The 53776-nt window shown below is 64.1% G+C and carries 61 protein-coding genes (1 of these 61 cut by a window edge); 34 read left to right on the top strand and 27 right to left on the bottom strand.

Annotated elements, in window-relative coordinates; genetic code table 11:
- Positions 1 to 3660, top strand: the 3' portion of a protein-coding gene (locus VGR99_RS22470) for a tetratricopeptide repeat protein (RefSeq protein WP_326901386.1). The gene continues 93 nt to the left of window position 1, outside the view; 3660 of the gene's 3753 nt are visible here — the last part of the coding sequence; the start codon falls outside the window, past its left edge; the stop codon is at positions 3658 to 3660.
- Positions 3661 to 3739: 79 nt separating this feature from the next.
- On the top strand, positions 3740 to 3976 hold the full coding sequence (locus tag VGR99_RS22465) for a hypothetical protein (RefSeq protein WP_326901385.1): 237 nt from the start codon (positions 3740 to 3742) through the stop codon (positions 3974 to 3976).
- A 163-nt stretch (positions 3977 to 4139) separates the two neighbouring features.
- Here the strand turns inward: VGR99_RS22465 and fliP are convergent, their stop codons facing one another.
- Positions 4140 to 4901, bottom strand: coding sequence for a flagellar type III secretion system pore protein FliP (gene fliP / locus VGR99_RS22460; protein WP_326901384.1), 762 nt, complete (start codon positions 4899 to 4901; stop codon positions 4140 to 4142).
- Complete coding sequence (locus VGR99_RS22455; RefSeq protein ID WP_326901383.1) at positions 4898 to 5896, bottom strand: flagellar biosynthetic protein FliO; 999 nt, start codon at positions 5894 to 5896, stop codon at positions 4898 to 4900. Before VGR99_RS22455 ends, fliP begins: the two co-directional genes overlap by 4 nt.
- Before the next feature lie 353 nt (positions 5897 to 6249).
- On the opposite strand from VGR99_RS22455, the gene flgB reads away from it, so the two are divergent.
- The 10 genes from flgB to VGR99_RS22405 all read left to right on the top strand — a co-directional run bounded on the left by flgB (position 6250) and on the right by VGR99_RS22405 (position 15569).
- Positions 6250 to 6654, top strand: coding sequence for a flagellar basal body rod protein FlgB (flgB, locus tag VGR99_RS22450; RefSeq protein ID WP_326901382.1), 405 nt, complete (start codon positions 6250 to 6252; stop codon positions 6652 to 6654).
- Positions 6655 to 6726: 72 nt separating this feature from the next.
- Positions 6727 to 7152 carry a flagellar basal body rod protein FlgC gene (flgC, locus tag VGR99_RS22445; protein ID WP_326901381.1) on the top strand — a complete coding sequence of 142 codons (426 nt, stop codon included), beginning with the start codon at positions 6727 to 6729 and terminating at the stop codon, positions 7150 to 7152.
- A 16-nt stretch (positions 7153 to 7168) separates the two neighbouring features.
- Positions 7169 to 7483, top strand: coding sequence for a flagellar hook-basal body complex protein FliE (gene fliE / locus VGR99_RS22440; RefSeq protein ID WP_220012760.1), 315 nt, complete (start codon positions 7169 to 7171; stop codon positions 7481 to 7483).
- Positions 7484 to 7610: 127 nt separating this feature from the next.
- Complete coding sequence (fliQ, locus tag VGR99_RS22435; RefSeq protein WP_018321865.1) at positions 7611 to 7874, top strand: flagellar biosynthesis protein FliQ; 264 nt, start codon at positions 7611 to 7613, stop codon at positions 7872 to 7874.
- Between the two features lie 17 nt (positions 7875 to 7891).
- A complete protein-coding gene (fliR, locus tag VGR99_RS22430) occupies positions 7892 to 8662 on the top strand; it encodes a flagellar biosynthetic protein FliR (RefSeq protein ID WP_326901375.1) in 771 nt (256 codons plus the stop codon).
- A gap of 9 nt (positions 8663 to 8671) precedes the next feature.
- Positions 8672 to 9751: a flagellar biosynthesis protein FlhB gene (flhB, locus tag VGR99_RS22425; protein WP_326901373.1), complete on the top strand. Its 1080-nt coding sequence runs from the start codon at positions 8672 to 8674 to the stop codon at positions 9749 to 9751.
- A gap of 154 nt (positions 9752 to 9905) precedes the next feature.
- Positions 9906 to 12491: a cell cycle histidine kinase CckA gene (gene cckA, locus VGR99_RS22420; RefSeq protein ID WP_326901372.1), complete on the top strand. Its 2586-nt coding sequence runs from the start codon at positions 9906 to 9908 to the stop codon at positions 12489 to 12491.
- Between the two features lie 335 nt (positions 12492 to 12826).
- A complete protein-coding gene (locus tag VGR99_RS22415; RefSeq protein ID WP_326901371.1) occupies positions 12827 to 13843 on the top strand; it encodes a Tim44 domain-containing protein in 1017 nt (338 codons plus the stop codon).
- A gap of 148 nt (positions 13844 to 13991) precedes the next feature.
- Complete coding sequence (locus VGR99_RS22410) at positions 13992 to 14666, top strand: lectin (RefSeq protein ID WP_326901370.1); 675 nt, start codon at positions 13992 to 13994, stop codon at positions 14664 to 14666.
- A gap of 198 nt (positions 14667 to 14864) precedes the next feature.
- Positions 14865 to 15569: a glutathione S-transferase gene (locus tag VGR99_RS22405; protein WP_326901369.1), complete on the top strand. Its 705-nt coding sequence runs from the start codon at positions 14865 to 14867 to the stop codon at positions 15567 to 15569.
- A 364-nt stretch (positions 15570 to 15933) separates the two neighbouring features.
- On the opposite strand, the gene VGR99_RS22400 is transcribed toward VGR99_RS22405, so the two are convergent.
- The 3 genes from VGR99_RS22400 to VGR99_RS22390 form a co-directional block, all read right to left on the bottom strand.
- Complete coding sequence (locus VGR99_RS22400; protein ID WP_326901368.1) at positions 15934 to 16608, bottom strand: isoprenylcysteine carboxylmethyltransferase family protein; 675 nt, start codon at positions 16606 to 16608, stop codon at positions 15934 to 15936.
- A gap of 116 nt (positions 16609 to 16724) precedes the next feature.
- Positions 16725 to 16898 carry a hypothetical protein gene (locus VGR99_RS22395; protein WP_326901367.1) on the bottom strand — a complete coding sequence of 58 codons (174 nt, stop codon included), beginning with the start codon at positions 16896 to 16898 and terminating at the stop codon, positions 16725 to 16727.
- Positions 16899 to 17204: 306 nt separating this feature from the next.
- Complete coding sequence (locus tag VGR99_RS22390; protein ID WP_326901366.1) at positions 17205 to 17678, bottom strand: hypothetical protein; 474 nt, start codon at positions 17676 to 17678, stop codon at positions 17205 to 17207.
- 1108 nt (positions 17679 to 18786) lie between these two features.
- Between VGR99_RS22390 and VGR99_RS22385 the strand changes: the two genes are divergently transcribed.
- Positions 18787 to 20442, top strand: coding sequence for a fumarate hydratase (locus tag VGR99_RS22385; RefSeq protein WP_326901365.1), 1656 nt, complete (start codon positions 18787 to 18789; stop codon positions 20440 to 20442).
- Between the two features lie 265 nt (positions 20443 to 20707).
- Here VGR99_RS22385 and VGR99_RS22380 read toward each other — a convergent pair whose 3' ends face one another.
- The 6 genes from VGR99_RS22380 to VGR99_RS22355 form a co-directional block, all read right to left on the bottom strand.
- Positions 20708 to 21628, bottom strand: coding sequence for an SH3 domain-containing protein (locus VGR99_RS22380; RefSeq protein WP_326901363.1), 921 nt, complete (start codon positions 21626 to 21628; stop codon positions 20708 to 20710).
- 16 nt (positions 21629 to 21644) lie between these two features.
- Positions 21645 to 21941: a hypothetical protein gene (locus VGR99_RS22375; protein WP_326901362.1), complete on the bottom strand. Its 297-nt coding sequence runs from the start codon at positions 21939 to 21941 to the stop codon at positions 21645 to 21647.
- 109 nt (positions 21942 to 22050) lie between these two features.
- The gene (locus VGR99_RS22370) at positions 22051 to 22605 is read right to left on the bottom strand and encodes an inner membrane-spanning protein YciB (protein WP_326901361.1); all 555 of its coding nucleotides are present in this window, start codon (positions 22603 to 22605) and stop codon (positions 22051 to 22053) included.
- Positions 22606 to 22619: 14 nt separating this feature from the next.
- Positions 22620 to 23195, bottom strand: coding sequence for a hypothetical protein (locus tag VGR99_RS22365; RefSeq protein ID WP_326901360.1), 576 nt, complete (start codon positions 23193 to 23195; stop codon positions 22620 to 22622).
- A 76-nt stretch (positions 23196 to 23271) separates the two neighbouring features.
- Entirely contained in the window at positions 23272 to 23535 is a 264-nt protein-coding gene (locus tag VGR99_RS22360) for a hypothetical protein (protein ID WP_326901359.1), read from the bottom strand.
- A 29-nt stretch (positions 23536 to 23564) separates the two neighbouring features.
- Entirely contained in the window at positions 23565 to 24962 is a 1398-nt protein-coding gene (locus VGR99_RS22355; RefSeq protein WP_326901358.1) for a carotenoid oxygenase family protein, read from the bottom strand.
- Between the two features lie 108 nt (positions 24963 to 25070).
- Between VGR99_RS22355 and VGR99_RS22350 the strand changes: the two genes are divergently transcribed.
- Positions 25071 to 25802, top strand: a complete 732-nt coding sequence (locus tag VGR99_RS22350) for a TetR/AcrR family transcriptional regulator (protein ID WP_326901357.1) — start codon at positions 25071 to 25073, stop codon at positions 25800 to 25802.
- A gap of 15 nt (positions 25803 to 25817) precedes the next feature.
- Here VGR99_RS22350 and VGR99_RS22345 read toward each other — a convergent pair whose 3' ends face one another.
- Entirely contained in the window at positions 25818 to 26420 is a 603-nt protein-coding gene (locus tag VGR99_RS22345) for a hypothetical protein (RefSeq protein ID WP_326901539.1), read from the bottom strand.
- Between the two features lie 161 nt (positions 26421 to 26581).
- Here VGR99_RS22345 and VGR99_RS22340 point away from each other — a divergent pair, with 161 nt between their 5' ends.
- Together VGR99_RS22340 and VGR99_RS22335 are read left to right on the top strand one after the other, a co-directional pair.
- The gene (locus VGR99_RS22340) at positions 26582 to 27145 is read left to right on the top strand and encodes an SET domain-containing protein (protein WP_326901355.1); all 564 of its coding nucleotides are present in this window, start codon (positions 26582 to 26584) and stop codon (positions 27143 to 27145) included.
- 228 nt (positions 27146 to 27373) lie between these two features.
- Positions 27374 to 27574, top strand: a complete 201-nt coding sequence (locus VGR99_RS22335) for a hypothetical protein (RefSeq protein ID WP_326901354.1) — start codon at positions 27374 to 27376, stop codon at positions 27572 to 27574.
- Between the two features lie 51 nt (positions 27575 to 27625).
- Here the strand turns inward: VGR99_RS22335 and VGR99_RS22330 are convergent, their stop codons facing one another.
- Positions 27626 to 27985, bottom strand: coding sequence for a response regulator (locus VGR99_RS22330; protein ID WP_326901353.1), 360 nt, complete (start codon positions 27983 to 27985; stop codon positions 27626 to 27628).
- Positions 27986 to 28267: 282 nt separating this feature from the next.
- Here VGR99_RS22330 and VGR99_RS22325 point away from each other — a divergent pair, with 282 nt between their 5' ends.
- The 3 genes from VGR99_RS22325 (at position 28268) to VGR99_RS22315 (ending at position 33799) form a co-directional block, all read left to right on the top strand.
- A complete protein-coding gene (locus tag VGR99_RS22325) occupies positions 28268 to 29437 on the top strand; it encodes a GAF domain-containing sensor histidine kinase (protein WP_326901351.1) in 1170 nt (389 codons plus the stop codon).
- 589 nt (positions 29438 to 30026) lie between these two features.
- The gene (locus VGR99_RS22320) at positions 30027 to 32201 is read left to right on the top strand and encodes an arylsulfatase (protein ID WP_326901350.1); all 2175 of its coding nucleotides are present in this window, start codon (positions 30027 to 30029) and stop codon (positions 32199 to 32201) included.
- Positions 32202 to 32305: 104 nt separating this feature from the next.
- On the top strand, positions 32306 to 33799 hold the full coding sequence (locus VGR99_RS22315; RefSeq protein ID WP_326901348.1) for a DUF1254 domain-containing protein: 1494 nt from the start codon (positions 32306 to 32308) through the stop codon (positions 33797 to 33799).
- A gap of 1097 nt (positions 33800 to 34896) precedes the next feature.
- On the opposite strand, the gene VGR99_RS22310 is transcribed toward VGR99_RS22315, so the two are convergent.
- Positions 34897 to 35295, bottom strand: a complete 399-nt coding sequence (locus tag VGR99_RS22310; RefSeq protein WP_326901346.1) for a hypothetical protein — start codon at positions 35293 to 35295, stop codon at positions 34897 to 34899.
- 28 nt (positions 35296 to 35323) lie between these two features.
- Positions 35324 to 35554, bottom strand: coding sequence for a hypothetical protein (locus tag VGR99_RS22305; RefSeq protein ID WP_326901538.1), 231 nt, complete (start codon positions 35552 to 35554; stop codon positions 35324 to 35326).
- 101 nt (positions 35555 to 35655) lie between these two features.
- Between VGR99_RS22305 and VGR99_RS22300 the strand changes: the two genes are divergently transcribed.
- The 4 genes from VGR99_RS22300 to VGR99_RS22285 all read left to right on the top strand — a co-directional run bounded on the left by VGR99_RS22300 (position 35656) and on the right by VGR99_RS22285 (position 37673).
- Complete coding sequence (locus tag VGR99_RS22300) at positions 35656 to 36477, top strand: helix-turn-helix transcriptional regulator (RefSeq protein ID WP_326901345.1); 822 nt, start codon at positions 35656 to 35658, stop codon at positions 36475 to 36477.
- Positions 36478 to 36543: 66 nt separating this feature from the next.
- On the top strand, positions 36544 to 37209 hold the full coding sequence (locus VGR99_RS22295; protein WP_326901343.1) for a DsbA family oxidoreductase: 666 nt from the start codon (positions 36544 to 36546) through the stop codon (positions 37207 to 37209).
- A 57-nt stretch (positions 37210 to 37266) separates the two neighbouring features.
- Complete coding sequence (locus VGR99_RS22290; RefSeq protein WP_326901341.1) at positions 37267 to 37470, top strand: type II toxin-antitoxin system HicB family antitoxin; 204 nt, start codon at positions 37267 to 37269, stop codon at positions 37468 to 37470.
- Positions 37467 to 37673 carry a type II toxin-antitoxin system HicA family toxin gene (locus VGR99_RS22285; RefSeq protein WP_326901340.1) on the top strand — a complete coding sequence of 69 codons (207 nt, stop codon included), beginning with the start codon at positions 37467 to 37469 and terminating at the stop codon, positions 37671 to 37673. The genes VGR99_RS22290 and VGR99_RS22285 overlap by 4 nt, the downstream gene beginning before the upstream one ends.
- On the opposite strand, the gene VGR99_RS22280 is transcribed toward VGR99_RS22285, so the two are convergent.
- Complete coding sequence (locus VGR99_RS22280) at positions 37639 to 38844, bottom strand: GNAT family N-acetyltransferase (protein ID WP_326901339.1); 1206 nt, start codon at positions 38842 to 38844, stop codon at positions 37639 to 37641. The genes VGR99_RS22285 and VGR99_RS22280 overlap by 35 nt on opposite strands.
- 132 nt (positions 38845 to 38976) lie before the next feature.
- Here VGR99_RS22280 and VGR99_RS22275 point away from each other — a divergent pair, with 132 nt between their 5' ends.
- Together VGR99_RS22275 and VGR99_RS22270 are read left to right on the top strand one after the other, a co-directional pair.
- The gene (locus VGR99_RS22275; protein ID WP_414645152.1) at positions 38977 to 39444 is read left to right on the top strand and encodes a YeeE/YedE family protein; all 468 of its coding nucleotides are present in this window, start codon (positions 38977 to 38979) and stop codon (positions 39442 to 39444) included.
- Positions 39445 to 39448: 4 nt separating this feature from the next.
- Positions 39449 to 39916, top strand: a complete 468-nt coding sequence (locus VGR99_RS22270; protein ID WP_326901337.1) for a DUF6691 family protein — start codon at positions 39449 to 39451, stop codon at positions 39914 to 39916.
- Positions 39917 to 39974: 58 nt separating this feature from the next.
- On the opposite strand, the gene VGR99_RS22265 is transcribed toward VGR99_RS22270, so the two are convergent.
- Together VGR99_RS22265 and VGR99_RS22260 are read right to left on the bottom strand one after the other, a co-directional pair.
- Entirely contained in the window at positions 39975 to 40304 is a 330-nt protein-coding gene (locus VGR99_RS22265) for a hypothetical protein (RefSeq protein WP_326901336.1), read from the bottom strand.
- A 207-nt stretch (positions 40305 to 40511) separates the two neighbouring features.
- Entirely contained in the window at positions 40512 to 40916 is a 405-nt protein-coding gene (locus VGR99_RS22260) for a hypothetical protein (RefSeq protein ID WP_326901335.1), read from the bottom strand.
- A 152-nt stretch (positions 40917 to 41068) separates the two neighbouring features.
- On the opposite strand from VGR99_RS22260, the gene VGR99_RS22255 reads away from it, so the two are divergent.
- Both VGR99_RS22255 and VGR99_RS22250 read left to right on the top strand, forming a co-directional pair.
- Positions 41069 to 41299 (top strand): hypothetical protein, encoded by a 231-nt coding sequence (locus VGR99_RS22255; protein WP_326901333.1) that lies wholly within the window; start codon positions 41069 to 41071, stop codon positions 41297 to 41299.
- Positions 41300 to 41350: 51 nt separating this feature from the next.
- Positions 41351 to 43363, top strand: a complete 2013-nt coding sequence (locus tag VGR99_RS22250) for a pyrroloquinoline quinone-dependent dehydrogenase (RefSeq protein WP_414645154.1) — start codon at positions 41351 to 41353, stop codon at positions 43361 to 43363.
- Between the two features lie 46 nt (positions 43364 to 43409).
- On the opposite strand, the gene VGR99_RS22245 is transcribed toward VGR99_RS22250, so the two are convergent.
- On the bottom strand, positions 43410 to 43652 hold the full coding sequence (locus VGR99_RS22245) for a PilZ domain-containing protein (RefSeq protein ID WP_326901332.1): 243 nt from the start codon (positions 43650 to 43652) through the stop codon (positions 43410 to 43412).
- Between the two features lie 185 nt (positions 43653 to 43837).
- Here VGR99_RS22245 and VGR99_RS22240 point away from each other — a divergent pair, with 185 nt between their 5' ends.
- Positions 43838 to 44131 (top strand): HdeA family protein, encoded by a 294-nt coding sequence (locus VGR99_RS22240; protein WP_165425184.1) that lies wholly within the window; start codon positions 43838 to 43840, stop codon positions 44129 to 44131.
- A gap of 120 nt (positions 44132 to 44251) precedes the next feature.
- Here VGR99_RS22240 and VGR99_RS22235 read toward each other — a convergent pair whose 3' ends face one another.
- A complete protein-coding gene (locus VGR99_RS22235) occupies positions 44252 to 44716 on the bottom strand; it encodes a PaaI family thioesterase (protein ID WP_326901331.1) in 465 nt (154 codons plus the stop codon).
- 366 nt (positions 44717 to 45082) lie between these two features.
- On the opposite strand from VGR99_RS22235, the gene VGR99_RS22230 reads away from it, so the two are divergent.
- Both VGR99_RS22230 and VGR99_RS22225 read left to right on the top strand, forming a co-directional pair.
- On the top strand, positions 45083 to 45379 hold the full coding sequence (locus tag VGR99_RS22230; protein ID WP_326901534.1) for a hypothetical protein: 297 nt from the start codon (positions 45083 to 45085) through the stop codon (positions 45377 to 45379).
- Between the two features lie 107 nt (positions 45380 to 45486).
- Positions 45487 to 45741, top strand: a complete 255-nt coding sequence (locus VGR99_RS22225) for a hypothetical protein (protein ID WP_326901329.1) — start codon at positions 45487 to 45489, stop codon at positions 45739 to 45741.
- 109 nt (positions 45742 to 45850) lie between these two features.
- Here VGR99_RS22225 and VGR99_RS22220 read toward each other — a convergent pair whose 3' ends face one another.
- Both VGR99_RS22220 and VGR99_RS22215 read right to left on the bottom strand, forming a co-directional pair.
- A complete protein-coding gene (locus tag VGR99_RS22220) occupies positions 45851 to 46084 on the bottom strand; it encodes a DUF6894 family protein (protein WP_326901327.1) in 234 nt (77 codons plus the stop codon).
- 152 nt (positions 46085 to 46236) lie between these two features.
- Complete coding sequence (locus VGR99_RS22215) at positions 46237 to 46425, bottom strand: hypothetical protein (protein WP_326901326.1); 189 nt, start codon at positions 46423 to 46425, stop codon at positions 46237 to 46239.
- Positions 46426 to 46794: 369 nt separating this feature from the next.
- On the opposite strand from VGR99_RS22215, the gene VGR99_RS22210 reads away from it, so the two are divergent.
- Entirely contained in the window at positions 46795 to 47031 is a 237-nt protein-coding gene (locus VGR99_RS22210) for a DUF2798 domain-containing protein (protein WP_326901325.1), read from the top strand.
- Positions 47032 to 47791: 760 nt separating this feature from the next.
- Here VGR99_RS22210 and VGR99_RS22205 read toward each other — a convergent pair.
- From VGR99_RS22205 to VGR99_RS22195, 3 genes are all read right to left on the bottom strand, one after another.
- A complete protein-coding gene (locus VGR99_RS22205) occupies positions 47792 to 47959 on the bottom strand; it encodes a hypothetical protein (protein ID WP_326901324.1) in 168 nt (55 codons plus the stop codon).
- 157 nt (positions 47960 to 48116) lie between these two features.
- Positions 48117 to 48317, bottom strand: a complete 201-nt coding sequence (locus VGR99_RS22200; protein ID WP_326901323.1) for a hypothetical protein — start codon at positions 48315 to 48317, stop codon at positions 48117 to 48119.
- 470 nt (positions 48318 to 48787) lie between these two features.
- The gene (locus VGR99_RS22195) at positions 48788 to 48964 is read right to left on the bottom strand and encodes a hypothetical protein (RefSeq protein ID WP_326901322.1); all 177 of its coding nucleotides are present in this window, start codon (positions 48962 to 48964) and stop codon (positions 48788 to 48790) included.
- Between the two features lie 156 nt (positions 48965 to 49120).
- Between VGR99_RS22195 and VGR99_RS22190 the strand changes: the two genes are divergently transcribed.
- Positions 49121 to 49276, top strand: a complete 156-nt coding sequence (locus tag VGR99_RS22190) for a zinc finger domain-containing protein (RefSeq protein ID WP_326901321.1) — start codon at positions 49121 to 49123, stop codon at positions 49274 to 49276.
- 722 nt (positions 49277 to 49998) lie between these two features.
- Here the strand turns inward: VGR99_RS22190 and VGR99_RS22185 are convergent.
- Both VGR99_RS22185 and VGR99_RS22180 read right to left on the bottom strand, forming a co-directional pair.
- Positions 49999 to 50178: a hypothetical protein gene (locus tag VGR99_RS22185; protein WP_326901319.1), complete on the bottom strand. Its 180-nt coding sequence runs from the start codon at positions 50176 to 50178 to the stop codon at positions 49999 to 50001.
- A 620-nt stretch (positions 50179 to 50798) separates the two neighbouring features.
- On the bottom strand, positions 50799 to 51035 hold the full coding sequence (locus tag VGR99_RS22180; protein WP_326901317.1) for a DUF6894 family protein: 237 nt from the start codon (positions 51033 to 51035) through the stop codon (positions 50799 to 50801).
- Positions 51036 to 51437: 402 nt separating this feature from the next.
- On the opposite strand from VGR99_RS22180, the gene recA reads away from it, so the two are divergent.
- Together recA and VGR99_RS22170 are read left to right on the top strand one after the other, a co-directional pair.
- A complete protein-coding gene (gene recA, locus VGR99_RS22175) occupies positions 51438 to 52526 on the top strand; it encodes a recombinase RecA (protein ID WP_091965478.1) in 1089 nt (362 codons plus the stop codon).
- Positions 52527 to 52630: 104 nt separating this feature from the next.
- Entirely contained in the window at positions 52631 to 53623 is a 993-nt protein-coding gene (locus VGR99_RS22170) for a hypothetical protein (protein WP_326901315.1), read from the top strand.
- Positions 53624 to 53776 lie beyond the last annotated feature (153 nt).

The following is a 53776-nucleotide window of genomic DNA, read 5'->3' as shown; positions in this document are numbered from 1 at the left end:
GCCTGCCTGCCGATCGGCCTCAATGTGTCTGCCCGCGCCGCCGATGTGGTCCGGGGCGAGGCCAGCTTTTCGGCCGGCGGCGGCTTTGCCCGCCTGGTGATCAAGCTCGGCGAGGACGTTCCGTCCGAGGTGACGACGGCCGGCTCCATCCTCATCATCCGCTTCGACCGGGCGGTCGATGTTCCCGTCGACCGCGTGCCGGAAGGCGCGCCCGATTACGTCAACTCTGCCCGCCGCGATCCCGACGGCAGCGCGATCCGGCTGTCGCTGGCGCGGCGCGTCACCGTCAACACCATGAATGCGGGCGAGCGCACCTTCATCGACCTCTTGCCGGAGGGCTGGAAGGGCCCGCCGCCGAGCCTGCCGGTCGAAGTGGTGAAGGAACTCGCCGAGCGCGCCCGCGTCGCCGAGCGGGCCCTGCGCGCCCAGCGTGCCGCGGCCGAGAGCAAGAAGCGGCCGCCGATCCGTGTGCGCGCCTCGATCCAGCCGACCTTCGTGCGCTTCGTGTTCGAGATGCCCGACGGCGTCGGCGTCTCCTCGGTGCTCAACGAGCAGAAGCTCACGCTCGCCTTCAACGCCAATCTCAGCTTCGACCTCGCCGACGCGGTCGTCGCCGCGCCGCCGAACGTCGCCTCGATCAAGCAGAAGTCCGACATCGACCAGACCAGTGTCGAGATCGCGCTGATCGGCGATTCCGACGTGCACTCCTTCCGCGACGACAAGAACTACGTCGTCGACGTCTCTTTCCAGCCGGACAAGGGCAAGATGGCCGCAACGGCCGAATCCGTGATCGCGCAGGCCAAGCCCGCCGCCCAAGGGCCCGCGCCAGCCGCGGAAAAGCCGGCGGCCGAGAAGCCCAAGGAAGCCCATCGCGAGATCGCACCGCCGACCTCGGAGGCGATTGCGCGCGAGGCCAAGATCGACATCAAGCCCGAGACAAAGTCCGAGGCTCCCGCCGCGATGCCGGCCGCCGAAGCGCCGAAGCCGGCTCCCGCAGCAGACGCTGCGCGCGCCGCGGAAGCGCCCAAGGACGTTGCGAAGGAAGCCCCGAAGCCCGCACCGGCTGTTGCCGAAGCTCCAGCCGCGCTCGCGAAGCCTCCGGTTGTCGAAGCGCCCAAAGAGGCCCCCAAGGAAGCGGTGAAGGAAGCTGCGAAGGAGCCCGTCAAGGAAGCTCCCAAAGCTGCACCTGTCGAGGCGCCGGTCGCGCCGCAGCCCGCGATTGCCGGCGTCGATGTGCGCCGTGACAGCGACGGCCTGCGCGTCGTGTTCCCGCTTCAGGTGTCGACGCCGGCGGCCGCGTTCCGCCGCGGCGACACCGTCTGGCTGGTGTTCGATACGCCGAAGCCGATCGACGTCGAGGCGATCCGCACCAAGGGCGGCGCGATGATCGGCGAGGTCAGCCGCATGCCGCTCGACAAGGGGCAGGCGGTGCGTATCCGTCTCACCCGGCCGCTGGTCTACTCGCTGACCAGCGAGGAGGTCGGCAAGGAGACCAACTGGCTGCTGACGCTCGCCGACAAGATCCAGGCGACACCGCTGCCGCTGATGATGTCGCGCAACATCACCGATCCCGCGCTCGCCAATATCGCGATCCCCTTCGCCAATCCGGGTCTCCTGCACAAGCTCACCGACCCCGATGCCGGCGACATGCTCTATGTCGTCACCGGGCAGCGGCCGGTGCGCGGCTTCATCAAGCGGCAGGACCTCGTCGATCTCTCGCTGCTGGAATCCGCGCACGGCATCGCGATCCGGCCGAACTCCGACGAGGTCGGCGTCGAGGTCGGCGCCGACAAGGTCATTCTCGGCAAGAAGGGCGGGCTGACATTGTCGCCGGTCGACACCTCCGCCGAACGCGCCCCGACCGCGGTGCGTCCGATCTTCAGCCCCGAAAGCTGGCGCAAGGGCCAGTCGGAGAACTTCTGGACGCGCCAGAGCGATCTGATCACGGCGATCTCCGCCGTCGATCCGGCGCAACGCTCGCTGCCCCGGCTCGACCTCGCGCAATTCTACATGTCGCGCGCGATGTATCACGAGGCCAAGTCCGTCACCGAATTGATGCTGGCCGATCCGCTCAACAAGGAGGAGAGCGGCGCGCTGATCATGCATGCGATCGCCAGCATCCTGATCGGCCGGCCGGCGCTGGGCCTGAAGGATCTCGCCAATCCCGCGATCGGCAACAGCCACGACTCCCAGCTCTGGAAGGCGCTCGCCTATGCGCGCCAGGGCAAATGGGTGGACGCGCGCGAAAAATTCAAGAACGTCGAATTCGCCATCGCCTCGCTGCCGCTCGACATCCAGCGCATCGTGACGATGGACGCGATGCGGGCTTCGCTCGAGGTCAAGGATTACGCCGGTGCCTCCAAGCGGCGCAGCGAGCTCGAGGTGGTCGGCCTGTCGCCCGAGGCCGCGCCCGGCTTTGCGGTGTTGCGCGGCCGCCTCGCCGAGGCGCTCGGCCACGACAAGGACGCGCTCGACGATTACAAGTTCGCGGTCGCCTCGAACGACCGGCTGGCGGCGGCGGAAGCCAAGCAGCTCGAGGTCGCGCTGCGGCAGAAGCGCGACGAGATCAGCAAGGAAGACGCGCTGCGCGATCTCGAGACGCTGTCGATGACTTGGCGCGGCGACTCGATCGAGGTCAAGACGCTGCAGATGCTGTCGCAGATGTATGCCGACAACGGGCGCTACCGGGACGCACTCATGGCGGCGCGCACGGCGACCCGGCTCCAGCCGAACGCCGAAGCCTCGCGCCAGGCCCAGGACCTTGCCGCCGAGCTGTTCACGCAGATCTTCCTCGGGCCGAAGGGTGACGATCTGCCGGTGGTCGAGTCGCTCGGGATGTTCTACGAGTTTCGCGAGCTGACGCCGATCGGCCGGCGTGGCGACGAGCTGATCCGCCGTCTTGCCGACCGTCTCGCCTCGATCGACCTGCTCGACCAGGCCGCCGAGCTCTTGCAATACCAGGTCGATCACCGCCTTGAGGGCGCCGCCCGCGCCCAGGTCGCCGCGCGCCTCTCCATGATTTATCTCGCCAATCGCAGGCCCGACAAGGCGATCACGGCGCTGCGCGCGAGCCGCATCAGCGATCTCTCCGGAGAGCTCAGGCAGCAGCGCCTGCTGCTGGAAGCGCGGGCGCAGAGCGACGTCGGCCGTCACGATCTCGCGCTCGACATCGTCTCAAACGTCTCCGGGCGCGAGGTGCTCCGACTGCGCTCCGACATCTTCTGGGCGGCACGGCGCTGGCGCGAGTCCGCCGAGCAGATCGAGCTCTATTACGGCGACCGCTTCCGCGACTTCAAGCCGCTCAATGCGGTCGAGAAGAGCGACATCATCCGCGCCGCCGTCGGCTATGCGCTCGCCGACGACTCGATCGGCCTGTCGCGCTTCCGCGAGAAATACGCGCCGCTGATGAGCGAGAGCGCCGACCGGGCCGCGTTCGACATCGCCAGCAAGCCGTCCGCGGCCTCCAGCGCCGAATTCGCCGAGATCGCCAAGCTCGCCGCCAGCGTCGACACGCTCGACGGCTTCCTGCGCGAGATGAAGCAGCGCTTCCCCGACGCCACCGCCCGCGCGCCGGCCGGCCCGCAGGCCAAGGACGAGACCGACCACACCGGCTCGCTGCCCACGATCCCGGTCGTGCGGCAGATCAAGATGGCGCGCTAGGAACCCTGCTACCTCTGGGCCTCTCGACAGGTGCTGCGCCAGGCGGCAACCTGAGGTATCTTCATGCCGGGAGAGGAATATGAGTAAGCCTGCCAAGACCGAAGCCGAACTCATCGCCATGGCGCGGGCCGAATTGAAGGCCCATGTCGATGGCCCGGACGGCCTGGCCATCTCGATCGTCCGCGACGGCGACAGCTGGGAGTTCCGCGCCGACGCCGATCAACCGATGCGAGACCGCCCCGGCTTCCCCGAAAGCGTCGCCATGCTGGTCCAGATCGGCGACCACCTCAGCAAGCAGTATGACGTGAAGGGGTAGGGGGCGGACACGAACGTCGTGCCATTGAACGCGCGACACATTGGTGTCATCGCCCGCGAAGGCGGGCGATCCAGTATTCCAGAGACGGCAGTGATGGAATCGAGAGGCTGCGGCGTACTGGATGCCCCGCCTTCGCGGGGCATGACGGCGGACGTCGCGGCCGCTATCCCCCGTAGCTCTGCACCAGGCTTCCTGCCACCAGCGACCAGCCGTCGACCAGCACGAAGAAGATCAGCTTGAACGGGAGCGAGATCGTAGCTGGCGGCAGCATCATCATGCCCATCGACATCAGCACCGAGGCGACGACGAGGTCGATGATCAGGAAGGGGAGGAACAGGAGGAAGCCGATCTCGAAGGCGCGCTTGAGCTCGGAGATCATGAAGGCGGGAACGAGGATGCGCAGTGCGAGCTCGTCGGGGGTGGCGGGCGGCGGTTCGCCGGAGAGGTCCAGGAACAGTTTCAGGTCCTTCTCGCGCACGTTCTTCTGCATGAAGCCGCGCAAGGGGACGGAGGCGCGCTGGAGCGCGTCCTCGACGCTGATCTGGTTGGCGACGAGCGGACGGATGCCCTCGTCGTAGGATTTTTGCAGCACCGGTCCCATCACGAAAAAGGTGAGGAACATCGCCAGCGCGATGATCACCGAGTTCGGCGGCGCGGTCGCCGTGCCCATCGCGGTGCGCAGCAGCGAGAGCACGACCACGATACGCGTGAACGACGTCATCATGATCAGGATCGACGGCGCGATCGACAGCACCGTGAGCAGCGCGATGAGCTGGATCGCGCGTTCGGTGACGCCGCCGCCGCCAGCACCGCCGCCGCCGAGATTGATGCTGATGTCCTGCGCATGCGCAAGGGTTGCGAGCGAAGCCGCGCCGATCAGGACAGAAAGAAAAAGAACTCTACGCGGGAGGGCCGGCAGCCTCACGAAGACGGCTTCGGACGGCCGAGCAGGGAGGCCATCTCGTCTTCGAGATTTTCAAAGCTGGTCTTCTCCGCGGCAGGCTTCGGCGGCGGGGCGGGGGGTGCCGGCGGCTCGCTTCGTGCCGCGCGCGGGGGCGCGGAGGGCGACTCCGGCGCAACCGGGGGCGCGACCGTTTCGCCGGCCGGGCGGCGCAGCGCAGCTTCAAGCCGCTGCGCCATTTCGGCGAGGTTTTGTTCCGCGCTCGAAGGCACCGCGGCAGCAGGAGCCGGCGGCGGAACGGGCGGAGCAGCCTGCACCACGGGCGGAGCCTGCGGCACGGGCGGAGGCGGCGGCGGGGCCGCGCGCTCGGCGCGCACCAGCGGCGGCATCTTCGGCGGCTCGCTCTGGCGCGGCGGGCGCGGCATCAGCGGGGGCTCGTTACGGGCTACACGGGGCGGAACCGGTTCGGGACGCGGCTCGCGCTCGGGACGCGGCGCCATCGGCTCGGGCGGGAAGGCGGCCAGCGGCGGCTCGTTGCGGCGCTCGGCCAGAACGGGGGCGGGCCGGCGCATATCGTCGGCGAAGGAGGGACGCGCCGGCCGCGGCGGCGGCTCGGGCATCTGCGGCTCGGGATGATCGAGCATTTCCGGGCGCGGGGCCTCGTCGGCCCAGCCGCCGGCGTCCGGCATCGGCGCAAGGCGCGGCGGTTCGGCGGCGTTGGGACGCTGCGGAAGCTGGTCGCGGCCGGGCGCGGCGCGAACGATATTGGGCTCGACGACGATGTCGGTGGGGCCGCCGATCATCAGGAGATGCTCGACATTGTCACGCCGCACCAGCACCAGACGACGACGGCCGTCGACCGCGGCCGCATCGATCACCGCCAGGCGGGGCATCCGGCCGCGCTGGGTGTTGGCGCCGAGCCGCGTGGTCGCGAATCGGCGGACCAGCCAAGCGGCGACGCCGATCAACGCCAGAACGACGATGAACGCGACGATGAAGGTGATAGGGCTACCGTTCATACCTGTCCCCGGCAAATGGCGCTTCGTTCGGGCCCATGGTCAGATGCGCCGACCACCGGCTTCTTGATGCCCCAAAACTGCGATTTCTTAATGTCCCACGGCAAGTTTTGCCGTCCCCAACTCTTAATAACCCATGAATCGCTCGATCCAAAACGACTTCTTGGCCTGTGCATGCGCCGCCAAGCGGTTGGGTTAATGCCACTTTTGGATGCGTAGAATCACGGGCCCACAAAGTCGTGTCCCGGCGGGGGACAGGCGGAAGCGGCTTCTTTAACGACCTGTTAACCATACACGCGGCAAATTCTGCCTAGCTTCGGACCTCGAGGTCCGGGTGCGCGGAAGGAGCCGCAACGATGTCCATCAACGACCTCCCGGTGCTGTCGGCGCTTCGCACCAAGATGCAATGGCACCAGGAACGCCAGCGCGTCCTGTCCGAGAACGTCTCCAACTCCGATACGCCCAAGTTCCGCCCGCGCGACCTGGTCGAGCCGAAACTCGACAAGACCGGCGCCGTCACGGGCTCGATGGGCCCGCTGGCGATGACCGTCACCAGCGCCTCGCACATGAAGCCGTCGGGGGCAGCGTCCGGATTCGACCAGAACAGGAATGCCGGCTTCGAGACCCGTCCTGCGGGCAACGCGGTCAATCTCGAAGAGGAGATGATGAAGGCCGCCAGCAACCAGATGGATTACGCGGCGGCGACCTCACTCTATTCGAAGAGCCTGCATCTGCTCAAGACCGCGATCGGCAAGGGCTAGAGCATGATCCGGAAAAGTGTGCAGCGGTTTTCCGACCAGATCATGCTCAAACCGAAGAGCAGGGGGTAGATCATGGCGAATGACAGCAGCGATTTTGCCCGCTCGATGGCGATTGCGACCTCCGGCCTGCGGGCGCAGGCGGGTCGCATGCGGGTGATCTCGGAAAACATCGCGAACGCGGATTCGACCGCGCAGAGCGCCGGTGGCGATCCCTACCGGCGCAAGGTGCCGACCTTCTCCTCGGCGCTCGACCGCACGCTCGATGCGCAGGTCGTCACGCTGGGCCGGATCAAGCCCGACCAGTCCAGTTTCCGCGTCAAATACGAGCCGAACAATCCGGCCGCGGATGCGACCGGCAATGTCAAATATCCCAACGTGAACTCGGTGGTCGAGATGACCGACATGCGCGACGCGCAGCGGTCCTACGAGGCCAACCTCAACATCATCAGTGCGACGCGCCGGATGATCCAGCGCACGCTCGACATCCTCAAGAGCTGAACAGGACAATTGAGCCATGGCATCACCGTCAGTCGCCGCCAATGCTTATGCCAACCTTGCCCGCGTGCTGGAAAACACCGGTGCCGGGGCCGGCAAGGGCAGCGAAGCGAGCGGGCAGTCGTTCGCCTCGCTGCTGAAAGACGCCGTCGGCAGCGTCATGGAATCCGGCCGCAAGTCCGATGCGCAGACGGTGGCGATGGCCGCCGGCAAGGCCAACGTGATGGACGTGGTGACGGCGGTCGCCGACACCGATGTCGCGGTGTCCACGCTGGTTTCGGTCCGCGACCGCGTGATCGCGGCGTACGAAGACATCATGAAGATGCCGATCTGATTGTCATTCCGGGGCGCGACGAAGTCGCGAGCCCGGAATCCTTAACCACGATCGGGAGTATGGATTCCGGGCTCTCGCTTCGCGAGCCCCGGAATGACGAAACAATTCACAGTGAGAAATAGAAAAAATGACCGGACCCGAGACCCTCGACGTCGCCCGCGATGCGATCTGGACCATCGTGATCGTGTCGTCGCCTCTGATGGTGGTCGGCCTCGTGGTCGGCGTGATCGTATCGCTGTTCCAGGCGCTGACGCAGATCCAGGAGCAGACGCTGATCTACGTGCCGAAGATCCTCGCCATCTTTGCCACGATGCTACTGGCGCTGCCGTTCATGGCCGACGCGCTCCATGCCCACATGCTGCGGATCTCGTCGCGAATCATCGGCGGCTGAGGCAAGATGCGTGAATTATGCGCATCGACGTCTCGCTGCTGCCGGCGCTCGCCGCTTCCTTCATGCTCGCCTTCGCCCGGGTCGGTGCGATGGTGATGCTGCTGCCGGGTCTCGGCGAGACCAACATTCCGACGCGCATAAAACTGTCGATCGCGCTCCTGCTCACGCTGATCATCCTGCCGCTGCATCGCAGCGCCTATCAGGTCGACATGGGATCGCTGGCGCCGCTGCTGGTCTTGATGCTGCATGAGATCGTGATCGGAGTCGTGCTCGGGGCCACCGCGCGCGTGACGCTGTCGGCGCTGCAGGTTGCCGGTGCCGTGATCGCGCAGCAGATGGGGCTCGGCTTCGTCACCTCGGTCGATCCGACGCAGGGACAGCAGGGCGTGCTGGTCGGCAACTTCCTGACCATGCTCGGGGTAACGCTGTTGTTCGCCACCGACAGCCATCATCTGGTGATCGCGGCGCTGAACGACAGCTACACGATCTTCTCGCCGGGCGAGACGGTGTCGAGCGGCGATGTCGCCTCGCTGGCGACGCGCGCCTTTGCCGCCGCGTTCCGGCTCGGACTGCAGCTCTCCGGGCCATTCCTGGTGTTCGGCCTCGTCTTCAATATCGGGCTCGGGGTGCTGGCGCGGCTGATGCCGCAGATGCAGGTCTATTTCGTCGGCGTGCCGCTGTCGATCTTCGCCGGCTTCCTCGTGCTCGCCGTGGTGCTCACCGCGATGATGGGCACGTATCTGGATTACTTCATCGGTGTCATGCACCAGATGATGCCGCTGAGATAAGAGGGATCGATGGCGGAAGACAACGATCCAGAGAGTCAAACAGAAGACCCGACACAAAAGCGTCTTGACGACGCACTCGAGCGCGGTGACGTCGCCAAGAGCCAGGAAATCAATACCTGGTTCATGATCGCGGGCGGCACGCTCGTGGTCTCGACCTTCTCGGGCTCGGTCGGCGGCGGGCTGCTGACGCCGATGCGCAACCTGCTCGCCAATTCCTGGATGATCAAGACCGACGGCAGGGCTCTGCTCGCATTGATGCAGCAGATCGAGTTCGCCGTGCTCGCGGCGATCGGCGTGCCGCTCCTGATGCTGGTGCTGGCGGCGATTGCCGGCAACATGCTCCAGCACCGCCTGGTGTGGTCGGCCGAATCCCTCAAACCCAAATTCAGCAAGCTCTCGCCCGCCGAGGGCTTCAAGCGCATCTTCGGCAAGCAGGCGGCCGCGAACTTCCTCAAGGGCCTCGGCAAGCTGGTCGCGCTCGGCGTGGTCATGACCGTGGTGCTGTGGCCGGAGCGGCATCGCATGGAGGCGATGGTCAGGCTCGACCCGGCCTCGATGCTCGGTGCCACCACCAGCATGACCATCCACCTCCTCGGAGCGGTCGTGGCCGCGCTCGCGATCATCGCGATCGGCGACTATTTCTTCCAGTACCGCAGCTGGTTCCAGCGGCAGAAGATGTCGCTCCAGGAGATCAAGGAAGAGTTCAAGCAGTCCGAAGGCGACCCGCACATCAAGGGCAAGATCAGGCAGTTGCGGCAGCAGCGCGCCAAGAAGCGCATGATGGCGGCGGTTCCCAAGGCCTCCGTGATCATCACCAACCCGACCCACTATTCGGTGGCGCTGTCCTACGAGCGCGGCATGTCGGCGCCGATCTGCGTCGCCAAGGGCGTCGACAATCTCGCCTTCAAGATCCGGGAGATCGCGCGCGAGCACGACATCCCGATCGTCGAGAACGTGCCGCTGGCCCGTGCGCTCTACGCCACCGTCGAGATCGACCAGGAAATCCCGACCGAGCACTACCATGCGGTCGCCGAAGTCATCGGCTACGTCATGCGGCTGAAACAAGGATTCCGCGCCGGGCGCGGCTAAAACCCCCGAAAAGTACCGGAAATGGCCGTAAACTGGGAATCAGCGTACCTTTCGCCCTTGCTGCCCTTGCGCCTGCGGGTCCTGATGAGGCAGGGAAGGCCCCGTGCGCGCGGCGGCGCGTTGATTCTCTGCCAACAGGCTGCGTCAGCTTGAGATGACTGCTGAGACCGACCACGACCTCACACGCGAGCCCGTTGCGGCGCACGAGCCGTCGCCGCGCTCGGGCAGCATTGCGCTGGTGCTGTTGGTGGCTGCCGGCCTCGTCGCCGTCGCCGTCGGGCTGATGACGCTCGGCCGCGTGCAGGCGCAGCCCTATATCCTCGGCATCCTCGCCGTGCTGGCGATGGTCGGCCTGTTCAACCTGTTCGCCTTCGCCGCCGGCATCATCCGCTTCGTCGACCGCAATCTCGACGATCCCGTGATGGGGCGCATCGCCGACCACGCCTATGATGGCCTCGCCGTGACCGATCCGCGCGGCCATGTGGTCTATTCCAATGCGGCCTATCTGACCCTGACCGGCGCCGCCGGCCCGCAGGACGTGCGCCCGGTCGAGCGCGTCTTCATCGGCAATCCCGATGTCTCCGAAGCCGTGTTCCGCCTGCTCAAGGCCGCCCGCGAGGGCAAGCGGCAGCAGGAGGAGGTGCGCATCTCCGGCCAGGACGGCAGCCAGGGCCGCTGGCTGCGCATGCGCGTCCGCCCGCTCGGCACCGGCAAGCGCGAGGCCAAGTACGCGGTGTGGTCGATCGCCGACATCACGCGCGACCGCGAACGCCAGGAGGACGTGTTCCAGGAGCTCCAGCACGCGATCGAATATCTCGATCACGCACCGTGCGGCTTCTTCTCGGTCAATCCGGCCGGCGAGCTTGCCTATGTCAACGCGACGCTGGCGAACTGGCTCGACTATGACCTCGCCGAGATCGGCTCGGGCGGGCTGAAGCTCACCGACATCGTCTCCGGCGACGGCGCCTCGCTGCTCACTTCGATCGTGGCGGTTCCGGGCGAGGTGAAGACCGAGGTCTTCGACATCGACCTGCGCATGCGGACCGGCAAGACCATGCCGGTGCGGCTCTATCACAAGCTCGCTTTCGGCGCCGACGGGGCGCCGGGGCCGTCGCGCACGCTGGTCATCAGCCGCGCCCGCGACGAGCGCAGCGATCCCGATCGCGCCGCCGAAGTGCGCTTCATGCGCTTCTTCGACCATACGCCGATGGCGATCGCGACGGTCGACCGCAGCGGCAACGTGGTGCGGGCCAATGCGCGCTATGCCAAGCTCGGGCAGGCGCTCGGGCTCGACAGCGCCTCAAAGTCGATCTTCCGCGCCGTGAATGCGCGCGACCGTCACCTCCTGATCGCGGCGATCAACCAGGCCGCCGAAGGCCGGGCCGACGTTGCGCCGGTCGAGGTCGCGCTCGAAGGCACCAGGGAACGCTGGGGCCAGTTCTTCGTCACGCCGGTGGACGCCGCCGAGAACGACGCGGAAGCCGCCATCGTGCACATGCTCGAGACCACCGAGCGGCGCGCGCTGGAGAACCAGATCAACCAGTCGCAGAAGATGGAGACGGTCGGCCAGCTCGCCGGCGGCATCGCCCACGACTTCAACAACGTGCTCTCCGCCATCATGATGGCGAACGACTTCCTGCTGAACGCGCACAAGCCGACCGATCCGTCGTTCCAGGACATCATGCAGATCAAGCAGAACGCGACGCGGGCTGCGACGCTGGTGCGGCAGCTGCTTGCGTTCTCGCGACGCCAGACGCTGCGGCCGCAGGTACTCGATCTCGGCGATGCTTTGAGCGATCTCACCATGCTGCTGCGCCGGCTGATCGGCGAGAAGGTCAAGCTCGACCTGATCCACGGCCGCGACCTCTGGCCGGTCAAGGTCGACGTCTCCCAGTTCGAGCAGGTGATCGTCAATCTCGCGGTCAATGCGCGCGACGCCATGCCTGACGGCGGCAAGCTGATCATCCGCACCGCCAACGTCACGACGGATGATGCAGGCAAGCTTGCCTACAAGGGCATGCCGGCCGCGGACTATGTGCGGATCGAGGTCGCCGACACCGGCACCGGCATTCCCGCCGATATCCGCGACAAGATCTTCGAGCCGTTCTTCTCGACCAAGGAAGTCGGCAAGGGCACGGGCCTCGGTCTCTCCACCGTCTACGGCATCGTCAAGCAGACCGGTGGTTTCATCTACGTGGATTCCGAGCCGGGGCAGGGCACTTCGTTCCACATCTTCCTGCCGCGCCATCATGCCGAGCCGGAGGTGCAGGTCGAGCAGCCCGCAGCCGCGGTCAGCGCGGCCAATGGCGCTGCAAAGGAAGCTGCGCCTGCTGCAGCGGAAGCCAAGCCGCGCACCGATCTCACCGGACAGGGCACCATTCTTCTCGTCGAAGACGAAGAGGGCCTGCGCGCACTCAACGCACGCGGCCTGCGCTCGCGCGGCTACACCGTGGTCGAGGCCGAGAACGGCGTCGAGGCCATGGAGGTGCTGGAGGAGCAGAGCGGCGCGATCGATCTCGTCGTCTCCGACGTCGTGATGCCCGAGATGGACGGCCCGACGCTGCTCAAGGCGATGCGCGAGAAGAACCCCGACATCAAGTTCATCTTCGTCTCCGGCTATGCCGAGGACGCCTTCGAGAAGAGCCTCCCCGAAGGCCAGCAGTTCGACTTCCTGCCAAAACCGTTCACGCTCAGCCAGCTCGTGGCGGCGGTGAAGGAGACGATGACGAAGCAGGGGTGAGGGCGAGAGTCGGCGCGCCGCTTCCGTGTTCTCCGTCATTGCGAGCGAAGCGAAGCAATCCAGAATCTTTCCGCGGAACCACTCTGGATTGCTTCGTCGCTTTGCTCCTCGCAATGACGGTGGAGAGAGCTGTGCGCAATGATGAGGTCGGGCAAAAAGCTGAAATCCGGCCGTTAAGCCGACGGTAACCGGCGACCACGGTTCCCCCGCGCACCCGGCCAAACCCCCGCCAAATATGGGCTTTTGCCACATCCCCGCGACTGAGGGCCGCAGCCGCGAGTTCCGAAACCGTCTTCACTTTTCGGGAAGTCTGCCCATGTTAGGGGCACATCCCCATGCCGGGGATTTGGGAAACGCAAATGACTTTCTCGCAACGCTCCCGCTCTCTCTTCAAGACGATTGCCGTCGTGCTGGCGCTTGCGCTGCCGACCGCGCTCGCCATCTCGTCCGCCGACGCGCGGGTCGGTGGCGGCATGTCGTCGGGTTCGCGCGGCTCGCGCACCTATTCGGCGCCGCCGTCGACCACGACCGCGCCGGGCTCGGCCTCGCAGTTCAACCGCACCTACACCCAGCCGGGCGCAGGCATAAATTCGGCCGCGGCTGCACCCGCGCGCGGCGGCCTGTTCGGCCGCGCCGGCGGCTTCATGGGCGGCCTTGCGGCCGGCTTCCTCGGCGCAGGCCTGCTCGGCATGCTGTTCGGTGGCGGCCTGTTCGGTGGCCTCGGTGGCCTGTCGTCGATCCTGGGCCTGATCATCCAGATCGTGCTCGTGGTGTTCGTGGTGCGGCTGGCGATGTCCTGGTGGCAGCGCCGCCATGCCCCGCAGGCGGCCTACGCCAATGCTGACGCAAGCGCCGGTCCCGGACCGCAGACGAACTATCGCAGCGCCCTTGGTGGTGGTCTTGGCGGCGGCCTCGGTGGCTTCGGCTTCGGTGGCGCCAACAACGCGCCGCTCGAGATCAAGCCGGATGACTATGAGGCGTTCGAGCGCTTGCTCGGCGAAGTCCAGGCCGCGTGGTCGAACGAGGACGTGGCCAAGCTGCACACGCTCGCGACGCCGGAGATGGTCTCCTATCTCGAGCAGGACCTTAACCAGAACCGCGCGCGCAACGTCGTCAACAAGACCAGCAACGTGAAGCTGCTGCAGGGCGACCTCGCGGAAGCCTGGCGCGAAGGCGAGACCGAATACGCCACGGTGGCGCTGCGCTTCGCGCTCACCGACAAGACGGTGGACCGCAACACCGGCGCGGTTGTCGCCGGCAGCGAGCAGCCCGGCGAGGTGACCGAGGTCTGGACCTTCGCCCGCCGTCCGGGCGGTTCCTGGGAACTGTCGGCGATCCAGCAGACCAACTGATCGCATCCAACCATCAGAAACCAGGGCGTCGTGCTTCCGGCACGGCGCCCTTTTCTTTTGGGCCTATCGCATTGCGGCACCGGAATAAGCGGGTACGCCTCGGGTTGAAAATCAGGCGGCCAACGACAAACACAATTGGGAGGACAGGATGATCCGTATCGAGAGATCCGTGGCGATGTCAGGCCTTGCGCTGGCGATGGCCTTGCTTGCGACGCCATCGGCACAGGCGGCCGAGATGACGTTCTTCGTGACCTCCAGCGGTCCGGGCAAGGGCGCCGATCTCGGCGGCCTCGAGGGCGCCGATGCGCAGTGCCAGAAGCTGGCGCAGGCCGGCGGCGCCGGCGCCAAGACCTGGCGCGCTTATCTGTCGACGCAGGCTGCCGACGGCAAGCCGGCTGTCAACGCCAAGGACCGCATCGGCAAGGGACCGTGGCAGAACGCCAAGGGCGCAGTGATTGCCAAGGACGTCGCCGATCTGCACGGCGCCGCCAACAATCTCACGAAGCAGACTGCGCTGAACGAGAAGGGCGAGGTCATCAACGGCCGCGGCGACACGCCGAACCGGCACGACATCCTCACGGGCTCGCAACCTGACGGCAGCGCTTTTGCCGCGGGCGACGACAAGACCTGCAAGAACTGGACGTCGAGCACGCAAGGCGCGGCGGTGGTCGGCCATGCCGATCGCCAGGGCCTGCGCGACGACGAGCCGTCAAAATCATGGAACAGTTCGCATCCCTCGCGCGGCCCCGACGGCGGCTGCTCGCAGGCCGATCTGAAGAGCACCGGCGGCGACGGCCTGCTGTATTGCTTCGCGGCGAATTGAGGCTCTGCTCTCTCCTCCCGTCATTGCGAGGAGCGCAGCGACGAAGCAATCCAGACTGCCACCGTGGAACGAATCTGGATTGCTTCGCTTCGCTCGCAATGACGGAGTATGTGGCGCGGCTGTTCTGTCTCACCCTGACGGAACCCGAGGCCACATGCTACATTGGTCCCGCAGCATTCACGCTCACGGACCTCTCCCATGAAATACGAGCTCTACTACTGGCCCGAGATCCAGGGCCGCGGCGAATATGTGCGGCTGGCGCTGGAGGAGGCGGGGGCGGCTTACGTCGACGTCGCACGCGGCCCGCGCGGCTCCGGTGCGATGATGAAGATGATGGACGCCAAGGGCACGCCGCCCTTTGCGCCGCCGTTCCTGAAGGCCGGCAAGCTCGTCATCGGCCAGACCGCCAACATCCTGCTCTATCTCGGCAGCCGCCATGGGCTGGCGCCGAAGACGGAAGCCGGCAAACTCTGGGTGCATCAGCTTCAGCTGACCATCACCGACCTCGTGCTCGAGATTCACGACACCCATCATCCGCTCGGGCCTTCGCTCTACTACGAAGACCAGAAGGCGGCGGCGAAGAAGCGCACGGCTGAGTTCTGGGACGAGCGCGTGCCGAAATATCTCGGCTATTTCGAGCAGCTTCTCGACGACAATGGCGGCACCTATGTCACCGGCCGCAGGCTGACCTATGTCGATCTCTCGCTGTTCCAGATCGTCGCCGGGCTGCGTTATGCGTTTCCCAAGCGCATGAAGGCGTTCGAGACGGATGTCCCCGGCCTCGTCGGCCTGCACGATCGCATCGCCGCGCGGCCGAACATCAAGGCCTACCTTGCGAGCGAGCGCCGGATTCCCTTCAACGAGCAGGGAATCTTTCGCCGTTATCGCGAGCTGGACACCTAAAGCGTTTTCGAGCGAAGTGGATACCGGTTCGCGTGAAGAAAACGCGTCAAATCAAACTCTAGCCGGTCCGGACGGAGGCTGGCGGCAGCCTCCGTTCCGGACCGGCCGTTTCGGGCGCGATCAATCGCCCGAAATCGTCACGGCTTGCGAGCGCCTGTGCAGGCTTCGCGACCGATTGATGATCTGAAGATTCGAATGCGGAAGAGGGTTCATGCTCGTCGGGGCAGGGTGGCTTGCAGAACATCGTCGCGTCTCCCGTTGCGTCATTACGGGTTCCCTCTAGCGAGGTTCATGTGCGGCGACGTCAGTCGATCGGAGGAGAGGGAATGCTTTTCCGTGAAGTGCCGCGGAGCGTGATGCGCGCTCACCACACGCCGGGCAGCAGGCGATAGCGCACGCGCGTCACATAGTCGGAATAGCCCGGCAGGCCGTCGCGCAGCGTGCGCTCCTCGATGCCGATGCGGATCGCAAACAGGGCGACGATGACAGGCACCATCACCAGGCCCCACCATGAGCCCAGCAGCAGCGGCACGCCGGCGAAGAACAGCACCATGCCGCTGTACATGGGATGACGCACATGGGCGTAGGGTCCGGTCGAGATCACGCGCTGGGCGCGCTCGGCCTGCAGCTTCACCACGGGCGCTGCGAACGAGTTCTCGCGGAACACCCACAAGACGAACAGCGTCGAAGCGACGTACAACACGAGGCCGAGCACCTGCACCGCGAATGGCACGTCGGAGGCGTGCGAACGCCGGTCGAGCCCGATCACGGCCAGCCAGGCCAGCATCGCCAGGACGAAGACGATCATGAAGACTTTGTCGGCGGCGGGCTGATCCTTTTGCAGGACGGGCCGCAGACGCTCGGCAAGCAGCGCGGGATCGATCCGGTAGAGCCACCAGCCGCAGAGCGGGCCGAGCAGGGCGCAGGTGCCGAGGAACACCCAGGCCGAAGGCCAGTGCATTGTTCCGGCGGACGCGAACAGCAATGCGCCCATGCCGACGGTGGTGATCGTGTTCTGCAACAGCAGTTTTGCGATCATGCGCAGGTCTCAGCTCAGCCGCGCACGATACTGGTCCCATTATCCGGCGAAGATGCGGCCGGACACGCGAAAAGCCCGATCGACCGGATCGGGCGTTTCATCTCCGGCGGGCCTGATCAGGCGAGCTGATCGATCCGGGTGCCCTGGCCCGGCGGCAGCGGCGCGGGCGGCTGCGGCTTGTAGGTCGGGTCGGTATCCCCAGTCTTGGTCTGGTCGTCCTGCTGCTTGGTGGTGTCGTAGCTCGGCACCACGATCGCGCTCGGCGGCGGCGCAACGGTAGAAACGCTCATCCACAAATCCTCACACATGGAAACAATTGACCCTGGCCCGCGAGGAGCGAAATTTCCTGCAAGGCAATCGTTAAAATGCGAGGGAACTGGTGCGGGGGGAGGCTGTTTCGTGCCTCATGTACGCTCTGTAGTCGCGACGACAAATCTCTCCTCGTCATTGCGAGGAGCGAAGCGACGAAGCAATCCAGAGTCTTTCCGCGGAGACAATCTGGATTGCTTCGCTACGCTCGCAATGACGGAGTGTGTGGTAGCTGGCGTCGCGAAGCGTGCGCTGCCGTGTCCGCTGCATGAGAGAAGGGCGAAGCCCTACTCGTCCTTGCCCCGCGTGATCGCGATGGACGCATCCGTCTTGGTGCGGGTGCATTCCATGTTGAGCCGCCGGTAGCGCATCGTGATCTTGTCGCCGCGCAGGAGGCCCATCCGCTTCAGACAGCGCGTCGCGCCCGTTGTGGTGTCGTCCTTGGTCACGGTGAAGACGATCGCCGCCATCGACCCCACCAGCGCGAAGAACTCCGGCGTCGGCTTGCGGTCGCCCTTGGCATAGAGCTCGATGGAATATTTGTCGCCGCGGCAACCCACCGATAGCTCCTTGGCCGCCGGGTGCGTCAGATAGACAACGTTGCCGGCGCGAAAGTTCACCTTGAGGCGATCGACCTGGTTGGCCAGCTCCTTGGCGCTGTCGTCGCAGCGGTCGGCGCGCGCAGGTGTGGCGAGGGTCACAAGGCCGGCGATGGCGGCGGCGACCAGAATCGCGCCGCGGAGGTTCAGTTTGAAAATCATGATGAAAAGCCCCTTAGGGGTAATAGAAGCGCTAGGCGATGCTGAGCGCAAGTACCACTTTTATGAGGGGTGGGTACCTTCTGTATAGCCTGCAAATCGATCCGCTGGCCACCCTCAAGAAGCTTTGGGACATCTGGCTCAATCATTAGGAGATGATAATCTTTGAACAATCATAAGTTGATTTTGTCAAGGTGGCGGAAAAGTCTGCTAGACTGGATTAAATGCAATTTCTGTTTCGGTGGCCTTCGTACCACGAAAAGCGAACCGGCGAATTCGTCATCTCATAGCTACGATGCATCAAGGCGTTTCGTAAGACTTGCCGAATAGCTACTTCCGGATAATCCGGGGTATCCTTACGAGTTTCCCCAGACAAGTCAGCCCTTGTCCGATTCCAGGCCCGAACCAAAAGATCAAGCTCTCGTACTTGGTCAATCAAAGAGCCAGTGATTGTTTTTTGGTCCATGATCGGATCTGTAAGTTTAGTGCCCTGAATGTGTAAGGCCTGCACATAGGCTCCAGGAAAGACGTCCTGCGGAGTCTTACCCAACGCCAAAATATCAACGGTGGCTTGATCGAGCGCCGAAGATATATCGAGAGTCGGTCGAGGGCAGTGTCCCTCCTGCGGGACTCAACATAAACTCGGACGATCGCCGGATTGCCCAGCTCAAGGACTATCGATCCTTGATGGCGATGGCTCAGGAGGCTCGAAAGCCGATGTTTCTTTTGCGAGCGGCTGATGGAGCTATCGGCGGGCATCAAGCCGCAGTGAAAGAATGTGGCGAAGATTTTCGAGCGCTAGCGAGAGATATCCTGAAGCGTACGGATCGCGCCGAAGGGCTATCCAATTCGCTCTCGGTCGTTGCGAAAAGATAGCCGCTTTCGCCACGGTGCAAAACTCGGAACGCCACAACCTTCAGTCGGGCTGAAGAAATGGCGTAAGCAGTTGTGTGCCTCCAGCGGACGACGACCAAAAACCCAAGCCGCCGCCATGCCGCCGAATCGGGATGCCCCGGCCGCGCCGGAACGCCTTCCCTTTGCGGCAAAAAAGCTTAGAACGTTTCTATGCTTAGAGGTCCGAAAGGGCCACCAAAACCCCGAGATTCGCCCCATGAACGCTCCTACCGCCTTCCCCGACCCCGCAAAGCCCGTTCCGCCCTACAAGCACACCCCGCTGTTCCCGCTCGGCAAGGATGAGACGCCCTACAAGAAGATCACGGCCGACGGCGTCCGGGTCGAGAAGGTCCTGGGCAAGGACATGCTGGTGGTGTCGCGCGAGGCGCTGCGGGCGCTGTCGGAGGCGGCTTTTGGCGACATCAACCACTATCTGCGCCCCGGCCATCTGAAGCAGCTCCGCGCGATCCTGGAGGACGGCGAGGCGAGCCCGAACGACAAGTTCGTCGCGCTCGACTTTTTGAAGAACGCCAACATCGCGGCCGGCGGCGTGCTGCCGATGTGCCAGGACACCGGCACCGCGATCATCATGGGCAAGAAGGGCTGCAACGTCATCACCGACGGTGACGACGAGGCGGCGCTGTCGGAAGGCGCGCGCGATGCTTACCTGCGCCGCAATCTGCGCTACTCGCAGGTCGCGCCGCTCTCGATGTACGAGGAGAAGAACACCGCCAACAACATGCCGGCGCAGTGCGAGATCTACGCCGAGGGCGATGATGCCTACAAGTTCATGTTCATGGCGAAGGGCGGCGGCTCCGCCAACAAGAGCTTTCTGTTCCAGGCGACGCCCTCGGTGCTGACCAAGGACCGGCTGCTCGCGTTCCTGAAGGAAAAGATTCTCACGCTCGGCACTGCGGCGTGCCCGCCTTATCACCTCGCGATCGTGATCGGCGGCACCTCGGCCGAGCTCTGCATGAAGACGGTGAAGCTCGCTTCCGCCCGCTATCTCGATGCGCTGCCGACCCACGGCTCGCCTGACGGCAACGCCTTCCGCGACGTCGAGATGGAGAAGGAAATCCACAAGATGACGCAGTCGCTCGGTGTCGGCGCGCAGTTCGGCGGCAAGTATTTCTGCCACGACGTGCGCGTGATCCGGATGCCGCGCCACGGCGCCTCGCTGCCGATCGGGCTCGGCGTGTCGTGCTCCGCCGACCGCCAGGTGCTCGGCAAGATCACCAAGGACGGCGTCTATCTCGAGGAGCTGGAGCATAACCCCGCGCAGTATCTGCCGCAGGTGGAGGAGTCGCTCGGCGGCGAGGTCGTCAAGATCGACCTCAACCAGCCGATGAAGGACATCCTGGCGACGTTCTCCAAGAACCCGATCAAGACGCGCGTGTCGATGACCGGCACCATGATCGTCGCGCGCGATAGCGCCCATGCCAAGCTGCGCGAGCGGCTGGAGAAGGGCGAGCCGCTGCCGGACTACTTCAAGAACCACCCGGTCTATTACGCCGGCCCGGCCAAGACGCCCGAAGGCTACGCCTCCGGCGCGTTCGGTCCGACCACGGCCGGCCGCATGGATTCCTTCGTCGATCAGTTCCAGGCCGCCGGCGGCTCGATGGTGATGGTCGCCAAGGGCAACCGTGCGCCGGCCGTACGCGAGGCCTGCAAGAAATATGGCGGCTTCTATCTCGGCTCGATCGGCGGCGCGGCTGCGAACCTCGCCGAGCACTGCATCAAGAAGGTCGAGGTGCTCGAATATCCCGAGCTCGGCATGGAAGCGATCTGGCGCATCGAAGTCGTCGACTTCCCGGCGTTCATCATCATCGATGACAAGGGGAACGACTTCTTCAAGGAATTGAATCTGGGCTAGCTCTTCACCTCGCCCCGCTTTCGTCGGGGGCGATCGTCTTTGAGGCAGTCTTCCCGTGGCGCATCCTTCGAGACGCCCGCCGTTGGCGGGCCCTCAGGATGAGGGCGGAGTATGCGGCTGGAGTTTTCTGCGGACGCCGACGTGGCTCAGCCTCATCCTGAGGAGACCGCGCAGCGGTCGTCTCGAAGGACGAGGCGCTTGCTCAACCGTAGCCAGGAAGCAACTGCGGCTGCTCCGTCGCTTGCCGGGTGAGGGGATCGGATAGCTAACTACAATTCGTAACCTGGTTGGAGCACAGCGCGCGCCACCAGCCGCGGACGTTGTTCTCGCTCTCGACCAGACCCCAGATCCCGCTGCAGGCGAAGATGCGCTTCGGGCCGCCGTCGGTGTCGATCGCCCCGCCGAGCTCGCGCTGGGCCGGCATCCATTTGGCATCGACGAAGGGCGCCTGAAACAAGCCGCCCATGCGCGTGGCGCCATTGGCGTAGGACGCGCCGACCTTGCTGGAGGCGACCCAGCCGCGGCCTGCGTAAGGCTTCGGCGCGCTGCGCGGATATCTCTTCTCGTCCTCGTAGTCCTTGCCCGGCGGCTTGGCGCCCTCGATCAGAAACCAGCCATCCTTGAAGCCGATGATGCGGAATTCGGTGAGCCAGCCGCCATCGGGCGTGTTCTCGGCGCCGCCTAACTTCAGCTTGTAGGGCGACGGCAGCGTGCCGAGCACGCGGGCCTTCACCGAGGGCTCGGCGCGGACGTTGAGGCCAGCAGGATCCTTGTCGATCGACCAGGCGCCGAGATCGCAGGGCTCGGTGCCCTCGGGCAGCGTTGCGCGCTTCGTGGCCAGATCGGCGTGCAGCTTTGCGAAATCGGTGTCGTCGTTGTCAGGGTCCGGCCCGGTGCGCGGCTTCAATTCGGCCGAGACTGCGCGCGTCGCATCCGGCGTCAGCTTGACCACGAGAGTCTGCCGCGCAGCGAACACGCTTGCCGGTGTCTTCGGATCGTTCGACGTCGCGGGATAGACGGCGAGATAGCCGGTCGCGCCGTCGGTCCGGTAGGCGAGGCCTGCGACGTAGCCTGCCGGCACCATGGCGAGCGCGCTTGCGCGCCACGCCGGTTCGGTGTCATCCGCGCGCGCCGCTTGTGCCGCGACACACAGGATCGCCGCCGTGATGAGACGGAGCGCACGCATGGATGCCGCGCGGACCTTACGCGCGCGCGCCGGTGAACGGGAAGCTGCCCATCGGGCCGATACCCATCTCGCCGCTCATGCTGTCGCCGGACACCGTTCCGATGAACTCGAGCGTCAACGGCATCGGATTCGTGATCGAGACTTTCCAGTTGACGGCGTCGCCGCTGACGGTGCCGTCGAAGATCTCGGCGGTTTCACCTTCCGCGCCCTGCGTGCCCGTGAGCGTGCCGCCGGCGGCCTTCAGGCTCAGCGTCGTCTTGCGCTCGCCCATGGGGGTCGTTGCGGTCAGAGTCCAGTTGCCGTCCACGGCCATTCGCGTCTCCCATTTTTTTCCCGGCGCCTCGCGACAATCCGCGACGGCTAGCCGGCAACGCCTATAGCCCAACTCGTGCGGCGTGCCTAACGCTCTCTTTGACGCGGCCTCAGGCGCGCGCGGCCGCGCGCATGCGGCTGCCGACGAGGAGGCGGAAGGCAACGTACTGGATGGCAAAGGCGAGGATCTTCGCGCCGATCAGCACCACCGAAATATAGAAGGCCCACAGCTTCATGTCGCCGGTCATGGCGACGGCGACGGTGCCTGCGGCGAGCGCGAACATCAGTGCGGCCCAGGCGTAGCCCGCGACGGTGACGTATTCCGGAATGGTCTCGGTCACGATCGCGGGCAGGTAGCGAAGCATCCAGCCGCGCTTGAGCATGATGATGCCGATCGCGACATGTCCGATCGCAGGCTTGGCCAGCACGAAGCGCGGGTCGTGGGTGAGCAGCGTTGCGCCGCCGAGCACGATGACGAGGCCGAGGCTTGCCCAGGTCATGTAGCCCAGGGTCTGGCCCTTGATCCGCGACCACACCACCTGGCCGATCGCGCCGAGAATGGCGACCAATGTTGCGAGGATGACGTTGTCGGTCGCGAGATAAATCACCAGGAAGACGATGGTGGAAAGGAAATCAGAGACGAGCCGGCGGAATACGTCTTTCATCGTCTGTCCTGTCTTCAGTGGGCGTGGGGCAGTGCGCGGGCGGGCGTACCGTACTTGATCTGGCGATACTCGGGGTACCATTTTGTGAAGTAGATCGCGCTGTTGCGGGCGGCGAAGGCGACCGCAAGGCTCGACCACAACGGCAGGCCGGGGAAGTAGAGCAGGGCGATGTTGGCGGCCGCCATCAACAGCGCGGCCGCGGTCCACGCGCCTGATATGACGTAGTTGGCTGTGAGGAAGCCTGGGATCGCTGCGGTTTCAGCCGGGACCGCTTCAAGCGCATATTGCAGCGTGAAGGGACGGCGGACCAGCATCGAGCCGAGCGAGATGACGAAGACGCCGATATCGACCGCCAGCTTGACACCGAGCGTGCCGAGCGCGGGGGCGATCAGGGTGACGTAAAGGCCGATGGCCGCGAACAGGATCGCCGAGCCCGCGGCCAGGATCTTCACGGAGCGGCCGCGCGCGACGTCGATCGCGATGGTGGCGAGGCAGATCGCTGAAGCCGTGAACACGCTTGAAGTGGCCGATGTCACCAGCATCAGGAACGTGAAGGCGCCATAGGGCGCGAGGATCAGGAAAATCGCCATGGGCCGCCTCGGTCAGGCCAATCTTTACGGTGTAAAGATCAATAGTTCAGGCGCGTTGCCGGGTCAAGCGAAATCTTTACAGTGTCAAAATGACGTAGGCGACCTCGAGAAGATGAAGCGCTGCAACGGCTTGGTCGGAGGCTTCTTCGGCCAATTCCGCCCAGTTCAGGTGCGCCAGGAGCGGCAGTGCGGAGGCGGCCAGGAGGCCCAGGGCGAGCAGGATGCCGCCGTTGAAGATGGTCTGGCTGCTCCGCCGCAGCCGGATCGCCTGGAATGCGAGCGCGGCGCCGGCGAGGGCGAGGACGACGAGGCAGTCCGCGGTGAGCGAGGGCATCTGCATGTGAAACTCCTCTTTCCGTCAGTGACGCGCTACGCCGCACCCACCCAATTGCCGTGAAAGCCGTCCGGCACGCGGTGGCCGAGCTGCACCAGCGCGACGGGGCCGGCCTCGACGTCGGTGGCGTTGAACACGGCGAGGTCGCTGCGGTTCTCCCGCGCGCGCCAGACCACGGCGAGCAGCCAGCCATCGCCCTCGGCTGCATCCTTCGACCGTTCGACGAACACCGGCTCGGAGATGGTGTCGCCCGCCGGCAGCAGATAATGGCCGAGCCGTTTGCCGTTGCCGTCGACATGGACGATGCCGGACAGCGCGCCGAACATCGGCAGCTTCGGATTGGCGCAGGCGTACCAGCCGTGACGGCTCTTCAGCCCGGCGCGGCGATCGTCGATGCGCGGGAATTCGCCGGTGAGGTCGTCGAGATAAGTCTGCTGGAAGCGGTCGGTGTTGCCCGTCAGGTCGAACGTCCAGCGGCAGTGGCGGGCGCGCGATTTCTCCGGATCGGTCGGCCGGCCGTCGGGATGCGGAAACAGCGGCGCCTCCTCGAACTGCATGACGTCGGCGACGATGCGGTCGCCATCTTCCCACGCATTCATGATGTGGAAGACGTAGCAGGCCTCGCCGCGAAACCAGACGATATCCTTCGCCGTGCCGCTCCGCTTCATCACGCCGACATAGGCGCCCTTGTCCGGCTCCCAGGCATAGGGCGGCCGCCCGCTCATCGCGCGCTCCATGCTGCCGGTGATGGGGAGGATCGGAAACAGCACATGGTTTGCGGTGACGATGAAATCGTGCACCATGCTGGCATAGGGCGCCTCGAACCGTTCGAAACGCGTCGCCTTGCCGGAGGCGTCGATCGATCCGTAGGAGAGGGCAGGCGTCAGCGGCCCCGCGGCGTTGTAGCCGAAGAACACGAGCTCGCCGGTGACGGGATCGACCTTCGGGTGTGCCGTAAAGCTACCGGCGACGCGGCCCTGATAATTGTGATAGCCGCGCGTCGCCAGCGTGCCCGGCTCGATCTCGGTCGGCAGATGCGCTTCTTCGAGCGCCAGCAGCTTGCCGGCGTGGAAGATGATGTTGGTGTTGGCGACGCCGCCGTCGGTGAGATCTTTCGGCGCATCCGGCAGCTTGCGGCCGAAGCCGCCGAACAGGGCGTGGCCGGCATCATGCTCGGCCAGCCATTTCGGCGTGCGGACCCAGCGGTTGCGATAGCTGGCGCGGCCGTTCTCGAGGTGGAATGCGTGCAGCATGCCGTCGCCGACGAACCAGTGCGCGCCGGGCGAGTCGAACTGCGGATTGGGGCCGTTGCGATAGAGCACGCCGTTCAGGTCGCGCGGCAGTTCGCCGACGATCTTCAGGAAGGGCGCGTCGGCCTCGAATGGAATCGGCGCGAGATTGTTGCGGCGCTCGGTGACGGCGGCCTGCTGCACGGCGTATCCCTCCCTATCTTTACATCGTAAAGATGGCATAGAGCGGTTCGCCGCGCCGGTCAAGCGAAATCTTTACACTGTCAATATTGCGTCATATAGCATGGATCCATGGGCAAGAGTGAAACCAGGACCGAAACCGCGCGCGCTGCGCGCACCCCGAGGAAGACGCTGTCGGCAACCGGTGCGCGCGCCGCGCGCCGTCCGGCAGTCGCGAAGGCGGAGACGCCGTATCACCACGGCGCCCTGCGTGAGGCGCTGCTCCAGGCCGCCGAACGGGTGCTGGAGCGTGACGGGCTTGCCGGCCTGACATTGCGCGCGGTGGCGCGTGAGGCGGGCGTGTCGCATGCCGCGCCCACCCACCATTTCGGCGATCTCACCGGCCTGCTCAGCGAGCTTGCCGCCGTCGGCTTCCGTCAGTTCAACGCGGCAATGGCCTCGTCCTGCGATGCCGCCGCCACGCCGCTCGAGCGCGCGCTGGCGCGGCCGAAAGCCTATGTCGCCTATGCGCAGGCCCATCCCGGCATGTACGGCATCATGTTCCGCACCGAACGGCTCGATTATTCGAGGCCCTCGCTGCACGAGGCAGCGGAGGCGTCCTTCGCCGGGCTCGCCAATGCCATCGGCATGATGCGGCAGGAGCAGATCAGCGGCGATGCGCTGACGCTGAACCAGGGCGCGGCGATCGCGCGCGCCTGGTCGATGGTGCACGGCTTCACCATGCTGCTGCTCGACGGCCGCCTCGAGGATATTCTGGGCCGTCTGCCCGAGGGCACGACGGCCGAACGGCTGCTCGAGGCGATGCTGACGGCGCCGATCACGGGGAAGCTGCCGGGGCCCTGATCGGCTGGGAGAGCCTTAGCGCATCGTGGCCAACTCAACCGCACGGCCTCGCGTGCCCACGATCTTCACCTCGTCCTTGCCGCAAGCGAAACCGCGCGCAAAGTCGTCGGCGGCCTTGCGCGCGAGCTCATTGGCAGATGGGTTGGCGATGGCATCGACATAGGCGACATGGCAGACCGGGCCCGGCGGCAGCCGCGTCACCACCAGCATGGCCTTGGTGTTCGGCCGTCCCTGCTTGTCGGGATCGCTACTGTCGGCGATGTGCCAGCGCTGGATCATCGCAAAGGGCTTGGTGCCCACGCTGCGCCATTCGATGGTCGTCTCCGATGAGTTGAACGGCTCGAACCAGATATTTGCGGCCGGTTCCTCCGCGGCCGCTTTGCGATTGCGGCCGACCGAGACGATTTCGCGCAGGTCATCCTCGGCGATCAGCACCATCAGGCCATTCTTGCCCGGGCAGACTCGCGTCGTGCTGCCGTCGAGCTCGCTGGGCTTGCCGACCTGGCGGCAATCCTTAGGTGCGGTGGAGGTGTAGGTGCTGCCCATGGATTGGGCGCTAGCGCCGTTCAGGGCGATGCAGCTCGTCAGAACAGCGAGGATTATGCGGATACGGTTCATCATGACGCCTTGATGTCGCGGGAACTCCCTCCATCAGACGTCTTCATTGTGGGCAAGGTTCAAACAAGGGCGGGATAGACCTGACAGCGGCGCGGAATCGTTCTAGAAGGGCGGCTTCCGCCTGCGCCTGTTGCGCCTCGTTCGCGTCATCTCATTAGATCATGCCCATCATCGCTTCCAGCAAAGCTTATCGCGTCGGCCGTTCCAAGACCGGCCTTGGCCTCTTCGCCACCATGCCGATCAAGAAGGGCACACGGATCATCCGCTATTTCGGACCGATCCTGGACTCGCGCATTCCGGCGCATGACGAGATCGAGAACAAATATCTGTTCGAGCTCAACGGCCGCTGGACCATCGACGGCTCGGTGCGCAAGAACCTTGCCCGCTACATCAACCATTCCTGCCGCCCCAACGCCGAATCCGACGTCCGGCCGCGCGAGCGCAAGGTCTTCATCCGCGCCATCAAGAACATCGAGCCCGGCGACGAGATCAACTACGATTACGGCACCGATTATTTCAAAGCCTATCTCAAGCCGATCGGCTGCAAGTGCCCCTCCTGCGAGAACAAGCGCAAGAAGCTGCGTGCCGAAGCCCGCGCCGAGCGCGCCAAGGTGAAGGCGCGCAGCGAGCGCAAGGCGCAGAAGGCGGGCGTGAAAACCACCGCGGCGAAGAAGAAGCTGAACGGCAAGCATTTTGCCGGCAAGGTCGGCCGCGCGAAGGCATAGCGTCGGCCGAGCTACGGCCGTTGCATTGGTCCCTGAGCACCGCCCGACGATCCTGGCGCTGCTTGTGCCCGGTATCGACAATTGGCATTCTGAAATTTGCACCCGTTGATGTCCGTATGGACCAGTGAACATTTAATGTTCACTTTGGAACAGAACCGGCATCTTCTGCATATTATGCTCGCTGGAACTCAAACCCAACGGTTAGGACCCGTCAGACGAGGTTGTGTCATGCAGCGCCGACGCCGCTTCAAACAGACTGTGCCCCTTGAAGAGCGACTTGCCGAAGAGGCGAAACGCCTCCGGGAAAAAGCCAGATCCCTTCCTCCTGGTCCTCAACGCGAGGACGCCCTCCGCAGAGCCAGACAAGCCGAGACCGGATCGCATATGAGCGAATGGCTGCGATCGCCCGGGCTGCAACCGCCGGAGTAGCAAGCGATACGACCAAATCGCCATACCGTGTCGGAGGAATCGGCCGCGGGGCTACGCCGCCATCCGATTCAACGTCGCGACCAACTCGGCCGGCCGGAGCGGTTTTCTGATGAATCTGCCTCCCTCGGGAATGTCGACATCGGCCGGAGCGACTTGTCCGGACACGAGGATGATCGCGACCGGCGGCCAGCGGCGACGAACCATCGCGACAAGCTCAATCCCGTCCATGCCGGGCGGCATGTCGATGTCGCTCAGGATGATTCTGATGTCGGCTCGGTTTTCGAGCAGCTGGATCGCCTGTTTGGCGTTTGCTGCCTCCAGGGTGGCAAAGCCTGCCTCCTCGACCAGATCAACGGTACTCATTCTCAGCAGAGGCTCGTCTTCGACCACCAGCACGACCGCCTTCTGCATGAGCGCTGCTCCTCCTTATCCGTCCAGGTCAGCAAGGAGTGTTGCGAAAGCGGCCTCGAAACCCGAACTGGGATAATCGGGCCGCGCGCCGTCAGTTCCTGCGAAACGGTCGTCCTCCACGAGATAAAAGGGTGCGTTTGGAACGTTGGATGTCCGACGCGAGCCGCGTTAAAGCTTCGAGCACGGCCGCCGCCACCGCGGAACGGTGGATGCTCGTCCCCGGTTAACAGGCTTGAACGGCCCGGGCGCTGACACTAGCCTCTGGCGGCGAGGATAGGGTGGATGAGTTTCGATAGTGATATTGCTAAAGTCAGCGGCATTGCCGCGGTTCCCACCATTCTCGATGTTGTCAGCCGGACAACCGGCATGGGGTTCACCGCCGTCGCGCGCGTGACCGAGGACAGGTGGATCACCTGCGCCTCGCGGGATGAGTTGGCATTCGGTCTGAAGCCTGGAGATGAGCTCAAGGTCGAGACCACGATTTGCCACGAGATCCGGCAGAGCCGGGAAGCCGTCATCATCGATGACGTGGATCAGGACGCCGTCTACTGCAGCCACCACACGCCGGCGCAGTATGGTTTCAAGAGCTATATTTCCATGCCGATCATCATGGCGGACGGCAAGTTCTTCGGCACGCTGTGTGCGATCGATCCCAAGCCGCGGAAGTTGAACACGCCCGAGGTCGTCGGGATGTTCAAGCTGTTCGCGGAACTGATCGCGTTTCACCTCGACGCTGCCGACAAGGTCGAGGTCAGCGAGGGCAAGCTCGCGCTGGAGCAAAGGTCTGCCGAACTTCGCGAGCAGTTCATCGCCGTGCTGGGACACGATCTGCGCAATCCGCTTGCGTCGATCGGGGGTGGCTTGCGTCTGCTGAGGAAGAAGGTCGATGCCGAAGGCATTGACTGGATCAACCTGATGCAGGTCAGCGTCAATCGCATGTCCGCCTTGATCGACAATGTGACGGATTTCGCACGGACGCGGCTGGGCGGAGGGATGCAACTCAAACTCAGGGAAGAGCCGCTCGAGCCGCACATCAGGCAGATCATCTCGGAGTTCGAGAATGTGCATCCGAACCATCGCATTACGGCAGCCGTGGATGTGCCTGGAAACGTCAGGGTTGACGCTGGGCGAATGAACCAGCTTCTGTCCAATCTGCTTGGAAATGCGCTCGCCTATGGTGACGCGGATGCGCCGATCATGATCGTTGCAACAGCGAATGGGCGCGGCTTCGAGATCAGCGTCGCGAACAAGGGGCCGCGCATTCCGGACGAGGCGATGCCGTTGCTGTTCACGGCCTTTCACCGCGGCCAGGTCCTGCCGAACGAAAAGGGATTGGGGCTTGGGCTCTACATCTCGCAGGAGATCGCCCGCGCTCATGGTGGCCAAATCCGGGTGACCTCCACGGCTGAGCAAACCGTCTTCACGGCCGAGTTTCCGCTCTCGCTCAGTTAATTTTCGCTGGCGGTCTCCGGTTCCTTATCTCCCGACAGAAGATTTCCAACTGCCGCGCCCGGTCCTGGCACAAACTGCATATGTAATCTCAACAGCGCTGGCCTATCCTCAAATCAATCTCTTATCGCTGCGCGTCATCCCACGGCGCGCGATAACTCGGCTATTGCGGAGAGAAAAAATGCCGAAGGCTTTGCGAACGCTATCAATTGCGGGCTCTGTCCTGTCTTCACAACAACATCGTTCAAGGGCGCGCGGCGCGATCCACGCCGGGCCAGATTATTGCTTGGCACATTCTGCAGGAGATCGAGGGGCGCCGCATAACGGCCGCCCGGCTTCGTAGTGGCGAGCCGGAGCGGCGGATCAAACAACCATTGAAGACCAACGGAGTTCGCAAATGAATCGTACCAGGCCGCTTTCGATCACATTGGGCGCACTCGTGGCGTCTTGGCTCCTCGGAACAAGTGCCTACGCCCAGGCGGTCTCATCTTCCCCGAACGGGCAAACGGCTCTGCCGTATGCGGAGCCTCGCTTCAGAGGCAATGTAGGCACGACCTTCAAGGATTCCGATCCGGCTGCGTTTCCGAAGGGCGTGCAGGCGCCGCAAGGCGCGCCGAACGTCCTGCTCGTGTTGCTGGACGACGTCGGGTTCGGCCAGTTCTCGGTTGCCGGCGGCGGCGTGCCGTCACCCAACATGGAGAAGCTCGCCAATGACGGACTGTTCTACGACCGTTTCCACACGACGGCGCTCTGCTCGCCATCGCGGGCGGCGTTGCTGACAGGGCGTAACCATCAGGTTGCCGGAACCGGCATCATCACCGAGCTCGCGACCGGGTATGACGGTTACACCGGAATCATTCCCAAGAGCACGGCGACCGTCGCCGAGGTGCTGCGGCAGAACGGCTACGCCACAGCGTGGATCGGCAAGAACCATAATACGCCGATCTACGAGACGAGCACGATCGGTCCATTCGATCATTGGCCCAACGGGCTCGGCTTCGACTATTTCTACGGCTTCATGGCAGGCGACACCAACCAGAACAGGCCCTTCATCTTCGAGAACCAGACACCGGTCGGCACGCCGAGCCAACAGGACTATTACCTCAGCACGGACCTCGCCAACAAATCCATCGACTGGCTCAGGAAGGCGGAAGCCATTGCACCGAGCAAGCCATGGTTCATGTATCTGGCGCCGGCAGCGACCCACAGCCCGCACCAGGCGCCGAAGGAGCTGATTGCCAGGTTCAAGGGCCAGTTCGACATGGGCTGGGACGAGTATCGCAAGCAGACTTTCGAACGGCAGAAGAAGCTCGGCATCGTCCCGCAGGATGCGAAGCTCACGCCACGGCCGCAGAGCCTGCCCGCCTGGGACAGCCTGAACGCTGACCAGAAGAAGCTCTATGCACGCATGATGGAGACGTTTGCCGCGTATGGCTACCAGGTCGACCAGGAGGTCGGCCGGGTTCTGGACTACGTTGCTTCACGGCCTGACGCCGACAACACCTTGATCATCTATATCGTCGGCGACAACGGTTCGTCTGCCGAAGGTGGTCTCGACGGAACACTGAACGAGAACGCGTTCTTCAACGCGTATCAGATGACTTACCAGCAGATGCTTCCGCTCATCGACGAGATCGGCAGCGAGAAGCATTTCAATCATTTCCCGGCCGAATGGGCGTGGGCGATGGACACGCCGTTTCAGTGGACCAAGCAGGTCGCCAGCCATCTCGGCGGCACGCGCAATCCCTTGATCATCAAATGGCCGGCCAAGATCAAGGACCACCATGCGATCCGGACGCAGTTCACCCACATCATCGACATCGCCCCGACCATCCTCGCGGCGGCCGGTGTCGACGAGCCGCGCAGCGTGAACGGCACGCCGCAGGAGCCGATCCAGGGGCGAAGCATGCTCGGCACCTTCAGCGATGCCAAGGCTCCGGAGATGCGGACCAGCCAGTACTTCGAGATGTTCGGCAACCGCGCCATGTACAAGGACGGCTGGTGGGCGGCATCCCTGGCATTCGAACCCTGGCAGGCAGAACGCGGCGAATTCGATCCGTTCAAGGCCAAGTGGGAGCTGTACAATCTCGACAAGGACTTCAGTCAGGCGGACAACGTCGCCGACAAGAATCCGGACCGACTTCAGGAACTCGTCGCACTCTGGTGGGCGCAGGCATCCACCAACAAGGTGTTGCCGCTGGATTGGCGCGGCGCCGAGCGCTTCAGCGCCGAGTTGACCGGCAAGCCCAACCTGGCCGGCGATCGCAAGAAGTTCGTCTATCCCGGCGACCTCAGCGGATTGCCCGAGGCCTCGGCGCCCGACCTGAAGAACAAGTCGTTCAGCGTCTCAGCCAAGGTCGACATCAAGGACGGCGCCAACGGGGTGATCTTCACCCAGGGCGGCAACACCGGCGGCTGGGGCTTCTACATGAAGAACGGCAAGCTCGTCGGGGCGCACAACTTCCTTGACGTCAAGTCGTTCACGGTCGCGAGCGACCAGCCCGTACCTGCCGGCAAGCACGAGCTCAAGATGGCCTTCAGCTATGAGGGCGGCAAGGAGATGGGCAAGAGCGGCACCATCACGCTGTCCGTCGACGGCAACAAGGTCGGTTCGGGCAAGGTCGATCAGACCACGCCGTTCAAATATTCACTCTCGGAGAACCAGGACATCGGACGAGACACCGGCACGGCGGTCGTCAGGGACTATCAGGAACCGTTTCCATTCGAGGGCAAGATCGACGAGGTCGTGGTGGACCTGGAGAAATAGTCAAATGCCGAAGCCCCGGCTGCCGTTGCGGTCCATCGCGGCAGCAGAGGGAGCCGGGTTCGGGTGAACAACGATCGGCCAAGGAAAACCAAAAGGACAAGACCATGAACCGCCGCGAATTCTTTGTTCCGACGGCCGCGGGCGCGCTTGCGACCACATACGCCGCATCGCGATTCGATCTCGGACTCGTTGCGCCGGCATCTGCGCAGGACGGACAAGAGCCGCTCGGCGGCCAGCCGCCGCAGGGCTCGACCTGCTCGATCAAGGACTTCGACTATCAGATCAAGCACCAGCGCGCATTCGAGGCCGTGCTGTGGAACATGCCGGCGATTGCGATTTACTCCTTCCGCCGCGCCGCCTTCACCGATCTCGGCATGAAGGACAACGACATCATCACCTACTCGGCGACCGCGACCCCGAAGCTGGAGGCGATTACGGCGAACAGCACCACCCCTTACATCAGCGCCTTCACGGACCTTCGCAAGGGGCCTGTCGTGCTTGAGCTTCCCGTCGCGGGAGCGGATGGGAGCCTCTACGGACAGGTCGTCGATGCCTGGCAATTCACCATCGCCGATGTCGGTCCCACGGGCCTTGATAAGGGGCAGGGCGGCAAGATGCTGTTCACGCCGCCGGATTTCAAAGGCACCGTCCCGGATGGTTACATCCACGTGGCCTCACCGAACTATCGTATTGCCTTTGCATTCCGCTCCGTTCCGGCGCCGGGCAAGTCGACGGCGGATGCCTACAAATATTCCCAGCGGCTGCGGATGTACTATCTCACCGAGGCCGCCAATCCGCCCCAGCAGAAATTCGTCGATCCCGCAAACATGCGTTACCCGACGCTGCCATTTTACGACGAGCGGCATTTCGAGGACATGCACGCCATCATGAGCGTCGAACCCGTGAGGGAGCACGACAAGGTCATGATGGGCATGATCAAGTCGCTCGGCATCGAGAAGGGCAAGCCGATGACGCCGGATGACACGGCTAAGCGCGCGATGCGACAGGCTGCGATCGATGCCTGGTTCTATCTGCAATCCTGGTACGACAATTTCCCGGCCAACAAGCTTTACTGGCCCGATCGACACTACGCGTCGCTATTGCAGACGGACGAGAACCGGACCTTCACCTTCACCTACGACGACCGGATCGACCTGATCGAGCGTGCGGCCGAGTATTTCTGGTGCACTTACATGCCGAAGGTGCTGACCGACAATCCCGGCACGCAATATTTCATGGCGGTCGCGGACAAGAATGGAAAACTGCTGGAGGCCGGCAAGACGTACAAGATCGACGTGCCGAAGGACATGCCGGTCAGGCAATTCTGGGCGCTGACCGTCTACGATCGCTCGACCTGTTCCTTCATCTACAGCAACTCCAACCGCACCACGCTGTCGTCTTACGACCTCGACAAGATGAAGAAGAACGCCGACGGCGGCGTGACCATCTACACCGGGCCGAAAGCACCGGACGGGCTGGAGTCCAACTGGATACCCACGGCAGGCAAGCGTCCGCTGCCGGCGATGCGGTGTTACGGACCCACCGAGGCGCTGAACGACAAGACGTTCAAGCTGCCGGATTTCGAGATGGTCACCTGACATCGCGGGAGCAGACGCAGGCCGAAGCCATCGCGATTTGTGGGTGGATGGGCATCCTCACATTGGTGCTGTGGCCGCTCGCGCTGACCTGGGCTTATCTCGTGCCGAACAAGCCATTGACGGGCGGCACGCGGCCTCGCCCGTCGGGCAAAACATCGTGTCAAGCCGCGCGGATCAAAATATTCTGATATACAGAATTTCGGTTTTATAGTATCGCTGGTTCGTCCCGGTCCGTCAAAAGGGGCGTTTCGCGATCGTCACGAGATGCAGACCGGATGCGGTGGACGCGGCAGCGCCGGCGCGCGACGTGATGGCAGGGCGGGTGATCCCCGTGAGACGTTACGATCCGCGATACGACACGGCGCCGTAACAGCGGCCTCGTCGGCGTCTTGGGTGAGCACACGCCAGCCCTGGAGAACCCGGTGAGGACGTCCGCGGACGGAGAAGTCGTGTGGTCCTGACGCCCGGGGTCTGTGCGTCAAGCCTTGCAGTGATGTCGTGGCCCGACCGGGCTCGCGCGCGTCAGCTATCGGTGAGGCGACGGGGGCAATAGTGCATCGCTCCCCGGGGAGAGCACGAAGGACACCGTTAAAACCATCCGCGCAGGGAAGGCCGGGCGACCGGCAACACCTGTGATCCACCCCGTGTGCATTCTTGTGGCGCACGGATCCCGGGTGCCAGCCGGCGCCCGGCCTTCCCTGCGCCCTTCTTTCGAGAAGGGCGGCAAGGCAAAGCAAAGCTCGGGCGAAACAAGCCGCGAGAACGGGAAAGCGTGTCAGCAAGTTGAGATGTTGGTAGGCGATGAGCGACGTCACGACAAACTCCGTCATTGCGAGCGCAGCGAAGCAATCCAGAGTCTTTTCGCGGTGGGATTCTGGATTGCTTCGCTGCGCTCGCAATGACGACGTGGAGAGTGCGCGCGCATCACTCACCTCTCGTGCCCCGGACGCAGCGCAGCGCGCCCGGCGATGCGCAGCATCGTCCGGTGCGGTGCGCTGCAGAGCCGGGACCCACGCCACTCGGGGGCTCGTGGCTTCTGGGTCCCGGCTCTGCGCTGCAACGCGAGCACGCTGCAGCGCGTCCGGGATACGAGAGCCTCACGCCGCCACCACGCGCCCGCTCTTCCGCAAGCCCACATATTGCAGCTCCGCGAACACGCCGGTCGCGATCGCCTGCGCGACCACCATGAGCTCGCCCGCGAGGTTCGGCGAGACCGCGCCCGAGAGCAGCAGCGCGATGCTGCCGACCGTCCAGGCCGCGTTACCGATCACCACCAGCAGCACCAGCGGCTTCGCCACCGCGGCGCGCGAGGCGAGCCAGCCGACCAGCGCGGTATAGGCGATCAGGAACAGCCCGGTCTCGCGCAGCAGCGCCTCGGGCAGGTTGAACAGCGCTGCGAACGCGCGGGCGCCGACAGTGAAGCCGAGCGCGGCGATGCCGCTGAAGATGGCGTCGGCAAGCAGCGCGCGGCGGAGGAAGGTGGATGCGTCGATCATCTGAAGTCTCCTTGCTTGGGGGTGAAACTCAATGAAGTCCGCGCCACCAGGCGCGAAGCAGGCGGGCGAGGCGGAACGGGCAGAGGCTTCTGGCCACGCTGTGCTCGAAGGCCGTGACCTGTGCGACGACGTAGTCGCCGGTCGAATGCACCAGCGGCTCGGGCATGTTGAGGCTGCGCGCCAGCAGCCGGGTTGCCAGCGTCGTGGCCCAGGGCAGGACGTGGTCTGCGACGGTCCGGTAGAGCAGCAGCGCGATCATGGTCATCTCCTGTTGCGACCGATGATGCGCGCGGGCGGGGCCCAATTCGATTACCTCGCGGGTAATGGAAGGGCTGAAATTGGCGTGCTAGGTCTTTGACCATGAACGCACATGCATCCACGGCCCACACCGAGCGCAGCCAGCCGGTCCATATCGGCGATCATTTGCGCGAATGGCGGCAGCGCCGCCGCATGAGCCAGCTCGATCTCGCGGGCGAAGCCGACATCTCCGCACGGCATCTGAGCTTCGTCGAGACCGGCCGCGCCGCGCCCTCGCGCGACATGGTGCTGCGTCTCGCCGAGCGCCTCGACGTGCCCTTGCGCGAACGCAACGTGCTGCTGGTGGCCGCCGGTTACGCGCCGGCCTTTCCGCAGCGTCCGCTGGAGGATCCCGCCTTGAAATCAGCCCGCCAGGCGATCGACCTCGTCCTCAAAGCGCACGAGCCCAATCCGGCGCTCGCCTATGACCGGCACTGGAACCTGGTGTCCGCCAACCGCATGGTGGCGCCGCTGCTCGAGGGCGTTCCGGAGCGGCTGCTCGGCCAGCCCTTCAACGTGCTCCGGCTCGCCTTTCATCCCGAAGGGCTGGCGCCGCGCACCGTCAATCTCGCGGAATGGTGCGCGCATCTCCTGGAGCGGCTGCACCGGCAATGCGAGGCCACCGCCGATCCGGAACTGATCAAGCTCTATCACGACCTCAAGAGCTATCCGATTCCGGCGCGCTCGGCGCCGCTGTCGAGCGACAATGTCGCGATCCCCTTCAAGCTGCGGCAGGGCGGGGAGATACTAAGTTTCTTCTCCACCACCATGGTGTTCGGCACGCCCGTGGACATCACCCTGTCCGAGCTGGCGCTGGAGACGTTCTTCCCGGCCGACGAACGCACCGCCGAGCGGCTCAGGCAGATGGCCGCAGCCATGTCCTAGCACCCTTGCCTCGCGGCGGGTTCGGCTTATGTTGGGGCAAACTTGCATCGCCCGAAGGAGGCGCTCATGAGCACGCTGAAACCGCTCCAGATCGATGTCGTCTCCGACGTGGTGTGCCCGTGGTGCTATATCGGCAAGCACCGGATCGAGAGCGCACTGGCGCTCGTTCCCGACGTTCCGGTAAAGCTGAATTTCCGTCCCTTCTTCCTCAATCCCTGGGTGCCGCGCGAAGGCATCAGCCGCGAAGACTACCTCACCACCAAGTTCGGCTCGGTCGAGGCCTATAAGGGCATTGCCGGCCGCGTCGTCGCAGCCGCGAGCGAGGAGGGCCTCATCTACAAGCCCGAGCTGGTCGCGCGCCAGCCCAACACGACCGACTGCCATCGCCTGATCCTGTGGGCCGAGGCGATCGGCAAGGCGCCCGAGATGAAGCAGCGCCTCATGGAGCTCTACTTCCGCGACGGCGGCGATCTCACCGATGTGAACGTGCTGGTGCAGGCGGCCGCCGATGTCGGCCTCGATGCCGAGGACGTGCGCAGGCGCCTCGCCACCGACGAGGACGTCGCGCGTGTTTCGGCCGACGCGCAGGAAGCCGCCGAGAAGGGCATCTCCGGCGTGCCGACTTACGTCTTCGCGCAGAAATACGCCGTCTCCGGCGCGCAGGATCCGAACCTGCTCGCCCGTGCCATCCGCCAGGTCTCGGAAGAGATCAACGCGCAGGCGGCGGAGTAGTCCTTTGAGCTTGAATACGTTGGTAGCTTGGGCGACCATCGGGATTGCGAGGCCGTCATGAAGATCAAGATCGTTGTGCACGAGGCTGAAGAGGGAGGCTATTGGGCCGAGGTCCCGGCGATTCCTGGCTGCGCCACCGAAGGCGATACCATGGATGAGCTGATGGCCAACCTCCGAGAGGCGATCGAGGGGTGCCTGTCCGTCGAAGTTGCTCCGCCCGAACCGGGTGGCGTTGAACGGATTTTGGAATTGCCCGCGTGAAGTCAATCTCAGGTCGGGAGTTCGCACGAATTGTCGAGCGCCACGGCTGGAGTTTGCTTCGAGTCAACGGTAGTCATCACATCTACGGTAAACCCGGCAGCGTTGTGCGGCTATCGGTTCCCATTCACGGCAACAAGCCTCTGAAGGCTGGATTGCTGCGTCATCTCATCAAGCTTGCTGAGCTGTCTGACGCGGATTTGTAGTTCGCCATTTCCTGATCAGGTGGACCACGGATCGTGCCGTTTCGCGCGAGGCATAACATGTAGCAAGTGCTGCGCGGATCAAGGCTACAATCGGATCGTTTCGCCGCAGCGGAATCAGGACATCACCGATCGCAAAGCGTCCCCGCCAGATTGGGTTGATCATGGGGTGGTCCGCGCTCGCCGTGGAATCCGCGCTCGCAATGGCGGGATCGGCGCAGAGGTGACGGGTGAGGTCGAGCGTGAGCTGCACGCCCGGCGAATATTTTGCAAAACGCTCGTCGATGCCGAGCTTGAAGAAGAAGGCACGGTCCTGATGGCGCAGCACGATGCCGGCGGCCACTGGCGTCGTGCCGGCGCGGAGCGTGACGATCTCGCATTGGGCGGTCTCGGCGAGTGCGGGCACTGCGCGTCGGATGAAGGTCGCATCGCCGGCATGCTGGATCAGCGCGGTGCCGCGCTTGCCCTTCCAGCCGCTGGCTTCGAGCTGCAGGAATATTTCGAGCGCCGGCCTGATCTCGTCTGGCTTGCGTGCGACGTCGAAGGCGACAGGCCCATGCTCTGCGAGACGATGGCGCTGGCGGCGCAGGTCCTTGAGCTTCTTGGTGCCGAGCGCGTCGCGCAGCAGCGTCTCGCCATCCTGCGTCGCATCGAGACTGGCGCGGATGTAGGAGGACAGCACGCGCGGCTTCAGACCGTCGCAATCGAGAACCTGCTTGATGGTATTCATCGCCGCGCCGTCGAGCGCAACGTCGTTCAGCACGAGCGCATGCGCGCCGGCCTTGCGTGCCTGTTGCAACAGGCACGCGGCGGCCTCGGTCGCGGCGTCGCGGTCGATCAGCGGGCTGCACAGGGTGCCATAGGGATGCGCGCTCACCAGCGCGGGCAGCGGGATCTTCAGGGCACGCCAGAGCGAGATCACCGGCATCAGCCCGATCAGCCGCGCCGAAGAGCCGCCGAATGCCGCAAGTGCCGAAGCGTCGTTGCGCCCGCGCGCGGTGGCGCTGACGGCAAGCTCCCAGGCGGGCAGGTAATAGCCGTTCGGCTCGGTCGCGCGCTGCGCCAGCGCGCGCCATTGGCCGGGGTCGATGGAGGCAAGCGGGACGCGCGCGCGCGCCGTCGCAGCATCCCTCGATGCCGGATTGATCGCTGCCTGATGCGCGATGTCGACCACGTCCCGTCGTCCCCGTTCAGAAGACCATGCTTAGCGCAAAGATTGGAAAATCCGGTTGGGACGCCGCATCAATTCGAGTGGTATTGTTAACGTCTCATTGAGCATGCGGGCGCAGCATTGCTGGTCGCCTCGATGGATGCGCCAAGATCGTTCTCGACCCGGAGGATCATGATGATCGCTACACCCTTCACGCCGGTTGCCTCGCTCCTCGGCGGGGCGTTGATCGGTCTGTCCGCCGTGCTCCTGATGTGGACCACCGGGCGGATTGCCGGCGTCAGCGGCATCGCCGCACGCCTGTTTCCGCCTTACGAGGATAGCCAATTTGCCGGCCGGCTCGCTTTCGTCGCGGGCCTCATCGTCGCGCCGCTATTGGTCCGCCTCATCACCGGAAGCCTGCCGGCGCAAACCATCGCTGCGACGACGCCGGTACTGATCGTCGCCGGATTGCTGACCGGTTTCGGTGCGGTCTGGGGCAATGGCTGCACGTCCGGCCACGGCGTCTGCGGTCTGTCGCGGCTCTCGGTGCGCTCGCTGGTCGCGACCGCCGTTTTCATGGCGACGGGCGTCGTCACGGTTTTCCTGATGCGGCACTGGAGCTGAGCTGATGGCAATCCTCGTTCAATTCGCGATCGGCCTGGTCTTCGGCCTCGGCCTCATAGTTTCCGGCATGTCGAACCCGGCAAAGGTTCTGAACTTCCTGGACGTCGGCGGCATCGCCGCAGGCACATGGGACGCGAGCCTTGCCTTCGTGATGGCGGGTGCGGTCGCCGTGACATTTATTGGCTTCAAACGCGTCCTGAAGCTCGCGCGCCCCTTCTTCGCCGAACGTTTCTACGTTCCGACGCGAAAAGATATCGATCCGAAGATCATCGTCGGTCCCGCCATCTTCGGCGTCGGCTGGGGATTGGCAGGCTTCTGTCCAGGGCCAGCGCTGACCGCACTCGGATTCGGCTCAACCTGGGCCTTCATCTTCGTCGGCGCGATGTGCGCCGGCATGGTGCTCGCGCGCTTCATCGCACGGCTTCCGTCGTCGACGGGCATTGTCACGCCGGCCGATCCGCTTGAAACGTGACATGGGCGGGACCGGGCAAAGCATCTTCGCCCGGTCCCGTCACGCTAGGCTAAAGCGATTACCAGCGGTCTTCGCCGACTCCGACGCCCACGCTGACGCCAGGGGCGCGAATGCCGACGCCCGCGCGCGGACCATCATCCCAATCGCGATAGGCGCGGCGCTCGTAGTAGCGGTCGCGCGGCATGGTCGCATAGGAGTCGCGCACGATCACGCGCGCGCCGCCGCGTGTGCGATAGCAATTGCCGGCGTCATCGCAGACCAGCCGGACTTCCTGAACGAGCTCAGGGCTGCTGTATTCGCTGGTCGTGTAGATATCGGCGGCCTTTGCGCCGCTCGCCGCAGCGAGGGCCCCGACGCCGGCCAGCAGTGCAATCGTGAACGTCCTCATTCCTGTCCTCCTCCGAAACTGCCCTCGGCGGTAACAAGAAAGGGAGGCGGGGATCGTTCCGGCTGAACTGCAGGATTTTCCCGGAACTGCGACCTTGTCGTGGCGGACGTCCGCCGGCTGTTCCAATCCGTTGGCCGCAATTTGGGAACGAAGCTGCTGCCTCGCGGTTGCGCGCGCGGCCTTACACAGACCTGACGAGGCCTGTCCCTAGATCGGCTCGTAAGTTTCGGTCCCGCAGATGTCCTCGGCTTCCGCGCGCCGGCGATCGACGACCTTCCCGCCATTGATGGTCACGATGTAGGTCTGGGCACCGAGCGAGGAGCCGGTTGCCGAGGTGAGTTGCGCGCGGACGCAGGCGGTCCAGCCCGGTCCTCGCACCTCGTGATGAGGCGGAGCGACGTGAATCTCGCGTGGATTGGACGTGTTCAGAAAGACGACATCGATCTGCTCGCGCACCACGCGCTTGACGTCGGGGGGCGGCTCTGGCCGCGGCTGCTCGGCTTCCTTCATGCGCATGAACTCGGGCACCGGGGCGCGGCTGTCGGCAAAGCCGCAGCCACCGAGCGCGAGCGCGCCGGCCAGCAGCGCCGCATGAGCAATGATCCGTAACATCCGTGAAGGTCCCCTGCGGACCGACAGATAGGCATGAATGCGATCCGGCGAAGACCGGGCCGATCAACATTTGCTGAAGACCCGGGACCCACGGCATTTGCTATTACGGGATTGCAGGCTAGTTTGTACCCCAGACGAAGGGGATTGCACCAATGAGGGTTTTGGTCATAGCGGCGGCAGTGCTGGCGCTGGTGGGCGGATCGGCCCAGGCGCAGATGGGGGCCGGCAGCAAGCGCCAGGGCAATGCGCCGAAGGCTGACAACACGCCCAAGGTCGACGAAAAGGCCTACAAGGCCGCGCTCGAGCGTATTCCCGAGCCCAAGGAGAAATACGATCCGTGGAGCGGGGCCCGCCCAAGCGAGCCCGCCAAGAAACCGAAATAGAGCGAGGCGGCGTTGCGGACCGGCTCGCGCATTGCGGCCGCGCTCGTTGCGTTGCAATTTGTTGCGTTGGTGTCGGTCGTGGTGCGGCCATGCTCGGCCTGGGAGAGTTGGGGCGGCGATGCCGGCGGCTCGCGCTTCTCGCCATTGCGACAGATCACGCCCGACAATGTGGGCCAACTTGTCCGCGCGTTCGAATATCACACCGGCGATCTCACCTCGCGCGCACCGGAGGTGATGCGTCGAACCAAATTCCAGGCGACGCCGCTCCTCGTCGAGGACAGCCTGATCTTCTGCTCCCCCTTCAATGAGGTGATCGCGCTCGATCCCGGCACGGGCGCGCAGAGATGGCGTTACGATCCCAAGATCGCGACCAATCAGCGTCCTGCCAATCGCTATGTCTGCCGCGGTGTCACGTACTGGATCGATGACAAGGCGCCGCAGGACGCCGTCTGCCGATCGCGCATCTTCATGGGCACCAACGATGTCCGCCTGATCGCGCTCGATGCGAAGACGGGAAAGCCCTGTGCCGATTTCGGCAAGGGCGGCGAGATCAAGCTCGACATCGGCATGCGGCTGGATTGGCCCGGCGAATTCCAGATCACCTCGCCACCCGTGGTTGGCCGCAGTGTCGTCGTGGTCGGCTCGTCGATCGGCGACAACAGCCGCGTCGATGCGCCGAGCGGGAAGGTACGCGCGTTCGACGCGCGCACCGGTCAGGCGCGCTGGACGTTCGAGCCGCTCAAGCGGGATGGCATCGAGGCCGGCCACGCCAATGTCTGGGCGCCGATGTCGGTCGACGAGGCGCGCGGGCTCGTCTTCCTGCCGACCACCTCGCCGTCGCCGGATTTCTGGGGCGGCAAGCGGCCGGGCAACAACGAGCACGCCAATTCGGTGGTTGCGCTGCGCATCGAGACCGGTGAGCTCGCGTGGGCGTTCCAGACCGTGCATCACGACGTCTGGGATTACGATCTGCCAGCGCAGCCGACGCTGACGCGTCTCGACACCGGCGAGGGCCAGCGCGACGTCGTGATCCAGCCGACCAAGCAGGGCTTTGTGTTCGTGCTAGATCGCGACACCGGCAAACCGGTGTGGCCGGTGGAGGAGCGCGCGGTGCCGCAGGGCGGCGCGGAAGGCGAGACACTGTCGCCGACGCAGCCGTTCCCGACGCATGTGCCCGCACTGACGTCGCAGACGATCTCGACCGACGATGCGCTCTCGCTGCTCCCCGGCTTGCGCCGCTCGTCTTGCGAACGGAAGTTCGCGGACGCGCGCAACGAGGGCCTGTTCACGCCGCCTTCCGTGCAGGGCACATTGGAGTTTCCCTTCACCGGTGGCGGTGTGAACTGGGGCAGTGCTGCGTTCGATCCGACTGGTCAGATCCTCTATGTCAACACCAGTCGCGCCGTTCATCTGATCAAGCTGATCCCGCGCGCGGAAGCCGCCGGATTCAATCCGCCGCCCGGTCATGATTTCGGCCAGCAGCGCGGCGCGCCGTTCGCGATGTCGCGCGCGGTGGTGATGTCGGAGCTCGGCTTGCTCTGCAACAAGCCGCCTTGGGGCGAGATGGTTGCCGTCGATCTCAAGGGCGGAAAAATCCTCTGGCGTTCGACGGTCGGCACCACCGAGGACCTGGCGCCGCTCGGCCTGCCGCTGCCCTGGGGCACGCCGCTCGTCAACGGGCTTGCCGTGACTGCGGGCGGTCTCGTCTTCACGGGTGCGATGGATGCCTATCTGCGCGCGTTCGATGCGCGCAGCGGTCGCGAGCTGTGGCAGGGCCGGTTGCCGGTGCCCGGCGTCGCCAATCCCATGACCTATCTCTGGAAGGGCGAGCAATATGTGGCGATCGGCGCCGGCGGCCATTCCGAAGGCGGCACCTCGATCGGTGACAGTGTCGTTGCATTCCGCCTGGCGCGGCCAGGCGAGGCGCCCTCGCTATGGTCGCGCACGATCGATCGTCCGGGTGGACGATTCTTCGGCGTATCGTCGGCGATCGCGCTCGCGATCGTGGTGCTTGTGATCGCGGGTGTACGCCAGCGTCGCCGTCGTCGTGCGAGACGAGTATAGCGCCGCGTCGCGCGCGCGTTGCGAACGGTCATTCACACGATATGGACTACTGTACGAAAGCCAGTCCGATGCGCTTGTCGCTGCGCCAAACTTCGCGGCAATTCCGCGCGAAATTGTCGCGCGCAATGGAGAGTGTGAACGATTGCGGCAGTGTGACAGCTGCATCAAGGTCGATCGCCGCGCCGCCTTCAGACATGTTTCGTACGGTGCACGCTACACCGCTGTTTTCAAAGGTGATCGTCCCACCCTTGAAAACACGGTGACGCTGCGTCGTACGCTTCTCGATCATCCGCATTAATCCATAATGACGTTTGTAACGTAATGCTTAGAAATTGCGTTGATCTAAACTCAATACTGGCGCTACTTGTGCATCGCTTCAGACTTCGTTTACGACGTTGGAGCGGTGAGTCCACTTCCTGCCGACTTGTCCCACAAGCCTTTCATTTATGGCGTTACGCGCCGATGGAGATTCCGATGAAGACCACGCTTTCGATCCTGTTCGCCGCAGCGCTCTCGCTGACGTCGATGCCCGCCCACGCCGTCAAGTGGGACCTCTCGACCATGACCTGCAAGCAATTCCTCGAGAGCGGCGAAGACAACATCGCGGTCGTGCTGACCTGGATGGACGGCTGGTACAAGGGCGACGAGGACAACGCGATCATCGACACCGAGGTGTTCATCGAGAACGCCAAGAAGTTCGGTGCCTATTGCGGAAAGAATCCGACGGTCAGCGTCGTCACCGCGGCTGACGAAATTCTCGGCAAGTAATTTTTGGAGTGTGTCGGCCGGGGCGTGATCGCATCGCGCGTCGGTCTCTCGCTTCGACACGATCACGAGAGCCGCGGTGCGCCTTGCGCTCACGCGGCTCTCTTCTTTTTGGAATGAAGCTCAGCCCGGCAGCATCGCGAACGCACTCGACACCATCGCGACCTGCTTGTTGTCGGTGGCCGAGAGCAGCGTGACGCGGCCGAAGCTCATGGTGCGTCCGAGCCGGACCACGCGCGCGTCGGCGAGCACGTCCGAGGAGGCGACCGCGCGCATGAAATGCGTGGTCTGGTCGACCGTCGTCATCGGACGATAGCCGCGGTTGGCGGCGAGGTTCGCGATCACCATCGCGGTGTCGGCGAGCGCCATCAGCGCCTGGCCGCAGACCACGCCGCCATTGCGGCACAGCCGCTCCGAGAACGGCATGCGCAGCAACGCGCCCGGCTGCCAGTCCGGTGCATCCGGCGGCGGCGTGTGCTCGATGCGCTCGACCGAAAGGTTGAGATCCTGCACCCAGGGCGCGAAGACCTCGCCGAGAATGCGCCTGGCATCGTCGATGCCGAACTCGGCGTCTGGCTGCGATGGCATTGCTGTCGTTTCCTCCTGTGTTGCCGGATGTTTCGGCGCATTCTGCGCGGATCGGCGCGGCAAAGTCACCCGGTCCCGCACCGGTCCCGTTGGCTTGAAAATGCCTGACTTGGCCCGATATGATAGCTCGCTTGGGAGTGGGTGGACGATGTTGCGTCGGTGTGTCCTCGTGTTTTCGCTGGTGGTGCTTGGCCTGGTGCTGAACGGCTGCACCCGGTGCGGCCCGATCTGGGACGATTGGCTGCAAGCGCCGAAATCGTGCCGATCGGACCGGCTCTAGCGCGAGATGCGGCCCCGAGCGGGCTGTTGACAGGGACGACAGGGCGCGGTTGATCCGCACCCATGTGGAAGATCAAGGAGTACATGATGAAGCTTTTCCGTATGGCGGCGGTGCTGCTGGCCGTGCTGACGGCGCCAGCCTATGCGCAAGTGCCCAATATCAATCTGCTGCAGGACGGCCCGAGCAAGACGCCCGAGGAGAAGGCCGCCGAAGCCGAGCGCGACAAGGCCTACAAGGAGACGCTGAAGAAGATTCCGGACGCCAAGGCGTCCAACGACCCCTGGGGCGGCATGCGCTCCGATCCGCCGAAGCAGCCGGCCGCGCCGAAGGCGTCGGCCGCAACCGGCGCGCCGAAGAAGAAGTCCGGCACGAGCGCGAATTGATTCCGTAGGCCCGACCGGAGGCGGTTCACGCCTTCGGTTATGGGACTCCTCTTTCGCCGGCCCGGCTCCTACATTGCCGGCAGGTGTTGCGTAGAGGAGGGCAGGTCATGGCCGATCGTCCGCGGGATCTCGCCGAGCGGATGGCGCGCCGGCGCAAGATCGGCGACAGGCCGGCCGCGCGCAGCGGCGACGGCTATCTGCGCGAGACCTTCACCCTGCCGCGTGCGGCGGCGCGGGCGAGGGCAGAGGCCTTCTTCGCCCGCTACCCCAAGGCCGGCTATATGAGCGTGGTCGAGACTTGGCGCGAGCTGCCCGGCGGCGACATCGAGTTCACCATGCGCCGGCTGCCCAGCGCCGATTAGGCCGCGAGCTAAAGCGCGATGAGATTTGGATGAAGCGTCATCGCGCTTTAGGTCGTTGTTTGAGCATGATCTTTTTCGGAAAACCGCTGCGCACTTTTCCGGATCATGCTTAGTCGAGCGTCTCGGCGACGATGCGGATGCGGAACACCGGCTGCTTGGCCTCGTCCAGAAGCTCCATGTCCCATTCGGAGTTCTCGCGAAGCTTGCGGGCGATCCCTGCGGCCATGTCGGCGCAGACGCTGGTCATCTCTTTCCAGGCCGCATCGCGATCGGGAAATTCGGTCGCCCGGTCCGCGCAGCCCGAATAAATCCCGTTGCGGATTTGAAAGAAATAGAGCGGCATGGCTGGCACCGATCGCGTCGTGGCCTGCCCCCTCGGCCAGAAGTCCGCAGTGCAATCCCAAACGCCCGGCAGATCAATTCCGGTCGGCTACGGACAAGCCATGGCGCGCCGCGGCGCATAGGGACGGCGGTCTCACGCCGAGCCTTCAGGCTTCAAGCAGTCTCGCGCCCGATCGCCTTCAGCTCCCGATCGATGCGTAGCTGCACCCGCCGGATCGCCAGCAGGTCGATCTTGGTCTCGGTCTTGCCGGTCTTGAGCTGCTCGCCGATGCGGAACTGCCATTGCCAGATTCCGGGAATTGCAGTCTTGGCAACGGTGAACTCAACGCCCCTGTGATTCATGGCCATCTCCCCACGGTCCATTTTCACTGCCAAACATGTTGGGCGCGGTCGTATTCCGCCGACAAGCAAAATCTGCCGGTAAGCCCAAGATAGTTCACGGGAATCCGGAAAACGCGCGCACTCCGAAACAAACGAAATCGAATCCCGAAAGATTGTCGGCTCCGCAAGGCGAGTGGAACCATTGTTGCTGCCGACGGATGCAATCATGTGCGGATCCGGAACTCTGTTCTTGGTCGGAGAACCACGGACATTTGATCGCGCTCATGCCGGGGCCTGGCCGGTTCCGCGACCCCGGCTCGAATCCATCGTGATGCAGCTGCCGGCATGTGCCTTGCTTGACCTGACGATGGTCAGCAACACGGGTCCATCATGCTCGGCATTCCGCGCCGCTACAGTCATTTCGTCTTCGGCGTGATCCAGTCCGGATTGACCTCGCTGATCGCGGCGGGGATCGCCAGCCTGCCCGCCGAGGGCGCGATGCTTTTCATCAGGCACTGGATGGTGTCGTGGCTGCTCGCATGGGCTGCGATGCTGCCCCTGGTGCTGCTGGCCGCGCCCGCGATCCGCGCCGTCGCGCTGCTTTTGACGCGGGAAGAGAGGGCATGAAAAAACCCCGCTTGGGGAGAGCCAAGCGGGGAAGAGGTTATTGGAGGCTGAGGTGCTGGGCTGCAACACCATAGCCAAATGACCCTAGCGGGCCGAGCTTACGACAGCCTGACAGGCGATGCGCGCCGGCGCGCAAGCGTGCCCCGCAAAACAGAAAACCCCGCTCGGGGTTGAGCGGGGTTTTCGACTGGGTATGGAGGCCCGGTGTTGGTCCACTGGGCGGTGCAAGGTTAGGAGAGTCGGCTTACAGGCGCCTGACGACGGCGCCGAAACCGCAACGTCCCGCTGAGCCCCAGACTGGCCCCGCACCCGTCCCAATTTCGTCACCCGATCGCACCACTCAAGACACAGCCGCAGGCGAGATTCTGCGTCCCGGTGCAGCCATGGGGGAAACGTGGCGCGCCGGGAACGGGGTGGCATCATGGATAACGTAGAGCGGTCTTTCGCCGCCGCGACGGCGGCTGGCTTCGTGGTGTTGGTGATCGGCCTGGTGCTGCTGGCAGTGCTGTAAGGCCGCGTGCACGCCTGCAGTTGGGGTCGGCCGATGAGCGGTCCGATGATGCCGGGGCATGCCAGGGACGCCGGCGCGTGATTCAAAAAGTGAGAAAACAACCCCATGCACAGTAGACCGCCCAGCGATTTCGCTGCGCGATCAATGGATTATATACGGTATTTAGACACCTTAATGTGCCGGGTGTCAGCCTCCGGAAGCATCCAGATCCCTCGGACGCGCGGTGCGGCGCGGGAAGCCCGGCCGGGTCTAGTGAACGTTGATCACGTGGAGGGGCAGGTGCAGCTCGGCGGCACGCTCTTCGCGGTCCTTCTTGCGGAACTCGTTTTCCTTCCGCTCGAACTTGACCAGCTCCTCATGCGCGGCCTCGAGCAGGTGGTTGCGCCTGGTTGCATCCTGATGCGCATTTTCCGTCATGACGAAGGCTCCCCATTGCTGCGGTTCACCCCCGGTCAAGGCCTGGGGCCGCAAAAAGTTCGCTACCGCAAGATTGCGGAATCATGACGGCGCGCGAGGCGCCCGTCCTTGATGCGCGTCAGCTTCGTGCGAAGAAACAGGGGCGCATGCCGCGCCGCTACTTCGGCGGTTGAAGCTCGGACGACTTGACCCAGTCGTGCAGATGCGAGGCCACGTCGGCCTGGCGGGCCCGCCTGAGCAGGGCATCCCGCTCGGGCCCGGCCGGAAGCTTTGAAGCCTGTTCCTGGAGCTGCGTCACCCATGCGGTGAGCCGGTCCTGAAGGGTGAGCTGTTGCTTGAAACGCCGGCGCTTGAGCATGGCGGGCTCCTTTCCATCCGAGGAAGGCGGGAGCGCGATTGGCGTTCTCGTCACCGATAGTAGCCACGGTCCGTGCGGTGATGGCCCATTAAGACGGATTATCGGATCTGGTTCTGTCCATTTGTGCACACAGCACGGGGGCATCACAGGATTCGGCTTGGGTCGCCGTGGCCGTCAGCGCTCGATGCGCTTCCTGACGCCATTGGCGTCGCCGATGCGATTATCTGTACAGCAATGTGCCGAGGCACATGATCAGCATCACGGTGCCGAGCGCGACCGTAAAGAGGGCGCGTTCTGCTTTGCTCGTTAGCTCATCTCTCGGCACGATGACCCTCTCGACTTCAATGAGAGGCAACTTAACAAATGTCAGGTTGTTCCGGCATGTCGCGAATACAGCCATGCGGACCGAACTGGCGAAGGACGACAAGAGGCCACCCATCGCGGCGGCCTCTCGTCGTGCCAGGGCCGGCCTAGTGGCAGGGCTTCCCCTGCATCTGCGCGTACCGGCTGTGGCAGCCGTCGTGCAGCTGCCACCGCTTCGTGACTTTGATCGTTTTCGGCGGGGAGGATGTCATCGGCGCCGCCGATGCCGCCACCGTGCTTGCGAAGAGGGAGAGTGCCAGAGCGAATTTGAGAACCGACTTCATCAACGCCTCCGGGGATGTTCAGACAAGACGCATCGTAGCGCTACAAGTTAAGCGTTACATATTGTAGCATATAAATCAAGGCGACTCGCCTGAATGCGATCGCGGACAAGACGGCCACGGCTTCTGGGGGAAGCGGCCGCCAACCAGGAGGCGCAGATGACCGATCAGAAAGATGCCGAACACGACTGCCCCGAGTGCGACGGAACCGGCCAGGAACGGGGCATGCAACCGATCCGCCTGGGTGAAAAGCGCGAGCTTCGGCCCTGCACGAAATGCGGCGGATCCGGGAAAATCAAACAGGCATCAGCTTGAGGCCCGGACGACGGAAAGCCGCCCCCTCGTCACCGAACAGGGGGCTGTGCGAATTGGGACACCCGCAGAGGTAGATTGGGACACCGCGCATTCACATCAGCCAAGGCGCGATCTCTCGATCGATGCTTGCGTGGATGTCTTGCGTGGATGTCTTGGCGCTCTTGCCGGCCCCGGAGAGCCAAGGTCGGAAAGCAAAAACACCGCCTGCTTAAATGGTCGCAGGCGGCGGCTTTCCAGCCCCGAGGGGGATGATGCAAAACCCCGGTAAAGCTTGGTCTGTTCGGACGGGGCCAAGGTTCAAGTTAATTCTTGCCTCCGTCGATGATCCGGAAGCTGCGCATTATTCGGACGGGCGGTTTGGCTTCAACGGCAACACCGCATCAATCAAAATCCCCAATCGTCCAGACGACGCCGGCAGCGGCCCGCGGAGCTTCATGGACGCGGCAGAGGTCGTAGCGAGCCACATACAGGCTGACCGCCGCAGCGTGACTGGTGAGCTTCTTCTCCGGGGGGGCTGATCAGGACACCCGCGATTTGAAATTCGGACCCGGCCGATTCACAATTGTTGTGGCAAGGATTTGTTAACCGGCAATGTCCGGGGCTGGCAAAGCCTTTTCATTTCGGAATCATTGAAACCCGGAAAGCATGAGGGGCCGCTGTCTCGGGACGGTGGCCCTTTGTTTTCACACCGCGAGGTCAGGCGAGGGACTTTGATCGCGGGTTTACCGCGCGGTCTTTCGCTCGTGCATGGCCGCTTCGACCTGGTCGGCAAGGACGCTCAGATGGTCGGCGAGGCGGCCAAACAGCTCCTGCTTCGCCTTGTCGGTCGCGAGGTCACGGATGAGGGCGCACTCCGCGGCGTCCTTACGGAGCTTTTCGAGCTGAGTCTGATAGTCCCGCATGGCGCATCCCGATTGCTTGTTTTTCCCGACTTTAGGGCAAGCCAGGCAAGTCAGGACACAACAAAAATCAACACGGGACGCTGAGGGTCAAATACGGACAGCTGGGAAATCCATAGGTGGCTCAAGCAAAAACGCCGCCCGCTTAAATCTGGCGCGGGCGGCGGCTTTCCAGCCCCGGTGGGTTTAATGCAAAACTCCGGTACCGATAGCTTTGCACAAGTTGTGCCAAGGTTTTATGTCGCGTTCCGGGACAGCCGCGCTGGTGGATCAGGACACTTGCTTATGCCCGGTTGGGTGCATTGCCTGCTCGACCTCAGCCAGAGTGCAATGTGGCGCCCGTCGTTGGATGAAGTCGAAGCAGCGGCGCGTGTCCTGCACAAGGTGGGCACCATCACCATTGGTGGAAGCCGTACTCGAAGTCTTACGACGAATTGGCCGCGACCGATCCGATTGCCAAGTCGGAGTTCGATGGGATCGTCGAGCAGATGCTGATGGCTGCCAACGAAGCGCGTCCATCAAACCAGGACACCGCCGAATTCAACTTGGGACAGTTGGGGTCCAAATACGTACAGCACCCGGAGGTCGGTGACGTTGTGAGAGTTGGGCGCTTGGGGGCGGCCTTAATGCTTAGTGCTCGCGTTCCGATAGATTATAGAAACGCAGAACAACCGTGTAGTCGTCGAGCGCACTTCCACAGCCAAATCGGGCCGCTCGCCTTTGAAGACGGATTCCTTGGCGATCCCGGTCAGTGTTTGCATTGCTTCGACTTCGGCGGCTTTTAGATCGGGCAGGCGCAGACCTTCCTCGTCTGCAAAGAACTCGCGGCCACTTTGGATGTCAAAGAAATAGCGTTCCATCAAGGCGCTCCATCGTCACGCAGGCGGGAGCGCTCTCGGTCTCTCAGCCACCGACGCCTACGGGCAGAGCCTCGGCCGATGATGGGACGACAATAAGCTGGTTGTCAGATGGTTGCCAGAATTACTCTGGCGGCTGCAAGCCGGGCGATCTCAACCACTCACTCATATGCGAGCCGGTCTCGGCTTGGCGAGCCCTGCGGAGGGCTGCTTCGCGTACAGGTCCGTAAGGGAGGAGTTCGGCTTCTTCGCGAAGGCGCCGGGCTCGGAAACAGGCCAGCGCCCAAATTCGCAAAAGAACATATTGCGAACATAGAACAGATAGGGTACATTGTTTTTATCGACGACCCGCTGCCCCAACCGTTTGTCCCGCACCCGAATCCTCGTCATAAGGAGCACGACCCAATGTCCGCCACTGCCCTGCGTATCGTCGAAGGATCTTCCATGGACAAGAGTAAAGCCCTGGCTGCCGCGCTCTCTCAGATTGAGCGCCAGTTCGGCAAGGGATCGGTGATGAAGCTCGGCAAGAACGACCGGTCCATGGACATCGAGGCGGTGTCTTCGGGCTCGCTCGGGCTCGATATCGCGCTCGGCATCGGCGGCCTGCCCAAGGGGCGCATCGTCGAGATCTACGGGCCGGAATCCTCGGGCAAGACCACTCTGGCGCTGCATACGGTGGCGGAAGCGCAGAAGAAGGGCGGCATCTGTGCGTTCATCGACGCCGAGCACGCGCTCGACCCGGTCTATGCCCGCAAGCTGGGCGTCAACATCGACGAGCTCCTGATCTCGCAGCCCGACACCGGTGAGCAGGCGCTGGAAATCTGCGACACGCTGGTGCGCTCGGGTGCGGTCGACGTGATGGTGATCGACTCGGTCGCGGCACTGGTGCCGAAGGCCGAGCTCGAGGGCGAGATGGGCGACGCGCTGCCGGGTCTGCAGGCGCGTCTGATGAGCCAGGCGCTGCGCAAGCTCACGGCGTCCATCAACAAGTCCAACACCATGGTGATCTTCATCAACCAGATCCGCATGAAGATCGGTGTGATGTACGGCTCGCCGGAAACCACGACCGGCGGCAACGCGCTGAAGTTCTATGCCTCCGTCCGCCTCGACATCCGCCGCATCGGCGCGATCAAGGAGCGCGACGAAGTGGTCGGCAACACCACCCGCGTCAAGGTGGTGAAGAACAAGCTGGCGCCGCCCTTCAAGCAGGTCGAGTTCGACATCATGTACGGCGAGGGCGTCTCCAAGATGGGCGAGATCCTCGATCTCGGCGTCAAGGCCGGCATCGTCGAGAAATCAGGCGCCTGGTTCTCCTATGACAGCCAGCGCCTCGGCCAGGGCCGCGAGAACTCGAAAGCGTTCCTGAAGGCCAATCCCGACATCACAGCCAAGATCGAGACCTCGATCCGCCAGAACTCGGGCCTGATCTCCGAGCAGATTTTGGCCGGCACGCCCGAGAGCGACGCCGATGGCGAGGAGCCGGCGGAAGAGTAAGACCTGACGCGAAAAGTTTTCGCGAGGAGCGGGCGCTGAGGACGTTGAGTTGCCGACGTCGTCAGTGCCCGTTTCGTTTTGCGTTGTAGCGGTCGGGTGTTGCAATGAACCGCGTGATCTTGACCAGTTCGTCCGGCGTTGGTCTGATCCATGCGGATCGCGCCGACATGGTCGTCCCGTTGATCTTTCGCTTCGTGTCGGGGCCACTTCCGTCGGTTGAACACCTCAATCGCTATCTCGGTGGACGCTCACTCAGAATTTTTGAAGAGGTCATCTGGTCTGATTGCGTCCGTCGATTGCCCTTTGTCCGGCGCGAGGATCGGGACGGTGCGTTGCTCTGGTTCTGCGAGACCTACGGAGTCGATCTCATCGAGCTGTGGTTCGACCCTGAACCAAACAGTCAATTGCAGTTGATCTGGATCCTCGACTACCTCCGTTCTCAGCCATTCGTCGCACCGAGGCTGAGCTTACGATGCGTCGATTTCGATCTGCGCGGAGTAGATCCCGCAGAGCTTCGTCATCGCGACGTGCGGGAGTTCGATATCGCAGAAAGCGATTTTGAGATCGCCAGCATGGCCTGGGAGGCCTACCGCGCGGCGACGCCGGAGCTCTGCTCGGGTCTGCTCAATAGGCCGCTCGGCAAGCTGTCTTCTCTGAAGACGGCTATGGAAGACCTGCTCGCAGAACTGCCGTCGCCGGCGACGGGACTGGGAGCGACCGAGACGCGGCTTCTCGAACTGATCGCAAGCGGACACGATCGCACCGATGAGCTGTTTCGGCCGGGCGTGCTCGGGACACGCGTGTTCGATCCGTGGGAATTGGGTGCGCTGCTCGAAGGACTCGCATTTGCCCCGACGCCCGCCGTTGCAGGTCTGGACGGTCAGCTGGCAACACTCGATCCAGACAATGCGAGAAGCCGCAACGCCGCCTTTCGCCGGAGCCGGCTGTCACTGACCGAATTTGGCCGAGCGGTCATCGCGGGCCGGGAAGATTTTCGCCGCCATAATCCGATCAAACGCTGGTGGGGCGGCACGCTTCTGACCAACGAGCGGCTCTGGCGGTGGGATCGCGAAAGCCGATCGTTGGTGGCGCCTTAGATAAGCGTTCAGTGCCGTAGATTCCATGGGGCGGTGAGCGTGGCCTTTCCGGTAGGTTTGGGTTTCCACACTCGAACCCACGGAGGGTCAGATGCAAGCATCGACTGTAGGCACGCTCACCAGCGACCATAATGGCACAATTTTCCTTGCGAT

Source organism: Bradyrhizobium sp., from assembly GCF_035935975.1.
Lineage (GTDB): Bacteria > Pseudomonadota > Alphaproteobacteria > Rhizobiales > Xanthobacteraceae > Bradyrhizobium.
This window is presented reverse-complemented; position numbering and strand designations above follow the sequence as displayed.

What these genes read in the sequence shown, in the direction of transcription:
- VGR99_RS22465 (WP_326901385.1), top strand. Translation starts at nt 3,740, where the DNA reads ATGAGTAAGCCTGCCAAGACCGAAGCCGAACTCATCGCCATGGCGCGG.
- VGR99_RS22455 (WP_326901383.1), bottom strand. Translation starts at nt 5,896, where the DNA reads ATGAACGGTAGCCCTATCACCTTCATCGTCGCGTTCATCGTCGTTCTG.
- flgB (WP_326901382.1), top strand. Translation starts at nt 6,250, where the DNA reads ATGTCCATCAACGACCTCCCGGTGCTGTCGGCGCTTCGCACCAAGATG.
- flgC (WP_326901381.1), top strand. Translation starts at nt 6,727, where the DNA reads ATGGCGAATGACAGCAGCGATTTTGCCCGCTCGATGGCGATTGCGACC.
- fliE (WP_220012760.1), top strand. Translation starts at nt 7,169, where the DNA reads ATGGCATCACCGTCAGTCGCCGCCAATGCTTATGCCAACCTTGCCCGC.
- fliQ (WP_018321865.1), top strand. Translation starts at nt 7,611, where the DNA reads ATGACCGGACCCGAGACCCTCGACGTCGCCCGCGATGCGATCTGGACC.
- fliR (WP_326901375.1), top strand. Translation starts at nt 7,892, where the DNA reads ATGCGCATCGACGTCTCGCTGCTGCCGGCGCTCGCCGCTTCCTTCATG.
- flhB (WP_326901373.1), top strand. Translation starts at nt 8,672, where the DNA reads ATGGCGGAAGACAACGATCCAGAGAGTCAAACAGAAGACCCGACACAA.
- cckA (WP_326901372.1), top strand. Translation starts at nt 9,906, where the DNA reads ATGACTGCTGAGACCGACCACGACCTCACACGCGAGCCCGTTGCGGCG.
- VGR99_RS22415 (WP_326901371.1), top strand. Translation starts at nt 12,827, where the DNA reads ATGCCGGGGATTTGGGAAACGCAAATGACTTTCTCGCAACGCTCCCGC.
- VGR99_RS22410 (WP_326901370.1), top strand. Translation starts at nt 13,992, where the DNA reads ATGATCCGTATCGAGAGATCCGTGGCGATGTCAGGCCTTGCGCTGGCG.
- VGR99_RS22405 (WP_326901369.1), top strand. Translation starts at nt 14,865, where the DNA reads ATGAAATACGAGCTCTACTACTGGCCCGAGATCCAGGGCCGCGGCGAA.
- VGR99_RS22400 (WP_326901368.1), bottom strand. Translation starts at nt 16,608, where the DNA reads ATGATCGCAAAACTGCTGTTGCAGAACACGATCACCACCGTCGGCATG.
- VGR99_RS22395 (WP_326901367.1), bottom strand. Translation starts at nt 16,898, where the DNA reads ATGAGCGTTTCTACCGTTGCGCCGCCGCCGAGCGCGATCGTGGTGCCG.
- VGR99_RS22390 (WP_326901366.1), bottom strand. Translation starts at nt 17,678, where the DNA reads ATGATTTTCAAACTGAACCTCCGCGGCGCGATTCTGGTCGCCGCCGCC.
- VGR99_RS22385 (WP_326901365.1), top strand. Translation starts at nt 18,787, where the DNA reads ATGAACGCTCCTACCGCCTTCCCCGACCCCGCAAAGCCCGTTCCGCCC.
- VGR99_RS22380 (WP_326901363.1), bottom strand. Translation starts at nt 21,628, where the DNA reads ATGCGTGCGCTCCGTCTCATCACGGCGGCGATCCTGTGTGTCGCGGCA.
- VGR99_RS22375 (WP_326901362.1), bottom strand. Translation starts at nt 21,941, where the DNA reads ATGGCCGTGGACGGCAACTGGACTCTGACCGCAACGACCCCCATGGGC.
- VGR99_RS22370 (WP_326901361.1), bottom strand. Translation starts at nt 22,605, where the DNA reads ATGAAAGACGTATTCCGCCGGCTCGTCTCTGATTTCCTTTCCACCATC.
- VGR99_RS22365 (WP_326901360.1), bottom strand. Translation starts at nt 23,195, where the DNA reads ATGGCGATTTTCCTGATCCTCGCGCCCTATGGCGCCTTCACGTTCCTG.
- VGR99_RS22360 (WP_326901359.1), bottom strand. Translation starts at nt 23,535, where the DNA reads ATGCAGATGCCCTCGCTCACCGCGGACTGCCTCGTCGTCCTCGCCCTC.
- VGR99_RS22350 (WP_326901357.1), top strand. Translation starts at nt 25,071, where the DNA reads ATGGGCAAGAGTGAAACCAGGACCGAAACCGCGCGCGCTGCGCGCACC.
- VGR99_RS22345 (WP_326901539.1), bottom strand. Translation starts at nt 26,420, where the DNA reads ATGAACCGTATCCGCATAATCCTCGCTGTTCTGACGAGCTGCATCGCC.
- VGR99_RS22340 (WP_326901355.1), top strand. Translation starts at nt 26,582, where the DNA reads ATGCCCATCATCGCTTCCAGCAAAGCTTATCGCGTCGGCCGTTCCAAG.
- VGR99_RS22335 (WP_326901354.1), top strand. Translation starts at nt 27,374, where the DNA reads ATGCAGCGCCGACGCCGCTTCAAACAGACTGTGCCCCTTGAAGAGCGA.
- VGR99_RS22330 (WP_326901353.1), bottom strand. Translation starts at nt 27,985, where the DNA reads ATGCAGAAGGCGGTCGTGCTGGTGGTCGAAGACGAGCCTCTGCTGAGA.
- VGR99_RS22325 (WP_326901351.1), top strand. Translation starts at nt 28,268, where the DNA reads ATGAGTTTCGATAGTGATATTGCTAAAGTCAGCGGCATTGCCGCGGTT.
- VGR99_RS22315 (WP_326901348.1), top strand. Translation starts at nt 32,306, where the DNA reads ATGAACCGCCGCGAATTCTTTGTTCCGACGGCCGCGGGCGCGCTTGCG.
- VGR99_RS22310 (WP_326901346.1), bottom strand. Translation starts at nt 35,295, where the DNA reads ATGATCGACGCATCCACCTTCCTCCGCCGCGCGCTGCTTGCCGACGCC.
- VGR99_RS22305 (WP_326901538.1), bottom strand. Translation starts at nt 35,554, where the DNA reads ATGATCGCGCTGCTGCTCTACCGGACCGTCGCAGACCACGTCCTGCCC.
- VGR99_RS22300 (WP_326901345.1), top strand. Translation starts at nt 35,656, where the DNA reads ATGAACGCACATGCATCCACGGCCCACACCGAGCGCAGCCAGCCGGTC.
- VGR99_RS22295 (WP_326901343.1), top strand. Translation starts at nt 36,544, where the DNA reads ATGAGCACGCTGAAACCGCTCCAGATCGATGTCGTCTCCGACGTGGTG.
- VGR99_RS22290 (WP_326901341.1), top strand. Translation starts at nt 37,267, where the DNA reads ATGAAGATCAAGATCGTTGTGCACGAGGCTGAAGAGGGAGGCTATTGG.
- VGR99_RS22275 (WP_414645152.1), top strand. Translation starts at nt 38,977, where the DNA reads ATGGATGCGCCAAGATCGTTCTCGACCCGGAGGATCATGATGATCGCT.
- VGR99_RS22270 (WP_326901337.1), top strand. Translation starts at nt 39,449, where the DNA reads ATGGCAATCCTCGTTCAATTCGCGATCGGCCTGGTCTTCGGCCTCGGC.
- VGR99_RS22265 (WP_326901336.1), bottom strand. Translation starts at nt 40,304, where the DNA reads ATGAGGACGTTCACGATTGCACTGCTGGCCGGCGTCGGGGCCCTCGCT.
- VGR99_RS22260 (WP_326901335.1), bottom strand. Translation starts at nt 40,916, where the DNA reads ATGTTACGGATCATTGCTCATGCGGCGCTGCTGGCCGGCGCGCTCGCG.
- VGR99_RS22255 (WP_326901333.1), top strand. Translation starts at nt 41,069, where the DNA reads ATGAGGGTTTTGGTCATAGCGGCGGCAGTGCTGGCGCTGGTGGGCGGA.
- VGR99_RS22245 (WP_326901332.1), bottom strand. Translation starts at nt 43,652, where the DNA reads ATGATCGAGAAGCGTACGACGCAGCGTCACCGTGTTTTCAAGGGTGGG.
- VGR99_RS22240 (WP_165425184.1), top strand. Translation starts at nt 43,838, where the DNA reads ATGAAGACCACGCTTTCGATCCTGTTCGCCGCAGCGCTCTCGCTGACG.
- VGR99_RS22235 (WP_326901331.1), bottom strand. Translation starts at nt 44,716, where the DNA reads ATGCCATCGCAGCCAGACGCCGAGTTCGGCATCGACGATGCCAGGCGC.
- VGR99_RS22230 (WP_326901534.1), top strand. Translation starts at nt 45,083, where the DNA reads ATGAAGCTTTTCCGTATGGCGGCGGTGCTGCTGGCCGTGCTGACGGCG.
- VGR99_RS22225 (WP_326901329.1), top strand. Translation starts at nt 45,487, where the DNA reads ATGGCCGATCGTCCGCGGGATCTCGCCGAGCGGATGGCGCGCCGGCGC.
- VGR99_RS22220 (WP_326901327.1), bottom strand. Translation starts at nt 46,084, where the DNA reads ATGCCGCTCTATTTCTTTCAAATCCGCAACGGGATTTATTCGGGCTGC.
- VGR99_RS22215 (WP_326901326.1), bottom strand. Translation starts at nt 46,425, where the DNA reads ATGAATCACAGGGGCGTTGAGTTCACCGTTGCCAAGACTGCAATTCCC.
- VGR99_RS22210 (WP_326901325.1), top strand. Translation starts at nt 46,795, where the DNA reads ATGCTCGGCATTCCGCGCCGCTACAGTCATTTCGTCTTCGGCGTGATC.
- VGR99_RS22205 (WP_326901324.1), bottom strand. Translation starts at nt 47,959, where the DNA reads ATGACGGAAAATGCGCATCAGGATGCAACCAGGCGCAACCACCTGCTC.
- VGR99_RS22200 (WP_326901323.1), bottom strand. Translation starts at nt 48,317, where the DNA reads ATGCTCAAGCGCCGGCGTTTCAAGCAACAGCTCACCCTTCAGGACCGG.
- VGR99_RS22195 (WP_326901322.1), bottom strand. Translation starts at nt 48,964, where the DNA reads ATGAAGTCGGTTCTCAAATTCGCTCTGGCACTCTCCCTCTTCGCAAGC.
- VGR99_RS22190 (WP_326901321.1), top strand. Translation starts at nt 49,121, where the DNA reads ATGACCGATCAGAAAGATGCCGAACACGACTGCCCCGAGTGCGACGGA.
- VGR99_RS22185 (WP_326901319.1), bottom strand. Translation starts at nt 50,178, where the DNA reads ATGCGGGACTATCAGACTCAGCTCGAAAAGCTCCGTAAGGACGCCGCG.
- VGR99_RS22180 (WP_326901317.1), bottom strand. Translation starts at nt 51,035, where the DNA reads ATGGAACGCTATTTCTTTGACATCCAAAGTGGCCGCGAGTTCTTTGCA.
- recA (WP_091965478.1), top strand. Translation starts at nt 51,438, where the DNA reads ATGTCCGCCACTGCCCTGCGTATCGTCGAAGGATCTTCCATGGACAAG.
- VGR99_RS22170 (WP_326901315.1), top strand. Translation starts at nt 52,631, where the DNA reads ATGAACCGCGTGATCTTGACCAGTTCGTCCGGCGTTGGTCTGATCCAT.